This window comes from Luteimonas abyssi (assembly GCF_001482195.1).
Classification (GTDB): Bacteria; Pseudomonadota; Gammaproteobacteria; order Xanthomonadales; family Xanthomonadaceae; genus Luteimonas; species Luteimonas abyssi.
Window position 1 is genome coordinate 762989 of record NZ_KQ759763.1, and the last position, 57671, is coordinate 820659.

Consider the following 57671-nt stretch of genomic DNA (forward strand, 5'->3'; position numbering starts at 1 on the left):
CCGCGGTCGATCCGGCGCATCGTCTGCCGGGTGCGGTGAACATCTCCAACATCGATTTCCGGCGCGGTGAAGGCGGTTCCGGCAAGCTCGTGCTCACCTTCGACGGCGAAGGGGCCGTGCCGGACATGCGCACCCAGGGCAGCAGCGTCGTGGTCGACATCGGCAACAGCGCGCTGCCGCCGGCATTGCAACGTCCGCTCAACGTGTCCGACTTCGCCACCCCCGTGCAGCGCGTGGACGCGGTGCAGAGCGGCACCGGCACCCGGATCGTGTTGACCGCGACCGGCGATTTCGAGCCGTTGGCCTACCAGACCGGGCGCGACTTCATCGTCGAGATGGTGCCGCGTGCGGCCGGCCGCGAGCGCGCCGTCGGCGGCACCGCGGTGGCCGCGACCGCGCAGTCGTCGGCCACGAGCGTCATGGAGCAGGGCCCGCGCGCCTACTCCGGGCAGGCGGTGACGTTCAACTTCCAGGACATCCCCGTCCGCACCGTGCTGCAGATGATCGCCGAGGAGTCCGGGCTGAACATCGTGGCGTCGGACAGCGTGCAGGGCAACGTGACCCTGCGCCTGATCCAGGTGCCGTGGGACCAGGCGCTGGACATCGTCCTGCAGGCCCGCTCGCTGGACAAGCGCCGTAACGGCAACGTGGTCTGGGTGGCGCCGCAATCGGAGATCGCCGCGTTCGAACAGGCCCGCGAGGACGCGCGCCTGGCGATCGAGGATCGCGCGGAAATGGTCACCGAGTACATCGCGATCAGCTATGGCAACGCCGAGGAGATCGCGCGCCTGCTGACCGAGGAGAGCCGCGGTGGCGGCGGCAGCGGCGCATCGGGCGGGCAATCGAGCAACCGCGGCTTCCTGTCGTCGCGCGGCAGCCTCAGTTTCGACCGTCGTACCAATACGCTGCTGGCGATCGACATTCCGTCGCGAGTGGAGGAGATCAAGCGGCTGGTGCAGGCGCTGGACAAGCCGGTCGATCAGGTGGTGATCGAGGCACGGATCGTGATCGCGGACGAGTCGTTCGCGCGGGATCTCGGTGCGCGGTTCGGCGTGTACGGTGCGCGGGACCGGCTGGTGACGTCGGGTTCGATCGCGAGCAATCAGTCCTTTCTTGATTCGTTGGCGGACGATGATGGTCCTCCAACCTTTACTAATCCGCTTAACTTTGCACGGCCTGTGTCCAGCACGTCAGGCTCAGCCGGATCGCTCGCACTGACAATCCTCGGTAACTATGTGAACTGGGATGTTGAAATCTCCGCGCTCCAGCTCGAGGGCCGCGGAGAGGTCATCTCCAACCCACGCATCGTCACCAGCAACCAGCGCGAGGCGACGATCAGCCAGGGTCAGGAAGTCGGCTACCTGACGGTGACCGGCGGCCAGAGCAACAACATCCCGACGGTGCAGTTCAAGGACGTGCTGCTGGAGCTGAAGGTCACGCCGACCATCACCGCCGACGGCCGCGTGTTCCTGGCGATGGAAATCAAGAAGGACGAGATCAGCGGTTTCACCGACGTCGATGGCATCGGTTCCATCCCGAACCTCAACACACGCACCATCACCACGGCGGTGCTGATCGACGACGGCCAGACGGTGTCCATCGGCGGCGTGTACGAGTTCCGCAACCGCAACGACCTGGCGAAGATCCCGTTCCTCGGCGACCTTCCGATCATCGGCAATCTCTTCCGCAACCGCAGCCGCAGCAACGAGAAGGCCGAGCTGCTGGTGTTCGTGACGCCGAAGGTGCTGCGGGTCGCGCAGCGCAGCTGATCCGGCGGATCCCGAGTGACAAAGATGACGGGGCCCTGAGGGGCCCCGTCGTCGTTTGCGCGCCGGACTGAACTCCTGGCGCGGTTTCGGTCAAACTTGGGTCCGCGCAGTCCGCGCCGCCGTCCGGAACTCCATGGAAGCCGAAGCCCCGCGCCCGCCCGTCCAGCTCCCGCAGGGGGAGACCGCCCGTCTCCACGATGCGTTCCGTGCCCTGCGCGACGATCTCTCGGCCGAGATCGTCGGCCAGTCCGCGCTCGTCGAACGGTTGCTGATCGCGCTGTTGGCCGATGGGCACCTGCTGGTCGAAGGCGCGCCCGGGCTCGCCAAGACCACCGCGATCCGTGCGCTGTCGGCGCGGCTGGATGCGGGGTTCGCGCGGGTGCAGTTCACGCCGGACCTGCTGCCTGCGGACTTGACCGGCACCGAGATCTGGCGCGCGCAGGACAGTCGGTTCGAGTTCCAGCCGGGGCCGATCTTCCACCCGCTGCTGCTGGCCGACGAGATCAACCGCGCGCCGGCGAAGGTCCAGTCCGCGCTGTTGGAGGCGATGGGCGAGCGGCAGGTGACGGTGGGCCGCGAGACCTACCCGCTGCCGGCGCTGTTCCTGGTCATGGCGACACAGAATCCGATCGAGCAGGAGGGCACCTTCCCCCTGCCCGAAGCGCAGTTGGACCGCTTCCTGATGTACGTGCGCATCGGCTATCCCGATGCATCCGCCGAAACCGAGATCCTGCGCCTGGCGCGCGAGCGGGCGCGCAACACCCTGCGTACGCCGGCGCCCGCTCCCGAACGGATGCCGCTGGAGGACGTCTTCGACGCGCGCGCAGCGGTGCTTGACTTGCACCTCTCGCCGGCGCTGGAGCGCTATCTGGTCGAACTGGTGCTGGCGTCGCGCGAGCCGGGCCGTTACGACGCGGCGCTGGCCCGACGCATCGACTGGGGCGCGAGCCCGCGCGGGTCGATCGCCCTGGAGCGCTGCGCGCGGGCGCGCGCGTGGCTGGCCGGACGCGATTACGTGACGCCCGAAGACGTGCGCGCGATCGCGCCCGATGTCCTGCGCCACCGGGTGCTGCCCAGCTACGAAGCCACCGCGGAAGGCTGGGATGGCGACCGCCTGGTCGAGGAGCTGATCGAGCGGGTGCCGCTGCCTTGAATCCGGCGGTCCGGCCGAGTGCGACGCGCAGCGGCGCCGTGGGAGGGCGATTCCCGGCATCGTCGCGCCGGCGGTCGCCATGAACGCGCGTGCCGACGCCATGGGCGACGCCGTCGGCGATGGCATCCGGCCCGCGCTGGCCGAACTGGTCGCGCTGCGGGCGCAAGCCCGGCACGGGCGGGCCCTGCGGCGTGCCGAGCACGGCATGGGCGGCCAGTCGCCGTCGCAGCAGCGTGGCCGCGGCATGGAGTATGCGGAGTCGCGCGAGTACACGGCCGGCGACGATGCCCGCCACATCGACTGGCGCCTGACCGCCCGCACCGGCCACGCGCACACCAAGCTCTATCAGGCCGAGCGCGAGCGTCTTTCGTTGATCGTCGCCGACACCGCACCGTCCCTTTACTTCGGCACCCGGGTGCGGTTCAAGTCGGTGCAGGCGGCGCGCGCAGGTGCGGTCGCGGCTTGGCGCGCGGCCGCGGCCGGCGACCGCGTCGCGGCCCTGCGCGGCAGCGTGCGCGAGGCGCCGGTGCCGCCCGGGGGTGGCCCGCGTGGCGTGTTGCGGGTGCTGGACGCGCTGGTGCGCTGGTATTCGCGTCCGCCCGACGACGATGCAGGTCTGGCGGTGGCGCTGGATCACGCGTTGCGGTTGATTCGGCCCGGTGCGCGTCTGCTGGTGCTGGCCGATGCCGCCAGCCTCGCGGATATTCCGCGTGAGCGCTGGGCGGGTCTGGGGCGGCGTGCGGACACCACCGTGCTGCTGCTGACCGATCCGCTTGAAACCGCGCCGCCGCAGCGGGCGCTCGGGTTCGAGGCCAACGGGCGCAGGATCGACCTCGATCTCGGCGCCGATGCGCAGCGCGCGCGGTGGCACGAAAGCTTCGTGCGCCCGGTCGAAACCTTGCTGGCCGATCTGCCGGGGCGTGGCGTCCGCCTCCGGACCCTGTCGAGCGATGCGTCGAGCGATGCCTGGCTCGGTCGCGGGCGCCTCGATCCTGCGGCGGATGGGAACGCAGCGGCATGAGCGCCTCGCCGTTGGTCCTGCGCGATATCCACCAGCCGGCCGCGCCGGCCTGGTGGCCGCCCGCACCGGGCTGGTGGGTGCTGGCCGGTGTGCTGGCGCTCGCGATCGCGGCGCTGGTCGTGTGGCGCTGGCGTGCGCGTCGGCACCGGCAGCAGCTGGAGCGGCTGTTCGACGAAACGCTGGAACGTGCCGGATCGCCAGCGGAGCAAGTCGCGGCCATCTCGGAGCTGATGCGCCGCGCCGCGCGGCGTCGGGATCGCACCGCGACCGCGCTGCAGGCCGAGGCCTGGGAGCAGTTCCTGCGTGCCCCGCGCGTCGGCGGCACCGGGCTCGGGGCGGAGGCCGCTGCACTGGTCCGCGACGGCGGCTTTCGCCGCGATCTCGATCCGGTCGCCGTCGAAGCCCTGCGCCGCGAGGCGCGCGGGGTGTTTCTCGCCTGGAGCCTGCGCCGGTGATGTCGGCGTTCGCCTGGCCGTGGATGTTGCTGGCGCTGCCGTTGCCGTGGCTGGTCCGGTGGCTGTTGCCGTCGGTCCCGGCGGCGGGCGGTGCGCTGCGGGTGCCGTGGTCCGAGCGTCTCGCACCGATCGCCGGCGGCGCCGGTGCGGGCACCTCGCGTGGCGGCGGCCGCCTGTGGCTGGCCGCGGCGGCCTGGGCCTGCCTGTGCGTGGCGGCGGCCCGCCCGCAGCAGCCGGGTGAGGTGGTGCAGCCGCCGCAGGCCGGGCGCGACCTGATGCTCGCGGTCGACCTGTCGGGCAGCATGGCCGAAGAAGACATGCTGCTCGGCAACCGTGTGGTCGACCGGCTGACCGCGGCGAAGGCGGTGATCAACGATTTTCTCGAACGCCGGGCCGGCGACCGTGTCGGCCTGCTGGTGTTCGGACGCCGTGCGTATGTCGTCGCGCCGCTGACGCTCGACCACGACAGCGTGCAGGAGCAACTGATGACCAGCGTGGTGGGCCTGGCCGGCCGCGAGACCGCCATCGGCGATGCGATCGGGCTGGCGGTCAAGCGCCTGCGCACCCAGTCCGAAGGTCAGCGCGTGTTGATCCTGCTCACCGACGGGGTCAACACCGCAGGCTTGCTGGAGCCGCTGAAGGCCGCTGAACTGGCGCGCGACGCGAACGTACGGGTGCACACCATCGCCTTCGGCGGCGAAGGCGATCTGTCGGTGTTCGGCTTCCGCGTTCCGTCCGCGGGGCCTTCGGAAGAGATCGACGAGGCCGGCCTGCGGCGGATCGCCGACATGACAGGCGGCCGGATGTTCCGCGCGCGCGATACCGAAGCACTGGCCGGCATCTACGCCGAGATCGACCGGCTCGAACCGGTCGAGCGGCCGGCCGAAGCGGTGCGGCCGCGTATCGAGCGCTATCACGTGCCCTTGGCCTGGGCGCTGCTGCTGGGCGCATGCGCCTTGCTGCCCTGGCCGCGGCGATGGCGCCTGCCCGGGCGCGATCCCGATCACGGAGGCGTGGCATGAGCGGCCTGGGCGGGCTGGTGTTCCTGCGTCCGGGGTGGCTCTGGGCGCTGCTCGCGCTGCCGCTGCTGCTGTTGGCCTGGCGACGCTGGCGCGATCGTGGCGAAGGCTGGCGCGGCGCCGTGGATCCGCATCTGCTGCCGCACCTGCTCGGACGTGCGCGGCATCGGGCGGTCGCCTGGTCGTTGACCGGGGCCGCGCTCGTCTTCGCGCTGGCGATCGTGGCACTGGCGGGGCCGAGCTGGCGCAGCGGGGAGCAGCCGCTGGCACGCTCGGCGGCGCCGCTGGTGATCGCGCTGGATCTGTCCGGGGCGGCGCTCGCCGGCGACCTGCCGCCCTCGCGGCTGGCCCAGGCGCGGGCGAAGATCGGCACCCTGCTGGCCGGACGCGCCGGTGGCGACACCGGGCTGGTGGTGTGGTCGGAGGACGCGTTCACGGTCGCGCCGTTGACCGCCGACACGGCCAACGTCGCTTTGTTTCTTGAGGCGTTGTCGCCCGGCATCATGCCGGTGGACGGACACCGCCCGGAGCGCGCCATCCAGCATGCGGCGCGCCTGTTGCAGCAGGCGGGGTTCGGGCGCGGGGAGATCCTGCTAATGACCGGCGAAGGGTCGGGCGCGGCGACGCGGGCGGCCGCCACGGCCGCCGCTGACGGGTACCGGGTGTCGGTGATCGGGCTCGGCACCGCGGCCGGCAGCGCCTATCGCGCCGCCGAGGGCGGCTTCGGCCATGCCCGCCTGGATGCCGATGGCCTGCGCGCCTTGGCGGCTGCCGGGAACGGGCGCTATCAGACGCTGCGGGCCGATGACGGCGATCTGCGCGCGCTGGGTGTGCTGGACGCGCAGGAGGCGCAGGACACGGACGGTCCGGCGGGCGCCGTGCGGGGCGGTGTGCGGCTCGACGACGGTTACTGGTTGCTGCTGCCGTTGCTGGCGCTCGCGGCACTGGCGTTCCGTCGCGGCGGTGCGCTCGGTGCGGTCTTGCTGGCGCTCTGGTTGCCGGGGCTCGCCTTGCCGCCGCCGGTCCATGCGCAGGCGCGCACGGTGGACGCGGCACCTGCCGAGGCACCGCGCGGCAGTCTCTGGCGGCGTGCCGACCAGGCCGCGCACCAGCGCCTGCGTGCGGGCGTCGATGCCTATCGTGCCGGCGAGCATGCCGCCGCCGCCGCCGCCTGGCGCGGCCTGCCCGGTGCCGATGCGGCCTACAACCTGGGCAACGCGCTGGCACGTGCGGGGCAGTACCAGGAGGCGGTGGATGCCTATGACGAAGCCTTGCGCCGCGCGCCCGGCATGGCCGACGCGGTCGCCAACCGACAGGCCGTCCTCGACGCCATGCAACAGCAGCCGCCGCCGTCGGGGCAGCAGCAGGACCCCTCCGCCTCGTCGCGCCAGCAGGGTCGGGCGCCGCCGGAGCAACCGCCGAGCGGACAGGAGGACCAGGACGGTCGGGGCGAAGAGGGCGAACCCCGGGACGGTGACCCGCCGCCGCAGGACGCCCCGCACGAAGCGGACGCCACCGCGGACGACCCGCAATCGCAGCAGGCCGCCGACGAAGCCCAGCGCCAGCGCATGGACGAGGCGCTGGAGCGGGCCGAGCGCGCCGCCGCCGAGACGCGCGACGCGGACGCGCAAGAGACCGCCGAGAGCCGCGAGGAGCGTGAACAGCGCGAGGCCAACGAGGCCTGGCTGCGCCGCGTGCCCGACGACCCGGGCGGCCTGCTGCGGGAGAAATTCCGTCTCGAACACGAACGCCGCCAGCTCCGCCGAGGTCCCTGACATGTCACCTGCCACCGCCCGTCTGTTGTGTGCCGTGCTGCTGCTGGCCTGCTGGCCGTCGTCGCACGCGCATGCCGAGGTCCGGGCCTGGCTGGATCGCGACCGCATCGCGCTCGGCGAGACCGCGACCCTCAACGTCGAAAGCACCACGGCCGATGTCGGCGCCCCCGACTGGTCGGCCCTGGAACAGGATTTCCGTCTCAGTGGGCACACCAGCAGCCGCCAGGTCGAGATGATCAACGGCCGTTCGCAGGCGCGGGTGCTGTTCGCGGTGGCGGTCGAGCCGCGCCGGCAGGGCCGGCTGACCGTGCCGGCCCTGCAGATCGGAGGCGAGCGCACGACACCGTTGACGCTGACCGTGGGCCCGCGCGATGCGGTGCCCGCGCGGGCCGGTGCACCGGCGTTCGTCGAATCCGAGGTCGATGTCGACCATGCCTACGTGCAGCAGACCGTCGGCTACACCCTGCGCCTGTACTACGCCACGCCGCTGGTGTCCGGCGAGCTGGAGCAGCCCGCGCCCGAAGGCGCCGCACTGCAGCGCATCGGCAACGACGTGCAGTTCAACCGGGACATCGACGGGCGCCGCTACACCGTGGTAGAGCGCCGCTTCGTGCTGGTGCCCGAGCGCAGCGGTACGCTGGAGATTCCGGGGGCGCGCTTCAGCGGGCGCGGCACCGGCAGTTTCTTCGACGACCTGTTCCGCGACGGCGCGCGCCAGTTGCGCGCCGACGGTGCGCCGCGCTCGATCGAAGTCCGGCCGGTGCCCGACGGTGCGCCGCAGCCGTGGCTGCCCCTGCGCGACCTCCAGCTCAAGTACCTCTCCACACCACAGCAGGCGCGAGCGGGCGAGGCGGTCGAGATCGTGGTGGAAGCGCGCGCGGACGGTGCGAGCGGAAGTCAGTTGCCGCCGCTGGAGTTGTCGGTGGACGGGCCTGCGCAGGTGTTCCCGGAACCGGCCGAGTTCGAGGAGCGCTTCGAGCAGGGGCGCCCGCAGGTGCGGATGGTGCGCCGGTTCTCGGTGGTGCCGTCGGCGGCGGGCACCCTGCAGGTGCGCGGAGTGCGCCAGGCCTGGTGGTCGGTGGGCGCCGATGCGGCACAGATGGCGTCGTTGCCCGACATGCAGATCGATGTGGTCGGTGGCGCCGGCGCGCCGGGACCGGCCGACGCCGCCGCGGGGGTGGACGCTGCGGGCGCGGGAGCAGGCATTGAGCCGCGCATCGCCGATGGTGCATCCGGGGGGCTGCGCATCCCAGGGATCCAGGGTCTCGTGCAGCCCTGGGCGCTGGGGACGGTGGTGTTCGCGCTGTTGTGGCTGCTCACGCTCGGCTGGGCGCTGCACCGGCGCTCGCCCGCGGCTGCAGGGCCGCCGCCCCGTGCGCGCAGGCAGACGCCCACCATCGCGGGTGCCGACGACGAGCGGGTCCGCATGCGCGCACTGCGCGACGCCCTGCAGACGGGCGATCTGCACGACGTGGCTGAAGCGCTGTGCGGACTGGATTCGCCACCGGCCGACGGCCTGGACCGTCTGGCCGAACGCCTCGCCGATCCGGCGCAGCGCGATGCGATCGAGCGCCTGCAGCGCGCGCGCTGGGCCGATGGCGATGCCCCGGCGGCCCGCGACGCCGTGCGCAGCGCGTTCCGCGACGGGCCGCGTTGGCAGGCGGCGGACACCGGGGCGCCGCCGCCGCTCCCGCCGCTCTATCCGCGCTGAGGGCATGACCGACGGCCCGTGCGGCGCCGGGGCAGGGCTTTGTTAAGCTTGCGCGCTGTCCCGCCCCGAGCCGCCCCATGACGTCAGCTCCTCCCGCCGAACGCGGCATGCCGTTGCACACCCGCATGCTGATCGGTTTCCTGGTCGGTGCAGGCCTCGGCCTGGCGGCGAACATCCTCATCGGCGAGGCGGCCTGGCTGGCGGCCATCATCGAGTACGTGACCGACCCGATCGGGCAGTTGTTCCTGCGCCTGCTGTTCATGCTGGTGGTGCCGTTGGTGTTTTCGGCGCTGATCCTGGGCGTGGTCGAGATCGGCGACCCGCGTTCGCTGGGTCGACTGGGCAGCAAGACCCTGGTCTGGGTGTTCGGCAGCACGTTCATCGCGGTGATCATCGGCATGGTGGTCACCAACCTGATGCAACCCGGTGCGGGCATTCCGGACGCCCTGCGCGACCGGGTCATGGCCGATGTGGCCGCGTCGGGCACGGCGCTGCCGACCGGCGACATGCCGATTGGTTTCGTCGAGATGCTGCTCAACATGGTGCCGCGCAACCCGATCGCGGCCGCGGCGCAGACCGACCTGATCGCGGTGATGTTCTTCTCGCTCATGTTCGGCATCGCCGCCACGGTCCTCAACACTGCGGGCACGCGCAACTTCGTGGGTGCGGTGCAGGGTGTGTACGACATCAGCCTGAAGCTGATCGACTGGGTGATCCGCCTGGCGCCGTACGCGGTGGCCGCGCTGCTGTTCACGCTGACGGCGCGGATGGGCCTTGATCTGATGGTGCAGCTGATGTGGTTCGTGCTCACCGCGATCGTGGCCATGGGCCTGCATTTCTTCGGAACGTATTCGGTCGCGATCGCCGCGATCGGACGGCGATCGCCGCTCGAGATCTTCCGCAAGGCGCAGCCGGCGTTGCTGACGGCGTTTTCGACGTCGTCGAGCGCGGCGACGCTGCCGACTTCATTGAAGGTCGCCGAGGAGAACCTGGGCGTGCCGCGGCGCGTCGCACGCTTCGTGTGCACGCTGGGTTCGACCGTGAACATGAACGGCACGGCGCTCTACGAGGGCGTGACCGTACTGTTCCTGGCGCAGTTGTTCGGCGTCGAACTGACGCTGGTGCAACAGGTGATGATCCTGGTGATGTGCATCATGGGCGGCATCGGCGCGGCCAGCGTGCCGGGCGGGTCGCTGCCGGTGATCGCGACGATCCTGGTGATGTTCGGAATTCCGCCCGAAGGCATCGGCATCATCCTGGGCGTGGACCGCCTGCTCGACATGTGCCGGACCACGGTGAACATCGGTGGCGACATGGTCGGTTCGGTGGTGATCGCGCGCAGCGAGCCCGACGACGAGGAGCCCGTCCGCGTGGTGACGGTGGACCCGGCGCCGCAGCGGGCCTGAGCGCACCGTAAAGAAGGGTTCCTTCGACGGCATTCGCGTGGCCGACGAGAGGCGCGCGCGTCCTGACAGTGCGGGTGTCTCGAGGGTGTGGGCGGATCGCTCCCGTCGCCTGGTTTGGACGCCGCGCGCCATCGGCCGAGCGTCGCTCCTCCCTCGGTCAGGGCATCCTGCCCTGACTCGGGCGCGCGCCATCCATGGCGCGCTCGACGCGACACCCGACCGCCGGCACGCGGCTCACCTGGACGTCTTGGGCGACGCTTCGGGTGGCTCGGAACAAAGAAGATTCCGTGCCAGCGAAATGGCGAGGCGACGCCCCGGCTGCGGCGGCACGCCGTTCGAAGCCGGCGCCCCGCTTCGCTTCGACCGGGGGCATGCGATCTCTTCGCCCCGGTCGAGGCCCGCCTGCAGGTGCTGCGGCCGCTCGGTCCGACGACCGCGCCAGCCCTCCCGCGGGCAGCGCCGGCGCGGTCGTGGGACAATTGCGGGCTCGTCTCCGCTCCCGCCGAAGCCCATGACCCAGCCGACCCGTCGCGATCTCGCCAACGCCATCCGTTTCCTTGCTGCCGATGCGGTCGAGGCCGCCAAGTCCGGTCATCCGGGCATGCCGATGGGCATGGCCGACATCGCCGAGGTGCTCTGGAACGACTTCCTCGCGCACAACCCCAACAATCCGAAGTGGGCCAACCGTGACCGCTTCCTGCTCTCCAACGGCCACGGCTCGATGCTGCAGTACGCCCTGCTGCACCTTGCGGGCTACGACTTGCCGATCGAGGAGCTGAAGAACTTCCGCCAGCTCGGCCACCGCACCCCGGGCCACCCCGAGAATTTCGTCACCGACGGCGTGGAGACCACCACCGGCCCGCTCGGCCAGGGGTTCGCCAACGCCGTCGGCTTCGCGCTCGCCGAGAAGCTGCAGGCCCAGCGCTTCAATCGCCCCGGGTACACCGTCGTCGATCACCGGACCTGGGTGTTCATGGGCGACGGCTGCCTGATGGAAGGCATCTCGCACGAAGCCGCATCGCTGGCGGGCACGCTGAAACTGGGCAAGCTGGTGGCGTTCTGGGACGACAACGGCATTTCCATCGACGGCGAGGTCGAGGGCTGGTTCACCGACGACACCCCGAAACGTTTCGAGGCCTACGGCTGGCGTGTGATCCGCGACGTCGACGGCCACGATGCCGCCGCGATCAAGGCCGCCATCGAGGACGCACTGTCGGCCGATGCGCAGCCGACCCTGATCTGCTGCCGCACCACGATCGGTTTCGGCTCGCCGGGCAAACAGGGCAAGGAGGCGTCGCACGGCGCACCGCTGGGTGGCGACGAGATCGCCGCCACCCGCAAGGCGCTGGGCTGGGAACACGGTGCGTTCGAGGTGCCCGAGGCGGTCTACGCCGGCTGGCGCAAGGGCGATGCCGGCGATGCGCGCGAGGCGCAGTGGGACGCGCTGTTCGATGCCTACGCCCAGGCGCATCCGGATCTGGCGGCCGAGTTCCAGCGCCGCACGGCCGGAGCCCTGCCCGAAGGCTTCGCGGCGGCGGCCGATGCCTACATCCGCACGCTGCAGGACGACGGCCCGACCATCGCCTCGCGCAAGGCCTCGCAGATGGCCATCGAGGCCTTCGCGCCGCACCTGCCCGAACTCATCGGCGGTTCGGCCGACCTGGCCGGCTCCAATCTGACGCTGTGGAGCGGCAGCAAGGACGCCGCGGGCGACGACCCCGACGCCAACTACGTCTATTACGGCGTGCGCGAGTTCGCGATGACCGCGATCAGCAATGGCCTGGCCCTGCACGGCGGGTTCATCCCGTACGACGCGACGTTCCTGGTGTTCTCCGACTATGCCCGCAACGCGGTGCGCATGAGCGCGTTGATGGGTGCGCACGCGATCCACGTCTACACCCACGACTCGATCGGCCTGGGCGAGGATGGTCCGACCCACCAGCCGGTGGAGCACGTGGCCAGCCTGCGCTACATCCCGGACAACGATGTCTGGCGTCCGTGCGATGCCGTGGAGTCCGCGGTGGCCTGGAAGTTCGCCATCGAACGTCACGACGGCCCGTCCTGCCTGATCTTCAGCCGCCAGAACCTCCCGCATCAGCCGCGCGACGCCGACCAGTTGGCCGCGATTTCGCGCGGTGGCTACGTACTGGCCGAAGCCGATGGCGGCACCCCGCAGGCGATCCTGATCGCGACCGGCTCCGAGGTCGGGCTGGCGGTCGAGGCCAAGGCGTTGCTGGAGGCCGACGGCATCGCCACCCGCGTGGTTTCGATGCCGTCCACCAATGTGTTCGACCGCCAGGACGCCGCCTACCGTGCGTCGGTGCTGCCGAACGATGTGCGCCGCCGCGTGGCCGTCGAGGCCGGCGTCGGCGACTTCTGGCGCAAGTACGTCGGCCTCGACGGCGCCGTGGTCGCGATGGACCGCTTCGGTGCCTCGGCGCCGGCGGGGGTGCTGTTCAAGCACTTCGGCTTCACCGCGCAGGCGGTGGCCGACGCGGTGCGCGCGCAAGCCTGATCGCGCCTGCGTGCCACGGTGCGCCATCCTTGCGTCCGTCGCGGACGCAAGGGTGGGCACGCGTCCGCAGGTCGCTCAGTCCGGCATCCGTCCGTCGCGCAGCGGGGGAAAGGGGTTGATCGCGTCGCCCTCCCACCAGTTCCGCTCGGGACCGAGCCGGAAGATCGCGAAATGCAGGTGCGGTGCGGCGGGATCGGCATTGCCGGTGCTGCCCACGTAGCCGATCGGGTCGCCGCGGCGCACGCGCTGGCCCTCGGCGAGCCCGGGCGCGTATGCCTGGAGATGCGCGTAGTAGTAGGCGAAGCGCCCCGACGGTTCGAACTGGTAGACCGTCAGGCCGCCGCGTTCGCTGTCGAAGAGTTTTTCGATGTGCCCGTCCGCCACGGCGACGACCGGGGTCCCGGCCGGCGCCATGATGTCGATGGCGTCGTGCTGGCGTCCCTCGCTGCGGGCATCCTCGAAGGTGTCCCACAACGCATCGCGCGCAACCCCTTCGACGGGGACGCGCAGCGCACGGCCGTCGTCATGCCCCGGCTCGGCTGCGTCGACCGCCTGCGCCTCGGGACGAGCCGATGTATCGGTGCCGACGGTGCGCGTTCGCCTGTGACGGTCGGGGACGGCATCGGACGGGTACGGCGCACCGCCGTGCGCGGACGGTTCAGACGTCGCGGGTCCATTGGATGCCGGTGACCCCGCCGCCGCCAGGGAGCCGGCGGTGGCCTTCGCGTCGACGGCGGTCGGAACCGGAACGGCCGCCGTCGCATCGTGGCGTGCCTGCGCAGCGGCGGCGGGTGCGACCTGCACTGGTCGCGCGAGCCACAACCAAGCGGCGAGCGACGCGCCGAGCAGCACCGCGACCGCAGTCGTCGCGCGCATCGCTTACTGCCTCATGATCACCGGCGTGCCGACCTCGACCGCCTCGGCCACGATCAGCGCGTCCCAATTGGTCAGGCGGACGCAGCCATTGGACGCGGTCTTGCCGACATCACGGGGCTCGGGTGTGCCGTGGATACCGTAGTGCGGCTTGGACAGGTCGATCCAGATCGGGCCGACCGGGTTGTTGGGGCCGGGCTGCAGGGTCGCCTTGCGGTCGGAGGCCGGGGCGCTGTGGAAGAGCTCCGGGTTGTAGTGGTAGGTGGGGTCGTGCACCACCGCCTCGATGCGCCACTCGCCGATCGGAAGCGGGTCGTGCTCGCTGCCCGAGGTCACCGGGAATTGCGCCATCAGCCGGTCCTGCGCGTCGAACAGCGTCAGCGTCGCGGCGGATTCGGACACCACCACGCGCGCGGCGGTGCCCAGCGGCGGCAGGTCGCGCACGTTGGGCACGCGCATCCGGTTGCCGGCGCGCGGCTCCACGCGGGGATTGAGGAAACGCAGCAGATCTGGGCTCGCGTGGAAGCGCTCGCCCAGCGCCTCCCAGGCCGACGCATAACCGAGACGGTCGAGCTCGGACTTGGCCATCATGCCGTCGGGGACATCCACGTAAGGGCCGCCGAGATCCTCGTCGGTGAGCGCATGCTCGACGAGCACGGGCGCGTCGTCGGCGTTGAGCGCCTTCCAGGTGTCGGCATCGAGTTCGCCGGTCTCGGGCAGGTCGCGGGCGGCCTGGAAGCCGCGCAGCGCACGGGCCTGATTGGAACCTTCCACGCCGTCGATTTCACCGGGCGAGAACCGCGCCCGGGCCAACAGCACCTGGGCGCGCAACAGGCGTCCGGTTTCTTCGGGCGATTGACGTTCCTGCAACGAACCCGCGCGTTCGACCTCCGCCGGCGCGCTCGCGGGCGATTGCGCCAGAACCGGAGCGGCGAGCGGGATCAGCAGCGCGAACAGGGCGAGGGTCGGAACACGAAGAGGCATGGCGGCAGCCCGTTGCAGGGAGTCGAGCGCACCATGGCGCGCGCGCTGCATGGCGCACGTGAATGCGCTCCGCGCTTCGTTCAGCGATGCGACCCGGCGTCGGCTGCCGATGGCGTCGCAGTGCGGGCCAGCGCGAAAGCCAGCAGGCGGCGCTCGAGCCAGGCTTTCGCACCTGTCGCGCGTAGCAGGCCCATCCGTTGCATGGCGTCCTCGTCGTCGCTCCCGTCGTGACGTACGGCTCCCAGCACGGTGCGCAATTTGCCGGCGCGCGAAGCGGTCGCGCCGGACAGCCAGGCCAGCGCACGGGCGAGGCGTTGCTCGACGGGTGTGAAATCGCTGCCTAGCGGATAGTCGGGCAGCGTGCCATCCGCGCGCAGCGGCGACAGTGTCCGGCGCAGCCAGTCGGGCGAGTTCCGGCTCCATTGCGCCGGCGGCGCGAAATCCTCGCGGAGCTTGCGCGCCTCGCGCGCGGCGTCGAGCAGGCCGGTCTGATGGCGCGCGTCGGCCAGCCCGGTCATGGCGATCGCGCAGTCCTCGTCGGTCAGCCCGCGGATATCGGCGATGCCGTACTCGGTCACGTAGAGATCGCGCAGATGCCGCGGGATGGTGGTGTGGCCGTAATGCCAGAGGATGTTGGACACATTCGTGCCGGCCTTGTCGCGTGCGGCGCGCAGCAGCAACACCGAGCGGCCGTCGTCGAGCGCATGCGCCATCGCGACGAAGTTGTACTGACCGCCGACGCCCGAGACCACGCGGCCGTCCTCCAGACCGTCCGACGTCGCCGCGCCCAGCGCGGTGGCCATCATGCAGGTGTTGAAGAAGCGGCCGTCGCGGCGTTGCAGGCGCTGCAGGCCGGCGTCGTCGTCCGCCAGCGCGTTGACCTCGAGGACCCGTTTCATGCCGATGCCGCGGCGGGTGTCGTCGTCGAGATCGCGCAGCCACTGGTAGAACTCGGGCGAGCCGAGATAGAAGGCGCCGTGGAGGAATTCGCCGTCGCGACCGGCGAGCTCGCGGTCGAGCTCGCTGGCGTCGTCGCCGTCCAGCCGCTGCATCAGCGGCAGCTTGTCCACCACGCGACGGCGCACCACGCCGGTCTGCACCAGGCGGCGGAACCCCTCGTTGATCATCTCGCTGCAGCCGAACAGGCCACGTTCGAACGGGTCGAGGCCGCCGTGGGTCGCGACTGCCGGATGTGTGGCGAGTCCGGGATCGAGCGCATCGAGAACGCGGCGGTAGGCGGCGTTGTCGGTGTGCCGCAGCACCAGCGCATGGCACAGCGCGTCGGCCAGCGCGCCGATGCCGATCTGCAGGGTGCCGCCGTCGCGCACCAGCGCACTCGCACGGAAGCCGATCGCGTAGTCGGCATCCGAGACCGGCTGCCGCGGTAGGCCGAACAGTTTCGGGTAGGGCGGCGGCGGGGCGATCACCAGATCGAAGAACGCGGTGTCCACGGACGCGCTGCCGCCCAGCCATGGCAGTTCCGGGTCGATCTCGGCCACCAGCAGCGGCCGTGGCCGTCCGGCCGCGGCCAGCGCATCGACGGTGTCCAGGGTGAGATCGGTATTGCACGACAGCGACAGGCGCCGACCGTCCTCGCCGGCGGCGACCTTCTGCACCACGACGTTCACGCCGCGGTCGGCCAGCGCCGCGGGCACGTGGGTGTAATTGAGGCTGGCGTAGCGGCGTTGCGCCTGGCGCGAACCGAGCAGGGCGCCGGACTGCATGTAGAACTCCTCCACCTCGATATGCGCGGGGAGGGCGTCGCGGCGCATCGCGTCGACATAGGCCAGCCGCGGGAAATCGGGGCCGAAGTGGCGTTCCAGGAACGGGCGCAGGAAGCGGCCCTGCAGACCGTCGCCCGGCTGCGGCGGATCCAGCGACAGCGCGGTGTAGAGGGTCATCGGCCGCGTCGGGTCGCGTGCGACGCGGGCATAGAGCGCGTTGAGCAGGCGGTGCGGCTTGCCGAGGCCGAGCGGGGCGCCGAGATGCAGCGGGCCCTGGACGCGGTCGAGGATGGCCGCCGCGGCCGCGTCGAGATCGTCGAGGAAGTCGGTCATGCGGCCAGCGTACCGGCTCGCGTGGCGAAGCGCGTGCTGCGGGGTGTCAGCGGCGGCGCTTCTTGACGACCGTGAGGATCTGGCCGACGACGGCCGTGCACAGGATCAGCGCGTTGGTCACCACGAAGACGAGGTTGTCGAGCAGCGCGCTGTAGACGATGAAGAGCACCGATGCCGCCATCTGGCCCAGGAACAGCCAGATCGAGACCGACTCCGTGGTTTCGGCGCGCCACTGGGTGTGGATCTGGCGGATCAGGGTCGCCATCAGCACCGCGGTGGCGGCCCAGCCGATCCAGTCCTCGCCGCTCATGGGGATCCGCCTGGCGACGGGCGGGCTGCGAGCGTGCCGGGCGAAGTGTGCATACGCATGGCCGGCGTTATCCACGGCGTGGTGTGGAGAGCGCGAGAAGGGCGCCCGGGCGGCGTCGCGGTTCCGTCAGTCCAGGCGGTGCACCGCGTCGGCGATACGGCGCACGTCGTCGAGCGTGTGGCTGACGTAGAGCATCGGCAGGCGGGTCTCGTCGCGGACCCGTTGCAGATAGGGAATGAGTTCTTCGCGGCGGTCCTGGTCGAGCGCCGACAGCGGCTCGTCCAGCAGGAGCAGTGTGGGCTGCGAAAGCAGGGCGCGGCCGATCGCGACCCGCTGCGCCTCGCCGCCTGACAGGTTCGCGGTGCGCCGTTCCAGCAGTGGGGCGATGCCCAGCAGGTCCACGACCGGATCGAACGCGAACCGCGGCACGGCGCGATCGCGGCGGCCGTAGAGCAGGTTGCTGCGCACGTCCAGATGCGGGAACAGACGCGCGTCCTGGAACACGTACCCGATGTCGCGCCGGTGTGCGGGCAGGTCGATCCGGGTCTGCGCATCGAACAGCACGCGGCCATCGATCTCGATCCGCCCGGACGTCGGCCTCGACAGGCCCGCGATGGCGTTGAGCACCGAGGTCTTGCCGGCCCCGGAGGCGCCGGCGAGCGCGATGACGCGCGCGGTCTCCTCGATGCAGACCCGGCGTCGGAAATCGCCGCGGACGAGTTCGATGTCGATCTTCAGCATGCGGCGGCCTCAGTCCGGGCTCTCGCCGCGCTGGCGCCGCACCAGCCATTCCGAGAGCAGCAGCGCACCCAGCGACAGTGCCAGCGAGACGGCTGCGAGCCGCCAGATGCCGGCCTCGCCGCCGGGCACCTGCATCAGTCCGTACATGGCCGAGGCGATCGTGCGGGTTTCGCCGGGGATGGCCGAAACGAAGGTGATCGTGGCGCCGAACTCGCCCAGCGCCTTGGCGAAGCCGAGCACGGTGCCGGCCACCAGTCCCGGCCACGCCAGCGGCAGGGTCACCGTGCAGAACACCCGCCACGGCGAAGCGCCGAGGGTGGCCGCCGCCTGCTCGAGGCGGCGGTCCACGTGTTCGATCGACAGTCTGATCGCGCGCACCATCAGCGGGAAGCCCATGATCGCGCAGGCGAGCGCGGCGCCGGTCCAGCGGAAGGCGAACTCGATCCCCACCGATGCCAGCGCCCGGCCGAACGGCCCCTGGTTGCCGAAACCCACCAGCAGCAGGTAACCGATCACCACCGGCGGCAACACCAGCGGTAGGTGCACCAACGCATCGAGCAAGGCCTTGCCGGGAAAGCGGCGCCGCGCCAGCAGCCAGCCGATCGCCACCGCGAACGGCAGGCTCGCCAGTGACGCGGCCAGCGCGATGCGCAGGCTCAGCGCGACGACATGCCACTCGTCCGGGGTCAGCATCGCCTCGGCCTAGCGCAGGGTGAAGCCGCGTTCGACGAAGATCGCCTGCGCCGGCTCGGTGCCCAGCCACGCCAGGAAGGCCTCGGTGCCCGGATGGGCGCTGCGCGCCAGCCGTGCGATCGGATAGACGATCGGGTCGTGGCTGCCTTCGGGAAAGGTGCCGACCACGCGTACGGCCGGCTCGGCCTGTGCGTCGCTGCCGTAGACGGCCCCCAGCGGCGCTTCGCCGCGCGCGACCAGCATCAACGTGGCGCGGACGTTGTCGGCTTCGGCGACGTGCGGCGCGACCGACGTCCAGAGCCCCAGCGCCTCCAGCGACGCCTTGGCGTACTTGCCGGCCGGCACGCTCTCGGTCAGGGCCAGGGCCAGGCGACCACCCTGCAGGCGGGCCTCCAGGTCGACGCCGGGCGTCAGTTCGACCGGCGCGGTGTCGCCGCTGGCCGGCGCGACCAGGACCAGGGTGTTGCCGAGCAGGTCGCGACGGCTGGCGATGTCGATCAGGTCGCGCGCCTGCAGCCAGTCCATCCATTCCAGGTCGGCCGATACGAAGGCGTCGGCAGGCGCACCCTGATCGATCTGCCGGGCGAGCGCGGAACTGGCCGCGTACGACACCTGCACGGTCTGCCCGGTCTCGGCCCGGAAGGCTTCGGCCGCGGCGTCCATCGACTCCTTGAGGCTGGCGGCGGCGAACACGTTCAGCGGTGTCGATGAACGGCCCGCGGTCGCGTCGGTGCCGGCGTCCTCGCGCGGCGCGCAGCCGAGCAGCAGGGCGAGCAGGGCGCCGGCGGCGAGCAGCGACCGCAGCCGGGCGAACGGCGTGGAGGTCGCCCGGCTCATGGCGCCACCACCACGGTGATCGCCTCGACCTGCCGCACGCTGCGTGCGGCGCGCACGTCGCCGGGGGCCAGCAGGCGCACCGGGCCGTCTTCGGCACTCAGCGCTTCGCCGTCGCAGCGGTCGGCCACGTAGACCGGGCGGTTGCCGGTGCCGGGATCGAGTTCGGCCAGCGAGAACACCACCCGGTAGCCGTCGCGCGCGTCCACCAGCACATAGCGGGCCAGATGCGGACTGCGCAGCGTGCCTTCGGGCACCGCATCGTTCGCGCGCAACAGGTCGTACAGGGGCACGCCTTCGCACTGCAGCGTGGTGCGATGGACCTGGGCGGTGACCGGTTGCCGGTCGAGTGCGGCCAGGGTCTGCGTGTCGAAGCGGACCGCCACCGGCGACGGCACGCTCGGCGATGGTGGCGAGGACGCACGCTGACGCGGATCGTGCCGGCGCTGCGGGGCGTCGGGCGTGGCCCGGACCGCCGCGGATGCGGTTGCGGCGGCGGAGGTACCGGGGGGCGAGCCGGTGTCCGGGGCAGGCTCGCGGGCCGGGCCCGCCGCCGTGCAGGCGGCCAGCAGCAGCGCCAGCGGCACCGTCGACAGGCGGAGGAGATGCGGGACCATCGTGCGACTCCAGACAGGGCGTTCGGCCGCAGTGTACGCGTTCGATATTGCCAATCGTATATATCGGTGTGCCTGCGCACATGGTGCGCGCCCGCCTGTGGGGCCCGGTGATTCCGGCTGGTGGATGTCGCAGGCGCCGGGCAGGCCGGCATGCCGATGCGGCGCGTCGGTCGCGACCCCGGTCGCGGGCACAGGGCACGGCCTCGCGAGACCGGTGCGTGCCGTGCCTGTGGTCACTCGCCCTGCGGGTCGAGCGCCTGGTTGAGCACCGTGGCCAGATGCGCGCCACCCAACACGATCTGCCGCTCGGCGACAGGCCGCCAGGTGGCGATGTAGCGCGCATCGATGCGCGGACGTGGCGGGTAGACGCCATCGGTCGTCGCGATCCGGCAGGCGGCCTCGGCCCAGAGGGCGGCATCGGCGGCGGTGACGGCGGGCCCGGGTGTCGGGACCTCGGCGAGCAGCCGGGTGCGCTGCGCGGCCTCGGATTCGTCCATGTCGCGGAACAGCCCGCTGTCCCACAGCCGGTGGAGGTTGCTGCCGTAGCCGTCGCGGGTGCCGTCGGGCTGGTTGATCTGCACGGTGTTGCCGCCACGGTCGTGGCCGTATCCGGCATGCATCGGCTGATGGATATCGCCGACGAAATGGACCACGAACTTCAGCGCCTGCCGCCGTGCGGCGACGGGTCTTGCGGGATCGGCCAGGATCGCCGCCTGGGCGCGGATCGCCTCGACCACGCAGTCGCCGCCGGGACAGTCGCGCGCGGCTTCGTAGGTGCAACCGGACTCGCCGATGTTGACGTAGTGCCAGCGTGCGCTGCGGCGGCCGAGATCGGGGTCGTGCTCGCGCAGTTGGTCGGCCCAGTTGGCGATGCCGGCCAGGGTCGGCTCGCGCTCGCCGGCCAGCAGACTGTCGACCTGGGCGCGCGCGTGGGGCGTCAGCCCCGCATCGGCGAGATCGGCGACCAGACGGTGCCCGCGAGGGCCCCAGGCCATGGCCGGGCTGGACAGAAGCAGCAGGCAGGCGGTCGCCACAGCGATGCGGGAGGCGGAACGGAGAGTCGCGGTCATCCGCACATTCTAGCGGCGCGGATCGAACGGGCGCCGTCCGAGCGCGGCCGGAGCGCCCGGACGGCGCCCGGGCCGACCGGTCAGAACGTCCACACCCAGGCGGCGCCGTACACCCACGGGTCGATGCGCGCGGTGCCGAGCGCCGCGCCGTCGACGCGCACGCGGCTGTCGATGTCCATCCAGCGCGCGTCGATGCGCAGCGCACCGCGGCCGCCGAGGGCGATGTCGATGCCGGCGTGTGCGGCCAGCCCCCAGGACTCGGCGAGCGTCAGGTCGCTGCCGGCGAGTGCGCCCTCGGTCCGCTCGCCGAAGAACGCGGTGTAGTTCACGCCCGCGCCGAGCAGAGGCGTGACGCGGCCGCCGCGACCGAAGTGGTACTGCAGGCTGAGCGTGGGCGGCAGGTGACGGGTGCTGCCCACGCGGCCGAGGCCGTCGATCGTGATGTGGTGCTGGAACGGCGCCGCGGCGAGGAGTTCGATGCCGAGGTTGTCGCGCACGAAGTATTCCAGGGCGAGGGTCGGCCGCGCGCTCGCATCGATCGACAGCGGCAGGCTGCCGCCGGCGAGGGTGCCGTTGTCCGAGGCGGGGGCGACCCGGTGCGCGCCGATCGCCAGCGTCCAGTCGCCGGCGGCCTGCGCATGGGCAGTCAGCACGGGCGCTGCGAGGGCCAGGGAGAGGACGAGAAGGGCGGCGCGGCGCGCGATACGGGACGGGGCAGGGGGCGTATGCATCGTGTGGTGCCTCGTGAAGGACTGCCGGCAGTCTCCGCAGCTTCCGCGGCGCACGCCTTGATCGCGATCAAGGCGTGCAGGCGGCCCGCGTGCGCAGGCTGGTAGAATCGGCGCCCTCGCGATCCATCCCGCGAATCCATCCCGCATCCACCCGTCCTGGCCGCGAGGCGGCCGAGAGGAGCCCGCACCATGGCAATCAAGGTAGGCATCAACGGTTTCGGCCGCATCGGTCGCAACGTGCTGCGTTCGGCGGTCCAGAATTTCGCCGACGACATCGAGATCGTGGCGATCAACGATCTGCTCGAGCCCGACTACCTGGCTTACATGCTCCAGTACGATTCGGTCCACGGCCGCTTCAAGGGCACGGTGTCGGTCGAGGGCGACACCCTGATCGTCAACGGCAAGAAGATTCGCCTGACCCAGGAACGCGACCCGGCCAACCTGAAGTGGGACGCCGTCGGCGCCGAGGTGGTCATCGAATCCACCGGCCTGTTCCTGACCAAGGACACCGCGCAGAAGCACATCGATGCCGGTGCGAAGAAGGTGATCCTGTCGGCGCCGTCGAAGGACGACACGCCGATGTTCGTGTTCGGCGTCAACGACAAGACCTACCAGGGCGAGGCGATCATCTCCAACGCCTCGTGCACCACCAACTGCCTGGCGCCGCTGGCCAAGGTCGTCCACGACAAGTGGGGCATCAAGCGCGGCCTGATGACCACCGTGCACGCCGCCACCGCGACCCAGAAGACCGTGGACGGACCGTCCAACAAGGACTGGCGCGGCGGCCGCGGGATCCTGGAGAACATCATTCCGTCGTCCACCGGTGCGGCCAAGGCCGTCGGCGTGGTGATCCCCGAGCTCAACAAGAAGCTGACCGGCATGAGCTTCCGCGTGCCGACCTCCGACGTGTCGGTGGTCGACCTGACCGTCGAGCTCGAGAACGACGCCACCTACGAGGCGATCTGCGCGGAAATGAAGGCGCAGAGCGAAGGCGCGCTCAAGGGCGTGCTGGGCTATACCGAGGACAAGGTGGTCGCCACCGATTTCCGCGGCGAGACCTGCACCTCGGTGTTCGATGCCGAGGCCGGCATCCAGCTCGACGGCACCTTCGTCAAGCTGGTGAGCTGGTACGACAACGAGTGGGGCTACTCCAACAAGTGCCTGGAGATGGTGCGCGTCGTCGCCGCCTGACCCGGTCGATCCAGGCAGGGCCCCGCTCCGGCGGGGCCTTTGCCGTTCGTGAGCTTCCCTTTTCCCGGCGGCGACGTCTTCACCTGCGACCTGCCAGAGTCCGTCGCCGCCAACGCCCAACGTTTACGTCAGAGAGTTGCAGACGCCATGACCATCCTGCGAATGACCGACCTCGACCTGTCCGGCAAGCGCGTGCTGATCCGACAGGACCTCAACGTTCCGATCGAAGACGGACGGATCACCTCGGACCAGCGCATTCTCGCGTCGCTGCCCACGCTCAAGCGGGCCCTGAAGCAGGGTGCCGCGGTCATGGTGATGGCGCATCTGGGCCGTCCCAGCGAGGGCACCTGGAGCGAGGCGGACTCGCTGGCGCCGGTGGCCGAGCGCCTGAGCGCGCTGCTCAAGCGCGATGTCCCGCTGGTGCGCGACTGGGTCGACGGCGTCGAGGTCCAGCCGGGCGAGCTGGTGCTGCTGGAGAACTGCCGGATGAATGTCGGCGAGAAGGCCGACGACGAAGCGCTCGCACGCAAGTACGCGGCGCTGTGCGATGTGTTCGTCATGGACGCCTTCGGCACCGCGCATCGCGCGCAGGCCTCGACCCACGGCGTGATCCGCTTCGCGCCGATCGCCGTCGGCGGGCCGCTGCTGATGGCCGAACTCGATGCGCTCGGGCGCGCCCTCGACGAACCCGAGCGCCCGCTGCTGGCGATCGTCGGCGGCAGCAAGGTCTCGACAAAGCTGGAACTGCTGACCAGCCTGGTCGGCCAGGTCGACCAGCTGATCGTGGGTGGTGGCATCGCCAACACGTTCATCGCCGCGCAGGGCTACGCGGTGGGCAAGTCGCTGCACGAACCCGAACTGCTCGACACGGCGCGGCAGATCCTGGCCGAGGCCAAGGCCAAGGGCGCCGAGATCCCGATTCCCGAGGACGTCGTGGTCGCCAAGGCCTTCCAGCCCGACGCCGAGGCGGCGGTGAAGCCCGTGGACGCCGTGGATGCCGACGACATGATCCTCGACATCGGGCCGAAGACCGCCAAGCGCTACACCCAGTTGATCGGCGAGTCCGGCACCACGGTCTGGAACGGCCCGGTGGGTGTGTTCGAGTTCGATGCCTTCGCCAAGGGCACCGAGGCGGTGGCCCGCGCGACCTCGCGCTGCCACGCGTTCTCCATCGCCGGCGGTGGGGATACGCTGGCCGCGGTCGACAAGTTCGGCGTGGCCGGCGACATCGCCTACATCTCCACCGGCGGCGGCGCGTTCCTGGAGTTCCTCGAAGGCAAGAAACTGCCGGCCGTGGCCGCGCTGGAAGCCCGCGCGGGGTGACCGCCGCGCTGCCTTCGGCCGATGCTGGTCACGATGCGCTGTTCTTCGATCTCGACGGCACCCTGATCGACTCCGAAGCCGGCATCGTCGCCGGCATCGGGCATGCACTGATGGCGGTGGGCGCGGCGGTGCCGGCACGCGAGGCATTGCGGGCCTGGATCGGCCCGCCCATGCGCGACAGCCTGGCGCTTCTGTTCCCTGACGATCCCGACCGTGCCGACCGCGCGCTGGCGGCGTATCGGGCGTATTACGACCGCACCGGCTGGCGCGAACATCTGATCTATCCGGGAATTGGCGCCGCCGTGCGCAGGCTGCACGAGGCCGGATACCGCCTCGCCGTGGTCACGTCCAAGAGCGAGCGGTATGCGCGCCGGATCGTCGAGACACTGCCGTTCGGCGCGGCGTTCGACGACGTGATCGGCGCCAGCGACGACGGTGCCCGACGCTACAAGCGCGAACTCATCGCCGAAGCGCTGCGACGGCTCGATCTGGTCGCGTCGGCATGCCGGATGATCGGCGACCGGCGGATGGACATCGAGGGCGCACGCCAGCATGCGATGCGCAGCGTCGGCGTGCTCTGGGGGTTCGGCGATGCGGCTGAGTTGCGCGCGGCCGGAGCGAATCTGCTGGTCGAGTCGCCCACCGCATTGCTCGCTGCGCTCACCGTGCCGCCCGATGACGCGCCCGCAGCAAGCGCGTGTCCCGCGCCGCACATGAACTGAGACGCGTCCTGCGCTTCCGCGACGGAGATGCACCGTTTAACGCATTGTTTTCCCTTTTTCCGCGGCAGGCGCCCAGCGTTTGGGGTGCGGCGCTCCGGCCGCGACGAAACGCAAGGTATTCACGCATGCGCAAGGGATGGATCGCAGCGGCCGCGGCCGCATTGTTGGTGGGTGGTGGAATCGTCGGCGTCGCCGGCGCGAACTTCGCCGGCACGGACATGTACTACGACGACGACGGTGTGCTTGTGGGCGAGGCGAACTTCAACTGCCGCCCCAACCAGGCTTGGGGCGTGGTGACCGAGAATGTCGTCACCCGCGCGGGCTGCGGCCTGTCGCAGTAGTCCACGCCGCGCCATGACGGAGCGCGTGTCCCGCGGACAACCGGGACATGCGCTCCGGTACGGAGGTCACGTCGTGTTCACGTGTGTTAGGTTTCCGGGCTCGCACAGGAGCCCGACGTGACAGACGAACACCGCCGCCGTACCCGTATCCTCGCCACGCTCGGTCCCGCGACCGATGCCCCCGGCGTTCTCGACGCGATCCTCCAGGCGGGGGTCGACGTGGTCCGGCTGAACTTCTCCCATGGTGATCCGGCATCGCAGAAGGCACGTGCGCAGGCCGTCCGCGAGGCCGCGCTTCGCGTCGGCGCCGAGGTCGGCATCCTGGCCGATCTGCCGGGACCGAAGATCCGCATCGAGCGTTTCGAGAACGGCCGCGTGCAGCTGCGCGCGGGCGAGCGCTTCGATCTGGTCGCCAGCGAGGACGCACCGCCGGGCAACGAGCGCGAGGTCGGCCTGAGCTACCTCGGCCTGCCCGACGACGTGAGGCCGGGCGATGTGCTGCTGCTCGACGACGGCGTGGTGCAGTTGCGGGTGGAGTCGGTGGACAAGCCGCGTATCGTCACCACCGTGCTCAACGACAGTACGCTGTCCGACCGCAAGGGGCTCAACCGGCTCGGCGGTGGGCTGTCCCTGGGCGCGCTGACCGATCACGACCGCTCGCTGATCAAGGTGGCGGCCGAACTGGATGTGGACTTCATCGCGGTGTCCTTCTGTCGCAACGCCGCCGACATGGAAGAGGCGCGCGCACTGGCCCGTGCGGCGGGCAGCGACGCCGCGCTGGTGTCGAAGATCGAGCGTGCCGAGGCGATCGAGAATCTGGGCGAGATCATCGATGCCAGCGACGTGGTGATGGTCGCGCGCGGCGATCTGGGCGTGGAGATCGGCGATGCCGAGCTGCCCGGCCTGCAGAAGAAGATCATCCGCGAGTCGCTGGCGCGCGACCGTGTGGTCATCACCGCCACCCAGATGCTGCAATCGATGGTGGATTCGCCGATTCCGACCCGGGCCGAAGTGCTCGATGTCGCCAATGCGGTCATCGACGGTACCGATGCGGTGATGCTGTCGGCCGAATCCGCTGCGGGCAACTATCCGCTGCGTGCCGTCGAGGCGATGGCGCGGATCTGCATCGGCGCCGAGAAGCAGTTCAGCCACGACACCGACTTCGAGCAGGCGCAGCGCAACCTGGAGCGTGCCGACCAGGCCATCGCGATGGCGGCGATGTTCCTCACCGAGCACATCGGCGTGCGCGCCATCGTGGCGATGACCGAATCCGGCGGCACCGCGCGTTTCCTGTCGCGGTTCCGCTCCAAGGCGCCGATTTTCGCGTTCTCGCGTCACGCCGGCGCGCGGCGGCGCATGCGGCTGATGCGCGATGTGTTCGCGTTCGACTACGACAGCCGTGGTCAGACACCCCGTCAGGCGGCGCGCGGCAGCATCCAGACCCTGGTCGAGGCCGGCATGCTGTCGCCGGGCGAGCGGGTGGCGTTCACCAGCGGCGAGCACATGGAAACCCACGGGGCGACCAATACGCTGCGCCTGCTGCAGGTGGGTGCCGACGGCAAGGCGGAAGGCCTGGGCGAGCTCTAGCGTCTCCCGGATGCCGTGCGGCCCCGTCTCCCGTCCGTTGGCGAGGGGGGCCACGCATGCCGCAACCGATTCCCTTCTCCCGCCTGTGGGGGAAGGGGCCCCGAAAGGGCGGACGAGGGCGGGCCCACCCCGTCTCCGGGCTACAATCGTGGCCCTTTTGCAAATGCCCACCCCGTACCCATGAGCATCGAACAGCTTGCAGAGACCGCCCAGGCCATGGTGGCCCCCGGCAAGGGCATCATCGCCATCGACGAGTCGACCTCGACGCTCGCCAAGCGCTTCGCGGCGGTCGGCATCCCGAACAACGAGGAAAACCGTCGCGCCTATCGCGAACTGCTGCTGACCACGCCGAAGCTGGGGGAGTACATCAGCGGCGCGATCCTGTTCGACGAAACCATCCGCCAGTCGACCAAGGCCGGCGTGCCCTTCACCCGGGTGATGGCCGACAGCGGGATCATTCCGGGCATCAAGGTCGACCGCGGTACGCACGCACTGGCGGGTTTCCCGGGCGAACTGGTCACCGAAGGTCTCGACGGCCTGCGTGAGCGCCTGAAGGAGTACTACAAGCTCGGCGCGCGTTTCGCCAAGTGGCGTGCGGTGATCACCATCGGCGAGGACATGCCCTCGGGCAGCTGCATCGAGGCCAACAGCCACGCGCTGGCCCGCTACGCGGCGCTGTGCCAGGAGAACGGGCTGGTGCCGATGGTCGAGCCGGAAGTCCTGATGGACGGCGACCACGACATCGAAACCGCCTACGAGGTCAACGAGGTGGTGCTGCGGTCCCTGTTCGAGGCGCTGTACAACCAGGGCGTGATGCTTGAAGGCACGATTCTGAAGGCGGCGATGGTGGTGCCGGGTGCCGACAGCGACGAGAGCGCGGAAGTGGACGAGGTCGCGACCTCGACCCTGATGTGCCTGAAGTCGGCGGTGCCCGCGATCCTGCCCGGGATCGTGTTCCTGTCCGGCGGGCAGTCCGACGAAGCGGCGACCGCGCATCTGGACGCGATGAACCGTCTGGGGCCGAACCCGTGGCCGCTGTCGTTCTCGTACGGCCGCGCGATGCAGCAGGCGGCGCTGAAGCTGTGGTCGCAGGACCTGACCGGCAACATCGCCAAGGCGCAACAGACGGTCTACGCACGGGCTCGCGAGAACGGCCTGGCCGCGCTCGGCCAGTGGACCCACGGCGGCTGACGGGACTGCCCCTGCCGTCTCCGCGACGCCGGCCTCGGGCCGGCGTCGTCGCGTGGGTCGACCGTCATGCGCGCCGTCGCGACCTTGCCATCATGACGGCCGCGCTAGGCTCCGGGCATTGCCTCCGAAGGAGAAGATCGCCATGCGCAGCGCTGCCGAAGCCTCCGCCCGCCTGCATGTGCCGTTGTCGGTGCAGGACGCGCTGCGGCGCGGACGTCCTGGCGAGGCCGCGCGTCTGCTGCGGGAGGCCAATCCCGGGCTGGACCCCGCGCGCGCGAAGGCAGCGGTGGCCGACGTGGCCCGGCACCCGCCCGGCCAGCTGGAGGGCATGGATGCGCCTGCAGGCGATTGCGATACCTTGCCGACCGAGGTCGCGGCCAAGCTGGCCACCGGCAACACGCGCGACGCGGCGCGGCGGTTGCGCGAGACGCAACCGGGGTTGAGCGAGGAGGAAGCGCAGAAGACCGTGGAGCGGCACGCCTCGCCGCTGATGCGGCAGGCGCGCACGGAGACCGTGGTGCACGGCGACAGCGGACAGCTCGGCTGGTTGGGCTGGGTGCTGCTCCTGCTGGTGGCCGCAGGCGGCATGGCGTTCTGGCAGGCCGGCGGCACGGGCTGACACGCGCCCGGTCTCGTTCCGGGCCCCGGGCCACCGGCCGGCCGACCCGGGAGCGCCCCTTCGAGCACGCGCGTTCTCGACGGCCGTCCGGCGCGGTCAGGGCAGACCGGCCAGCCAGTCCTCGTCCGTGCCTTCGTTGACGCCTTCGAACAGCGGGGTGGAGAAGTAGCGTTCGCCGGTGTCGGGGAGCATGGTGAGGACGACGTCGCCCTCCGGGGCCTGCCGCGCGACCTCCAGTGCGGCCGACAGCGTGGCGCCGGCGGAGATGCCCACGAAGATGCCTTCCTCGGCGGCCAGGCGGCGGGCGGTCGCGATCGCGTCGGCATCGGCGACCGACAACACCGCGTGCGCGGCGTCCGCATTCAACACCTCGGGCACGAAGTCCGGAGTCCAGCCCTGGATCTTGTGCGGGGCCCAGTCGCCGCCCTGTAGAAGGGCAGCGCCGGCCGGCTCGCAGGCGGTGATGCGGACCTCGGGCCGGGCGACGCGCAAGACTTCCCCGACACCGGTGAGGGTGCCGCCGGTACCCCAGCCGGTGACGAAATGATCCAACCGGCGGCCGGCGAAGTCGCGCAGGATCTCGGCGGCGGTGGTGTTGCGGTGGTAGGCGGGGTTGGCGGGGTTCTGGAACTGGCGGGCGAGGAACCAGCCGTGCTTCTCGGCAAGTTCCTCGGCCTTGCGGACCATGCCGCTGCCGCGCTCGGCGGCGGGGGTCAGGATGACCTTGGCGCCGTAGGCGCGCATCAGCTTGCGGCGCTCGATCGAGAAGGTCTCGACCATGGTGGCGACGAACTTGTAGCCGCGCGCGGCACAGACCATGGCGAGCGCGATGCCGGTGTTGCCGGAAGTGGCTTCCACGATCGTGTCGCCGGGCTTGATCAGCCCGCGGGCCTCGGCGTCGAGGACGATCGCCAGCGCCAGCCGGTCCTTGACCGAGCCGCCGGGGTTGAAGCTCTCCACCTTGGCGTAGAGTTCGACGTGGGGCGGGGCGATGCGATGCAGGCGGACCACGGGGGTCCGGCCGATGGTGTCGAGGATCGAGTCGTGGATCATGCCGCTGCTCCTTGAAGGGGGACGGGAGCCGGCCCACGTGCAGGGGGCGCCGGGTCCGCCCGAGCATCGCTCGTAACGCCCGGGGGCGCCACCGGTTGACATGGAACAGTCTGTGCGGGCCCATGCCTGACGACACAGGGAAATCACGCATCAGACCGTTAACATCGCGTGGTTTTTGACTCGCTCCCCGCGCAGCCCCCATGCAGCCATCGCGTTTCCTTCCGTCGCCACTCCGTCTGGCGGCCCCCCTCCTGTCGGTCCTGCTGGTCGCATGCGGAGGCGGTGGCGACGCGGCACCCCAAGGCAGCCAGGCGGCCGTGGTCACCACCACGGGCGTGGCCATGCGCGACTGGAACGACACCATCCCCGCCCTGGGCACCGTCCAGTCGCGCGAGTCCGTCATGGTGACCGCGAACGTGAGCGAGGTCGTCCAGCGGGTGCATTTCGAAAGTGGCCAGGAGGTCGATCAGGGGGCCACCCTGGTGACGCTCGCCGGCAACCAGCAGCAGGCGGCCCTGGTCGCGGCGGAGGCGGCCGCGCAGGAAGCCGATCGCCTGTTCGAGCGGCAGAAGCAGCTCGCCGAGCAGCGGCTGATCTCGACCGCGTCGCTGGACACCCAGAGCTCGCTGCGCGATGTCGCCCGGGCGCGGGTGGAGGAAATCCGCGCCAATCTGGGCGACCGCCAGATCCGCGCACCGTTCGCGGGCGTGCTCGGCATCCGCCGGGTGAGCCCCGGTGCGCTGGTGCAGCCGGGCACCGAGATCGCCACGCTCGACGACATCTCCAGCGTCTATGTCGACTTCACCGTGCCGGAGGCGCAACTGGCGAATCTGGCCGTGGGGCAGACCCTGCTCGGCACCAGCGTCGCCTACCCGGACCGCACGTTCCAGGGCCGGGTCAGCACGGTCGACCCGCGAATCGACCCCTCCACCCGCGCAGTCGCCGTACGCGGCGACTTCCCGAACCCGGATCGGATCCTGCGTCCGGGCATGCTGGTGCAGATCGACCTGCAACGGCCGACGCGCCAGGCGCTGGTGGTGCCCGAGATCGCCGTGGTGCAGGTCGGGCGCGACACCTTCGTCTACCGCGTGTTGCCCGACGATACCGTCGAGCAGGTGCCGGTACGCATCGGCGCGCGCGTGTCGGGCCTGGCGGAGATCGTCGAGGGCCTGACCCCGGGCGACCGCATCGTGGTCGACGGCACCGGCAAGCTGCGTCCGGGCATGTCGATCGAGGAAGCCGTACCCGGAAGCGCGCCCGACCCGGAAGCCCCCGAGGTCGACGACGAGCGCGCGATCGTGCCCGAGACCACCCTCAACCCGTCGCCCGACGCCGTTCCGCAGGGCTGAGCCCGCGCGCCCGCCTGACGTAGCCCCGAGTTCCCATGCGCCTTTCCGATCTGTCCATCAAGCGTCCGGTATTCGCGGTGGTGATGAGCCTGCTGCTCATCGTGCTGGGGATCATGTCGTTCTCCCGCCTCACCCTGCGCGAGATGCCCAACATCGATCCGCCGATCGTGTCGGTGTCGGTGAACTATCCCGGCGCATCCGCGGCGGTGGTCGAGACCCGCGTCACCCAGATCATCGAGGACGCGCTGGCCGGCATCGAGGGCATCCGCTCGCTGGAATCGCGCAGCCGCAACGGCAGCTCGGGCATCACCCTCGAGTTCAACGTGAACCGCGACATCGAGGCCGCCGCCAACGACGTGCGCGATGCGGTCAGCCGGGTGATGGACCGGATGCCGATCGAGGCCGATCCGCCGGAAGTCGAGAAGGCCGAATCCGACGGCGACGTGATCGTCTGGCTCAACATGCGCTCCGACACCATGGACACGCTGGAGCTGACCGACTACGCCGACCGCTACGTGGTCGACCGGTTGTCGTCGCTCGACGGCGTGGCCCGTGTGGTACTGGGCGGCAACCAGCGGTACTCGATGCGGATCTGGCTCGATCGCGACGCCATGGCGGCGCGCGGGATCACCGCCAGCGACGTCGAGACCGCGCTGCGCAACGAGAACGTCGAGCTGCCGGCCGGCAGCATCGAGTCGGAAACCCGCGACTTCACGCTGCGCGTCGAGCGCGGCTACCGCGAACCCGAGCAGTTCGCGCAGATGCCGCTGCGCAAGGGCGAGGACGGCTACGTGGTCCGGATGGGCGACATCGCCCAGGTCGAGATCGGGCCGCGCGAACGTCGTGCCTATCTGCGCAGCAACTTCGTGCCCAACGTGGGGCTCGGCATCGTGCGCACCTCCACCGCGAACCCGCTGGACGTGGTGCGCCTGGCCCGGGACGAGGCCGAGCGTGTCCAGGACACGTTGCCTCCGGGCACCGACATCTTCGTCGCCTACGACGGCACCGTCTTCATCGAGGAGTCGATCAAGCGCGTGTACTGGACGCTGGGCGAGGCGATGGTGCTGGTGATCCTGGTGATCTGGCTGTTTCTGGGCAGTTTCCGTTCGGCGGTGATCCCGGCGGTGACCGTGCCGGTGTGCCTGGTCGCGGCGTTCATCGGCCTGTACGTCTTCGGGTTCTCGATCAACCTGCTGACCCTGCTGGCGCTGGTGTTGTGCATCGGTCTGGTGGTCGACGACGCGATCGTGGTGCTGGAGAACGTGCAGCGCCGCGCCGATCTCGGAGAGCCTCCGCTGGTGGCGGCGGCGCGCGGGACCAAACAGGTGGCCTTCGCGGTGATCGCGACCACCGCGGTGCTGGTGGCGGTATTCCTGCCGGTGGGGTTCATGGAAGGCAACAGTGGCCGCCTGATGCGCGAGCTGGCGGTGGCGCTGGCGGGTGCGGTGGCGCTGTCGGCATTCGTCGCGCTGACGCTCACGCCGATGATGTGTTCGAAGCTGGTCCGGCCGCACGGCACCAAGCAGAGCCGCTTCAACGAGTGGATCAACCGCCAGCTCGACCGCGTCAGCCAGGCCTACGGCCGCCAGGTGTCGCGCCTCGTCGGCCTGCCGGGCAAGCGCACGCTTGGCATCATGCTCGGGGTGATGGCGCTGTGCCTGGTGGCGTCCGCGCTGCTGTTCACCCGCGTGCCCAGCGAGCTGGCGCCGGCCGAGGACCGCGGCCGCTTCTTCGTCATGGTCGACGGACCGGAAGGTGCCGGTTTCGACTACACCGTGTCGCAGCTGCAGCAGGTGGAGCGGATGATGGCCGGCTTCATCGGCGACGACCAGCCGATCCAGCGGGTGAACTCCCGCGCGCCGCGCGGATGGGGCGGTGGCCAGGAAATGCACACCGCGCAGATCATCGTGTTCATGCAGGACTGGAACCAGCGCTCGGTAACGGCCGAGGACGTGATCCGCGAACTGCGCCCGGAGTTCAACTCGCTGCCCGGGGTGCAGGTGCGTGCCAACGTGCCGGGCGGCCTGATCAGCACACGCGGACAGCGCTACCAGATCGTGCTCGGCGGGCCGAACTACGAGGAACTGGCCGAGTGGCGCGACCGCATGATGGTGCGGATGGAGGAGAACCCCGGCATCGTCGACGTCGATTCCGACTACAAGGAAACCCGGCCGCAGATGCGCGTCGACATCGACCGCGTGCGCGCCGCCGATCTCGGCGTGCCGGTCACCGAGATCGGCCGCACTCTCGAGACCATGATGGGCGCTCGCCAGGTCACCACCTACGTCGACGACGGCGAGGAGTACGACGTCATGCTGCAGGCCAGCCGTGGCAGCCGCATGCAGCCCTCCGATCTCGAGAACACCTACGTGCGTGCCCGCACCGGCGAACTGGTGCCGTTGTCCAACCTGGTCACGCTCAGCGAGATCGCCGAGCCCGGCCAGTTCAACCGCTTCAACCGCATGCGCGCGATCACCATCTCCGGCGGCCTGGCGCCCGGCTACACCATGGGCGAGGCGCTCGAGTGGAGCTACCAGGTCGCGTCCGAGGAGCTGCCCGACTACGCCCAGATCAACTGGAAGGGCGAGGCGCGGGAGTACCAGGAGACCGGCGGAGCGGTGGTGCTGACCTTCGCGCTCGCGTTGCTGGTGGTCTACCTGGTGCTGGCCGCGCAGTTCGAGAGCTTCCTCCATCCGATCACGATCATGCTCACCGTGCCGCTGGCCGTGCTCGGCGCGCTGGCCGGGTTGTGGATCACCGGGGGCACGCTGAATCTCTTCAGCCAGATCGGCATCATCATTCTGGTCGGCCTGGCGGCGAAGAACGGCATCCTGATCGTGGAGTTCGCCAACCAACTGCGCGACGAGGGACGCAGCGTGGGCGAGGCGATCGCCGAAGCGGCCGCGATCCGCCTGCGTCCGATCCTGATGACCGCCGCGGCGACGGTGATGGGCGCGATCCCGCTGATCGTGGCGACTGGGCCGGGCTCGGCCAGCCGCGCCACGATCGGTGTGGTGATCATTGCCGGCGTGGCGTTCGCCACGTTCCTGACCCTTTATGTGGTGCCCGCGTTCTATTCGCTGCTGGCGCCGTACACCCGTTCGCCGGAGGCGCTGGCGCAGGAGCTGGAACGGCTGGAACAGGCCACCCCGACCGTGGGCGGCCATGCCTGAGGCGTCCGCCACGGCCGGCACGCACGCGCCGCCGCGTGTGGACGATCGCATCGTGCTGCGGCCCTGGCGTGCAGCCGACCTCGACGACCTGGTCGCGCATGCCGACGACGCGCGCGTGTCCCGCGGCGTGAGCGACCGCTTCCCGTTTCCCTATACGCGTGCCGACGGCGAGGCGTTCCTGGCCGGGCGCGTGGTGGATATGAGCGTGCCGGTGTTCGCGATCGAGATCGATGGCCGTGCCGCCGGCGGTATCGGCGTGCGGCCGTTCGCCGGCGAACGGCGCGTCGGTGCGGAATTCGGCTATTGGCTGGGCCAGCGCTACTGGGGGCAGGGTCTGATGACGCGGGTGGTGGCGGTGTTCGCACCCTGGGCGATGGATGCGCTGGCGCTGGAGCGCCTGCAGGCGACAGTGCTGGACTTCAACGTCGGCTCTGCGCGCGTCCTGGAGAAGAACGGGTTCACCGAGGAAGGCGTACACCGGCGCGCCCTGCGCAAGCGCGGGCAACTGCACGACCTGCGGATGTTCGCGCGGTTGCGTGAGCCGGACCACGGCTGCGTCCCTTGAGCGCGCCAGGGCTTGGAACCCCGTCCGTGGGGTGAAGCAACCGATCCCTCGACGATGCCGGTGACCGCGCGGGCGTGTTCGCGCACACTGTGTGTCGGGGACGAGGCCTGTTCCCGAGAATCGTAGACAATCGGCCCGGCCGTCCCGCCGACGGTTTCGGCCCACCGACCGGGGAGCTGCTGCGTGGAACCATTCGTCAATTCGCTCAACGGACTCATCTGGAGTCCGCCGCTGATCGTGCTGTGTCTGGGGGCAGGGCTTTATTTCTCCCTGCGGACCCGTTTCATGCAGATCCGCCAGGTCGGTGAGATGATCCGGCTGATGCTCACCGGCTCGAAATCCGAAGCCGGTGTGTCGTCGTTCCAGGCCCTGGCGATGTCGTTGTCGGGTCGTGTGGGCATCGGCAATATCGCCGGCGTGGCCACGGCAATCGCATTCGGCGGCCCCGGTGCGGTGTTCTGGATGTGGGTGATGGCGTTCCTCGGTGCGTCGACGTCCTACATCGAATCCACACTGGCGCAGATCTACAAGGAAACCGATGACGAGGGCCGCTACCGCGGCGGCCCGGCCTATTACATCGAAAAGGCGATGGGGCAGAAGTGGTACGCATGGTTGTTCGCCATCGTGACCATCATCGCAGCCGGCTTCCTGATGCCGGGCGTGCAGGCGAACGGCATTGCTTCGGCCGCGTTCAACGCTTGGGACGTTCCGCCAGCGGTGACGGCGGTGATCGTGGTGATCGGGCTCGGCTTCATCATCTTCGGCGGCGTCAAGCGCATCGCCCGGTTTGCCGAGATCGTGGTGCCGTTCATGGCGCTGGCGTATCTGCTCATGGCCATGGTGATCATGTTCCTCAACGCATCCGCGCTGCCGGACATGTTCAGGCTGATCCTGGAAAGCGCGTTCGGCATGCACGCGGGTTTCGGCGCGATGCTGGGACTGGCGGTGGAATGGGGCGTCAAACGCGGTATCTATTCCAACGAGGCCGGTCAGGGCACCGGACCCCACGCCGCCGCCGCGGCGGAGGTGTCGCATCCGGCCAAGCAGGGCTTCGTGCAGGCGTTCTCGATCTATGTCGATACGCTGCTGGTGTGCTCGGCGACCGCGTTCATGATCCTGTCGACCGGCATGTACAACGTCGTGGGGCGCGCCGGCGAGATGGTGGTCGAGGCCTTGCCGGGTGTCGAAGTCGGTCCGGGGTTCGCGCAATTCGCGGTCGAATCGGTGATGCCCGGCTACGGGGCCGGGTTCGTGGCGCTGGCGTTGTTCTTCTTCGCGTTCACGACCATCGTGGCGTACTACTACATGGCCGAGACCAATATCACCTACATCAACCGCAACGCCCATCGGCCGTGGATGGTGTTCGCACTGCGCATCGCGATTCTCGCCGCAGTGACGTTCGGCTGCGTGCGCACTGCGGAAATGGCATGGACGCTCGGCGATATCGGTGTGGGAACGATGGCGTGGCTCAACCTGATCGCGATCCTGATCCTGCAGAAGCCCGCACTGCTGGCACTGAAGGACTACGAGGCACAGAAAAAGATGGGCCTGGATCCCGTGTTCGATCCGTTGAAGCTCGGGATTCCCAACGCCGATTTCTGGATCAAGAAGAAATGACCGGACATGGTGACAGTGGTGGCGGCAACCCTTGGCGCCGTGGTGGCGGACGCGACGACCCGCCGCGGCACACGCCGCGAACGACCCCGCGGCCATCTCGCGCGGACGGGCCACATGCCGATGCGGCTCCACGTACAGACGCTGGATCGCGCGGGTCGGGCGCGCCCCGTGGCCCGCGTCCGCCGCGCGCCGCGGCATGGCCCGCGCCGGATAGCGAAGCGGCGGCCGCCCCGCGCCCCGAGCGCCGCGATGAGCTGCGCCTGCATGGCCTGAATGCGGTCGAGGCGATGTTCGCGCGGCGTCCCGACGCGCTGCGCAAGCTCTATCTGGTGCAGTCGCGGATCCATCGTCTGCAGCCATTGCTGAAGTGGTGCGTATCGCAGCGGCTGGGGTATCGCGTGGTCGAGGAGGACGACCTGACCAAGCTCGCCGGCAGCGCGCATCACGAAGGTGTGGTGGCGGACGTGACCCGTGCGCCGGTGCCCGTGCTCGAGACCTGGTTGGCGGGGCGTGACACCGCATCGCCAAGCTGCCTGTTGTGGCTGGACGGCGTCGGCAATCCGCACAACTTCGGCGCGATCCTGCGTTCGGCGGCGCACTTCGGCATCGATGCCGTGTTGCTGCCTGCACAAGGTGGGCTGGCGTTGTCGGGTTCGGCCGCGCGCGTGGCCGAGGGCGGTGCGGAGGCGGTGCCATTGGTCCGGCTGCCGCCGGCAGCGGAGGCGATCGGCTCTCTGCACGCGGCCGGTTACCGCCTGGTCGCGACGGTCGCGCGCGATGGCGACGATCTCTTCCGCAATGCGCCTCCGGCGCGTGTCGTCTACGTGCTCGGTGCTGAGGGCGAGGGCATGGACCCCGTGCTGACAGCGGCCTGCGACCGGCGGGTATCGATTCCCGGTACCGGCGCGGTCGAGAGCCTCAACGTGGCGACCGCCACCGGCGTGTTGCTGGCGAGCTGGCGCGCGGCGCACGGCTGAGCCCGGCCGATCTCCGAGACGCGCGTCCTGATGTCCCGGCGCTGGATCCCTTAGGTCTGTGGATCCCTTAGGTCTGTCGGAGGGCGGCGGGCGTCGATGCGATTCTTCGCCCGACTGCGGGGCGGTCGGTGACGGGGACGGTGTAGGGGTGTGGCGCTTCGCGTTGTTGTCGCCACGGCCCGATGGGCGCGCCGTGGTCGGCGGCCCCTTCCAGCGAAGGCCACCGGTCGCCACGTAGGGTGATGGCTTCTTCCTGGCCTGGCGTCTCCCGGGCCATCACATCCGAGGGTGTGGTGCGGCATTCGCTCGGGGCATCCCCGGTTCCCGCGGCGCCCCTCGGGTTACGCCCTAGGCTCAGTCCCCGTCGGTGGTCGAGGGCGGAAAGCGCTCGCTGGACTCGGCCACCAGATAGGCGAACACGCTGTAGGCGGCGACATTCTGTTTCACCGCGTCCGGATCGACCTTGTCGAGGGTGTCGTCGGCATTGTGGTGCAGGTCGAAATAGTGGGTGCCGTCCTGTCCCAGCCAGGCCCAGGACATGCCCCGTTGCGCCAGCGGCAGGATGTCCGGTCCCGGGCTGCCGTCGTCCGGCGCGAACGCGATCTCCAGCGGTGCGAGCGCGTCGGCGATCTGCCGGGTGAGCGGGTGCGATGCGTCCTTCGCGCTGGTGTTGAAGGCATAGATGCGGCCGGCGCCGAAGTCGCTCTCGGCACCGACGATGTGCGTGGTCGTCAACGTGTCGGCGTGGCGCTCGGCATACTGGCGCGCGCCGATCAGGCCCTGCTCCTCGTTGGCGAACGCGATCACCCGCAGCGTGCGGCGCGGCCGCTCGGGCAATCGCCCGATCAGGTGGCCGGCAGCCATCGTGATGCCGACACCGGAGGCATCGTCGACCGCGCCGGTGCCGAGATCCCAGGAGTCCAGATGACTGGCGATCACCACGATCTCGTCGGGCGCCTCGCGCCCCGTCAGCTCGGCGATGACGTTCTGCGAGGTGTACTCGCCGTTGAAACCGCAATCCAGGGCGAGTCGTACCTGCACCGGACCGCGTTCGAGCAGACGCACGAGCTGGTCGGCATCGGGCAGCGAGGTCGCCGCCGCGGGAATCGGGGTGACGCCGTCTTCGAATCGGGTCATGCCGGTGTTGGCGACGCGGTTCGGGCTGGTGCCGATCGAGCGCATCAGGAAGCCGACCGCGCCCTTGGCCGCGGCCACCGATGGGCCGCGGCTGCGCACCGGCCCGGCGGCGCCGTAGCCCGAACCGTCACGCGTGCGCTCCATGCGGAAATCGAGGAAGACGATCTTGCCGGCGACCTCGTCGGGCGATGCGGCGTCGAGCGAAGCGAAGTCGGCGAAGCGCACGATCTCGGCCTCGACGGTGCCGCCGGGGCTGCCGCCCAGCGCGGTCACCACCAGCGGCTGGGCGTGCGTGCCGAGCACGCTGGCGTGTTCGCTTCGACGCTCCCACTTCGGAAAGGTGACCGGCTCGGTCCACACGCGGTCGAAGCCCAGCGATTCGAAGCGTGCCTGCGCCCAGGCCACGGCGCGCGCATCGGCCTCGCTACCGGGCAGGCGCGGGCCGATCTCGGTGGTCAGCGCCTCGATGATGCGGTAGCCCGTGTCGTCGGTCAGCGCCTGCGCGCGCAGTGTGTCGGCGGTTCGCAGGGCCTCGGGCGGCAGGGGCGTCTGGGCCTGCGCGGAGCAGGCCGCGGACAGTGCGAGCAGCAGGGCGGCAAGGCGCATGGGAACTCCCGGACCGTAAACATGAACAGCCGCGAGCTTAGCACTCGCGGCTGTTCGCATTCGCAGGAGCGCTCCTGCGGTCTTGATCAGACCGTGGGGCCGTCGGGGGAACGCACCTTCAGGCTGTCGCGGATCTCGCGGAGCAGCACGATGTCCTCGGCCGGCTTGGGGGCTTCGGCCGGCTTCTCTTCCTGCTTGCGCTTGAGGCGGTTGATGAACTTCACCACCAGGAAGATCGCGAACGCGACGATGACGAACTGGATGAGCGTGTTGAGGAACAGGCCGATGCCGACGGTCACCGCGGGCACGACCTCGCCGGCCGCGTCCACGGTTTCGCCTCGCAAGGTGATCGCCCATTCGGAGAAATCCACGCCGCCGATCAACAGCCCGATCGGCGGCATGATGATCTGGTCGACCAATGCGGTGACGATCTTGCCAAACGATGCACCGATGATCACACCGACCGCGAGGTCGATGACGTTGCCGCGGACCGCGAACTCCTTGAACTCAGACAGGACACCCATCGCACACACCTCGTTCCAAAGGGGAAGACGGCGGGACTATACGACGGCAGATGTGATCCGACAGTTCAACAGCGCCACACCTTCGAGTTCGGCGCGGCAGACGTCGCCGGGCACGAGCGCCGCGACGCCGGCCGGCGTGCCCATGAACACCAGATCCCCGGCGCGCAGCCGGTACAGGCGCGAGAGTTCGTGCAGGATGTCGGCCACGTTCCAGATCATGTCGCCGAGCGGGGCCTGTTGTCGCACCGTGCCGTTGACGGCGAGCGACAGCAGCCGGGTCGGCAGCGAGGCCGCGTCGACCTGGCCGGCCGGGACGAGCTCGCCGATCGGTGCGGAGGCATCGAAGCCCTTGGCGATGTCCCAGGGCAGGCCCTTGGCCTTGGCGGCCGCCTGCAGGTCGCGGCGGGTCAGGTCGAGGCCGATGCCGTAGCCGAAGATCAGGTCGGTCGCGTTCGCGGTCGACAACACGCCTGCAGGCGCATCGTGTCCGATGGCGACGACCAGTTCGACCTCATGGTGAAGGTCGTGGGTGGCCGATGCATATGGGACGTCCGGCCCGGTCACGATGGCATCGGCCGGTTTCATGAAGAACACCGGCGTGCCGCGCGTTTCAGGCGAGACCGGCGCCGCAGCGCCCATCTCGCGCGCATGATCGGCGAAGTTGCGACCCACGCAGTAGATCCGACGCACGGGGAACGTCCCGCCGCCGCGCACGGGGACACGCGGCACGTCCGGCGCCGGGATCACATCGCGCATGAAAGAATCCTCAGCGGAGCAGAGGCTTGTCGACGACGCGGAACTCGCCGTCCAGAGTGGCATCGGCACGCGCGCGCGCCGGACGGCCGCGCTGGCCCAACACGCGGGTCACCATGCCGACGGCGAGCATGCCGACACCAATGATCACCCCGAACACCAGCAACACCGCCAGAAGCGCGAGCCCCACCAGGCCCAGGCCCACACGAAGCAGCGGGTGACGCGGCTTGCGGGGCGCGAAGACGGCATCGAACATGGACGACCGAAGACGCAGGCGGAGGGTGTGAAGTGCGCTGGAGATCATCAGGACCGTGTGACAATGTGAAGGCGTTGTGTTCGACAGTATCGGGCCACGAAGGTTCAAAGAAGTAATGAGTTCGTTAAGTTCGAGTGACGGTAACGACGATCGCGCCCCGGCCCATGCGGTCTCTTTGATCGCGATCGACGGTATTCCGGAGGGCGGGTTCGCCGAGATCGAAGCGGAAGTCGACGGCGTGGCGGAATCGATCGTGCTCTATCGCGAGGGCGCGCAGGTGCGTGCCTGGCTCAATGTCTGCCCCCATGCGGGACGGCGTCTGGACTGGGCCCCGGGTCAGTTTCTCAAGTCGCGCGACGGTGCGCTGGTCTGCGCGGCGCACGGTGCGAGCTTCGAGACCGGCGATGGCGTCTGCATCGCCGGCCCGTGTCGAGGTGAGCGGCTGCGTGCGGTGGCGGTGACGGTCCGCGGTGATGCGGTCCTGCTCGGGGAGGCCTGATCGGCGATCCCGTGCGCGTGCCGCGGGGGCATTGCGCGATGAAGCCGACGCGCACGCGCGGACGCCCGCGTCGCCGGGCGGTTCCTGCACGCCAGGTCAGAACACCAGGTTGACCATCGCCACGACCACGGCGGTGTAGGCCAGCGACAGCGGCAAGCCGGTCCGCCATAGATCGGCCGCGCTGTAGCCGGCCGGGCCGACCACCATCGACATCACCGGGTTCGACTGGGTCATGAAGTTGTTCGACGCCGACAGCGCCACGACAAGGGCGAACGCGGTCGGGTCGGCGCCTGCGGCCAGGGCCAAGTTGATCGCCATCGGCACCATGACGATGGTGGCGCCGACATGGCTGATCACCAGCGAGAACGCCATGGTCAGCAGGGCCACGGCGATCTCCAGCGACCAGATCGGCATCCAGTCCGGCAAGCGCTCCACGCTGTGGCCGGCCACCCAGGCGGCCGCACCGCTGGAATCCATCGCCCAGCCGAGCGGGATCAGGCAGGCCATCAGGAACACCGTCTTCCAGTTGATCGCGCTGTAGGCCTCGTCCATCTTCAGCACGCCGCACACGAGCATGCCGGCCACGCCGGTCATCAACGCGATCGAGGTGGGAATGCGCGAGGACAGGGCGATCAGTACCGTCACCGCGAAGATCGCCATCGCGATCTTGAACTTGTGCGGGCGCTGCTCGCCCTTGGGGTAGTCGGTGACCACCACGAAGTCGCGGCCCTTGGCGTTCTCCGCCAGCGCATGCCAGAAACTGTGCAGCACGAGCATGTCCCCGGCGCGCAGGGTGACGTCGCGCACGTCCTCGGTGATGACGTCCTTGTCACGGTTGATCGCCAGCAAGCGCAGGCCGAGGCGGCGCCGCAGCTGCAGTTCGTTGGCGGTCTTGCCGATGTAGGTCGAGGTCGGCGGCACCACCGCCTCGGAGATGCCGGCGCGGCTGGGATTGAAGTGGTCGCCGAAGTTGCGCAGGCGTGTGGTCATGCGCAGGAACTGGTTCTGGGCGAAATCCGCCACCTGCTGGCGCGGCCCCATGGCGCCGATCACGCTGCCGACCCAGATGCGGACGTCGGCGGCCGGCGCGAGCTTGGCATCGTCCTCGGACTTCAGCGCCAGCATCACCGGGGCGTCGTGCAGCGCCTCGGCTTCGCCGAAGGTCATGCCGACCAGCGGGCTCTCCGCGGTCACGGTGAGCTCGAAGACATCGCCCTCGATGCCGTAGGTACGCGCGAAGTAGCTCTGCGTGCGGCCGGGTGCGACGCTGCCGTCTTCCTTGTCGGCCAGCAGTTTGCCGCCGAAGAAGTGGAAGTAGGCCAGGCCCAGCACCAGCAGCGCGATACCGATCGGCATCGGGGCGAACATGTTCAGCGGGACCAGCGTGGCCACGCCCGACGGCAGGTTGCTGTTGGCGGCCACCAGCAGATCGTTGAGCAGGATCAGCGGCGAGTTGCCGACCATCGTCAGCGAGCCGCCCATCACGATGGCCGCCGCGATCGGGATCAGCATCCGCGACAGCGGCACGCCGGTGCGCGACGACAGCCGCGAGGCGACCGGCAGGTACAGCGCCATCACCGACGGATTCTGCATGAACGACGAGTTGAGCCCGGCCACCGCCGAGGTCAGCAACAGCAGCCGACGCTCCATGCCGTGCGCGCGGCGCAGCAGCCAGCCGGCGAGCCGGTTCAGTGCGCCGGTGCGGTCCAGGCCCATGCCCAGAATCATCGTGGCGATCACGCTGATCACGGCATTGGAGGAAAACCCGTTGAACAGGTCCTCGGGCGCGACCTGGCCGGTCAGGCCCAGCAACACCAGCACCACCAGCGCGACCAGGTCGGCGCGCACGCGCTGGAAGACGAACAGGAGCATCGTCAGGACCACCAGTCCCAGAACGATCGCCATGTCGTTGGTGAGCGCGAGCGTGGTGTCCATGCCTGTCGTGTGGCGTCAGCGCCTCAACACCGGTCGTACAGGAGATCCCACACATCGTGGCCCAGGCGTTGGCCCCGGGTCTCGAAGTGGGTCTGCGGGCGCCATGCGGGGCGCGGCACCTGGCCGCGCGGTCCTGCACGGTTGCGGAGTCCTTCGGTGGCGTCGAGCACGTCCCACATGTGCTCGGCATAGTCGTGCCAATCGGTCGCCAGGTGCAAGCGCCCGTCCGCGGCGAGCTTGCGCACGAGCAGCGCGGCGAAGGCCGGCTGCACCAGACGCCGCTTGTTGTGGCGCTTCTTGTGCCAGGGATCGGGGAAGTAGATGCGGACTTCGTCGAGCGCGCCGTCGGCGATCTCGCGCTCGATCACTTCCACCGCATCGTGGTGGTAGAGCCGGACGTGGTCGCTGCCGTCCTCGGCCAGCGCATTGAGCAGGCGGCCGACGCCGGGCGCATGGACCTCGATGCCGATGTGGTCGCGATCCGGATCCTGACGCGCGGCGAAGCGCAGCGCTTCGCCGTTGCCGAAACCGATTTCCAGCACGCGACGCGCGCGACGACCAAACTCGGTGTCGAAATCGCGGGGCGTCCCGGCGTAGTCGAGGCCGAAGCGCGGCCAGAGGGCGTCGAACGCCCGCTGCTGCGCCTCGGTGAACCGGCCCTGGCGCAGGACGAAGCTGCGCACCGCCCGATGCCCGGGCGTGACCGTGAACGGCTTCTTCGCCAGCAGGTCCGCGGCGCCGGTGGTCTCGGCCGAGGCGGCCGGTGGCAGCGGTGCGGGGTCCTCGTCCTCGGGGGGGCGGGTCATCAGCCGATCAGCCCGTCCACCGGCGAGGATGCGCTCGCGTAGCGCTTGCGCGGAATGCGCCCGGCCAGGAACGCCTCGCGTCCGGCCTTCACTGCCAGCTTCATCGCCCGCGCCATGCGGACCGGTTCGCGCGCGCCGGCGATGGCGGTGTTCATCAGCACGCCGTCGCAGCCGAGCTCCATCGCGATGGCGGCATCGGAGGCCGTGCCCACACCGGCGTCGACGATGATCGGCACCTTGGCGTTCTCGATGATCTCGAGCAGGTTGTAGCGGTTCTGGATGCCCAGGCCGGAGCCGATCGGCGCCGCCAGCGGCATCACCGCCACGCAGCCGATCTCTTCCAGGCGGCGCGCGAGGATCGGGTCGTCGCTGGTGTAGACCATCACCTGAAAGCCGTCGGCGACGAGCTGCTCGGCGGCGGTGAGAGTCTGCACCACGTCGGGGAACAGCGTTTTCTGGTCGCCCAGCACCTCGAGCTTCACCAGCGCATGGCCGTCGAGCAGCTCGCGCGCCAGGCGGCAGGTGCGCACCGCATCGTCGGCGGTGTAGCAGCCGGCGGTGTTGGGCAGCAGGGTATAGCGGTCGGGGGGCAGGACATCGAGCAGGTTGGGCTCGTCCGGGTTCTGCCCGATGTTCGTGCGGCGGATGGCCACGGTCACGATCTCGGCGCCCGCGGCCTCGGTGGCCAGGCGGGTCTCGTCGAGGTCCTTGAACTTGCCGGTGCCGGTGAGCAGGCGCGACGCATAGGTCTTGCCGGCGATGCTGAGGGTATCGGTCGATTGCATCCGCGCATTATCGCCCATCGCGCCCCGTGCTTGGCGGTGATCTGCGCATCGTGGCGTGAATGTCGGTCCGCCTCCACGGGCGGGCCGCTCGCACCGGCCCGGCCGTCGTCGCCCTTCCGGGCGCGAACCTGTGCCGCGTTCGGCCGCGTGTGGTTCGGTCGCGCGTTCGCGTGCCGGCGATGCCTCAGCCGCCGCCGAGCGCGTGCACGATCTCCACGCGATCGCCTTCGGCGAGCCGGTGCGCCTCGTGACGGCTGCGGGGGACGATCTCGCCGTTCACCTCCACCGCCACCCGGCGGCCGGCCAGCCCACGGGCGACCAGGAGTTCGGCGATGGTGCGGGCGGCATCCAGCTCCAGGGTGTCGCCGTTGATGAGAATCTGCATGGCCGCATTGTCGCCGCTTCTCGGGACGCATGCACGCGGGTGCGGTCGATGACGCAGTGCGGCGTGAGTCGTGTCGGGGGGACGTGGAACATGACGGCCCCATTCGCCGGCGCATGGCTGGCGTTTCACGTGACTCCGGAGGACGCATGCGTCTGCTCGCCCGCTCCACCCTGGCCGCTGCGCTCGCGTTGGCCGCCGCCCCCGTCCTGGCCCAGCAGGGTCAGTTCTCGCGCACCCTCTTCTTCGGTGACAGCCTGACCGACGCCGGTCACTACCGGCCGGTGCTGATCGACGCGATCGGGCCGTCGGGCGCGCTGATCGGCCAGTCCACCACCAATCCGGGCTTCGTCTGGGCGCAGCACGTGGCCAGCCATTACGGCACCGACCGGTTCGCCAACGGCAACGGCCAGGGCGGCGACAACTATGCGGTCAGCGGTGCGCGGGTGACCGAGGACACGGTCGGTTCGCTGGGCCCCACGCCCTCGGTGACGACCCAGGTGCGGACGTATCTTGCCGGTGGTGCGGCGGATCCGGATGCGCTCTACACGGTGTGGGCGGGCGCCAACGACCTCTTCGCCATCGCTGCCGGCGCGCCGGTGGAAAGCACGCTCGCCACGGCGGTGGGCGGCCAGGTCCAGGTGATCGGTGGCCTGCAGGCGGCCGGTGCGCGTTACGTGCTGGTGCCGACCCTGCCCGACATGGGCCAGACACCGGCCGCGCGCGCGCAGGGACCGGCCGCTCAGGCGCAACTGACTGCGCTGGCGAGCGCCTACAACGACGCGCTGTTCTCCGGGCTCGATACGGCAGGGCTGCGGGTGATTCCGCTCAATACGTTCTCGTTCCTGCAGGAGGTCATCGCCGACCCGGGCACCTACGGATTCGGCAACGTGACCGGCGTGGCGTGCACCGTCGAACAGTCGATCACCTGCAATCCCAATTCGCTGGTCTCGCCGGACGCGGCGAACACCTATCTGTTCGCCGACGGCGTGCATCCGACGACCGGCGGCCATGCCGCATTGGGCGATTTCGCCATCTCGGTGCTCGAGGCGCCGGCGCAGATCGCGGTGTTGCCGCAGTCGGTCGCCGTGGTGGGGCGTTCGCGCGCCGAACGCGTGGCCTGGCATGTCGATGGTCGCCCGCAGGCTGACGGGCAGGGCATGTGGTTCGACCTGCGCGGCGATTACCAGCGCTACGACGACGGCGATGCCTACGACGGCCTGGCGCCGGCCCTGACGGTCGGTTTCGACTGGACCCGCGGCAATACCGTGTTCGGGGTGTTCGGCGGCTACGGCGTCACCCGGCAGGACTGGGGCCTGAGCCGGGGCGATTTCCGTCACAAGGACGCCACCATCGGCGGCTTCGTCGGCTGGTACGGCGAGAACGGCGCTTGGGTCAATGGCCAGGTCAGCTGGTCGAGTATCGACATCGACACCAACCGCCATGTCCGTCTCGGTCCGGCGTTGCGTCAGCACCGCGGCTCGGCGGACGGCGAGAACCTCACCGCGGCGGTGCATGCCGGCTGGAACTTCGAGTCCGGCGCGCTCACCCACGGGCCGGTGCTGGCGGTGATCTCGCAGCGCATCGATGTCGACGGCTTCGAGGAAAGCGACAGCGAGCTGTCCACCGCGCTGGGCTATCCGGACCAGAGCTACGACTCCCTGGTCGGCAGCGTGGGCTGGCAGGTCGCATTGCGCGACGGCGCCATCCGCCCCTATCTGCGCGCCACCTGGGACCGGGAGTTCGAGGATGCGCCCGAGGAAGCGTTCGCGCGTGTGCTGTCGCTGCCGTCGACCGGCGAGTTCGCGGTGCCGGCACTGGCCTACGACGACCGCTACGCCACGGTGACCCTGGGTGCCCGCACCGGCCTGTACGGCATGCAGGCCAACTTCGGCGTCAGTGGCACGCTGTCGCATCGCGACGGCGGTAATTCGACCGTCTTCGTGAGCCTCAATCGGGCGTTCTGAGCCGGATCAGCCGGAGCCGCCGCCGTCCGGCGGCGGCTCCGGCCGGAGAAGCGGCGGCACGTTGCCAGCAGCGCGCCGCCGACCTAGACTTGCCCCGACGCGGGTGTAGTTCAATGGTAGAACTTCAGCTTCCCAAGCTGATAGCGTGGGTTCGATTCCCATCACCCGCTCCATTTCCCTTCGGCCATGGTCTCGAGTGGCATGCCCTCGAACGGTCGAGTCCTGAAGTAGCCGGTGTCCCGGGCTTGGCTGAAGCATAGGTCTCGCGTGATCCTCGCGAGGTTCCGGCCGCGAGTTCTCCTTGCCGCTCTGCCAGCCCTGTGATCTGAGGTCGGGGCGTTCGCACACGCCAGACGGCTGTCGATCCGCAGGGACGACGGGTGCCCGCGATCCGGGCCAGGGCACCAGTGAGCGCTGGTTATCAGGGGTCTCAGGGTGCCCTCGGATACGGTGCGGCATGCATCCGCCGAACCGCCACAAGGCGACAAGGGCCGCGGTGCTAAGCTCCGCGCTCCGATTTTTCCCCTCTCCGAGGCGTTACCCCGCATGAGCAACTCACCGACCCTGGACTCCATCGCTTCGGCCCGCGCCAAACTGGAAGACGAGCTGCGCAAGCTCGAGACGCAGGAGTCCGAGCTTCGGCAGCAGCAGGCCGAAGGCGCGTTCTCGCAGGTGATGACGCTGCTGGAGCAGTACGCCGAACATTTCAACGGCCGCCAGCGTTCGGACATCGTCGCCGCCGTGGGCGGTACGACGCCATCCCGCAAGCCGGCCGGCAATGGGGTCAAGCGGGAAGTGCCGCCGAAGTACTGGCTGCCGCATTCCGGCGACACCTGGACCGGCCGCGGCCGCACGCCGAGGTCGTTCGCGGCCTGGCAGGAGACGTCGGCCTACAAGGAATGGAAGGCGCGTCACCCGGACGAGAAGTTTCCCAAGTTTCCGGGCTGATCGGGTCGATCGTGGGGGCGCCGGCTAGGCGCTCCCATGCCGCGTTCCTGGATCAGCGACACCGCGTTCCGGCGAAGCGCGCTATCACCGCCGGGATTGACATGGCACTGTCTGGAGTCGCTCGGGAGGCCGGGCGGGCGTTCCGCGCTGTGGCCGCTGCCGTGTACGACCGGGTGATGTCGGTGCGCGCACAGACCGAGCCGTTCGCGGCGCCATCGTGGTGTTCCTGAGCCTGCGGAGCGAGCTCACCGGATCGCGGCGATGCCCGGCAGCGGCGTCGCGCAGCTGGGGCCGGAGCGGTCGGGAGCGGGTGTCACCGATCAGGTCGGGCGATCCAGGAGATCAGAGTGGAAACGATTGGTCGCGATTTGCGCGAAATGCAGCGGGTGCCGCTGACCGAGGCGCATGTCGCCGCCCTCCGTGAGGCCGGCCGGGAGGTGCGCTATGCGGCCGGCGAGGCCCTGGTCCAGCCGGGCGATCCAGCCGACCGGTTCGTCTATGTCGAGGATGGCGAGATCGAGGCGGTGGACGTGTTCACCGGAGACCGTCTGACCAATGCCACGATGGGCCCGACCCAGTTCATGGCGGACATCTCGTTTCTCAGCGGCGGGACCTGGTCGATGGCCATGCGCGCGGCTCGGGACACCCGCGTGATCGAGGTGCCGCGCGAGCGCATGCTCGCGCTGATGGCGCGCACGCCGGAGATGTCGGACGTCATCATCACCGTGCTCGCCGCCCGGCGCCGGCGCCAGTTGGAATCGGGGAACAGTTCGCTCGTGCTGGTGGGTGAGGAGGCCGATCGCGATGTTCGCCGCGTCGGCGACTTCGCGTGCCGCAACCGGCTTCCCTATGCCTCGTACCCTCTGGGCAGCGCGGAGGCGCAGGCGGTGGCGACGAGTTGCGAGATCGTTTCCGATCGGCCTGCGGTCATCTTCGGCCGGAACATCGTCGTCGAGGATCCGACGCCGGACAAGGTCGCCAAGCTGCTGGGCCTCAACCGCGAATTCGTCGACAACGAGGCGGTCGACGTGCTGATCGTGGGTGCCGGTCCCGCGGGCGTCGCGGCAGGCGTCTATGCGGGAGCGGAAGGGTTGAACGCCCTGGTGGTGGAGGACACCGCCATCGGCGGGCAGGCGGGCACGTCGAGCCGGATCGAGAATTACATGGGCTTCCCGACCGGTATTTCCGGTGCCGACCTGGTGTGGCGCGGCGAGGTCCAGGCGATGAAGTTCGGGACCCGTTTCGCCATGCCGCTGCGGGTCGAGCGACTGGAGCAGTTGGACGACGCCACCTTCTGCGCGACGTTCGACAACGGCCAGCGCGTCCGCTCGCGCGCCGTGGTGGTGGCGACCGGGGTGTAGTACCGGCGCCTGCCGATCGACCGGCTCGCCGAGTTCGACGGCGCGGGCGTGTACTACGCGGCGACCGAGAACGAGGCCCGCTACTGCCGCGATGCCGAGGTGGTGGTCGTCGGCGGCGGCAATTCCGCCGGGCAAGCCGCCATGTTCCTGTGCCGGGTGGCGCAGCGCGTGCGGCTGCTGGTGCGCGGCGATTCGCTGGCCAGCTCGATGTCGAGCTATCTGTCCGACCGGTTGGAGGCAGATCCCGCGATCACGGTGCAGTACGGCGCCCAGGTGGTGAGGGTGGCCGGTGACGATCAGCTGGAGACGGTGACGATCCGCGACAGGGCCGGCGCGGAAGAGACCGTCGACACCTGCGCCCTGTTCGTCATGGTGGGCGCGGTGCCCAATACCGGCTGGTTGGAGGGGCTGGTGCGGCTGGACGACAAGGGCTTCGTGTTGACCGGCAGCAGCGTCGATGCGGCGTCGCCGTATGCGACGTCGTGCCCCGGCATCTTCGCCGTGGGCGATGTGCGCGGCGGCTCGGTCAAGCGGGTCGCGTCGTCTGTCGGCGAAGGCTCGGTGGTGATGTCGCACGTGTGGGCACATGTCAACGCGGCAGCGTAACCGGCGTCGGCACGGTCCTGTCGCGATGTGCCGAGGAGCTGGTTCCAGGCGTTGCGGTCGCAGCGATCAGGCCAGGCCGAGGACACCGCCGTTGCCGGAGAGGTGGTCGTACAGGATCGTGCACCCGATACCGATCAGGATCACGCCGCCGAGCACTTCCGCCCGCTTGCCCACCACGTTGCCGAGCACGCGACCGAGCATGACGCCGAGGGTGACCATGACCAGGGTGCATAGCCCGATCACGATGGCGACGGCGACGATGTTCACCTCCAGCAGCGCCAGCCCGACCCCGACGGCCATCGCATCGATGCTCGTCGCGAACCCGGTGGCGGCCAGGCTCCAGAATCCGTGACCCTCGGTGCGCGCCTCGCCCTGCGACGTGTCGTCCTTGCGAAGGCCGGCGATCACCATCCGGATGCCCAGCAGGCCGAGCAGGACGAATGCGATCCAGTGGTCCCAACGGGTGATGTAGGCCGCGGCGGCCATGCCGAGCGCCCAGCCGATGACGGGCGTGAGCCCCTCGATGGTGCCGAAGATCGCGCCCGCGCGCAGCGCGTCGACGAATCGGGGCCTGTGCATCGACGCGCCCTTGCCGATGGCGGCGGCGAAGGCGTCGGTGGACATGGCGAAGCCCAGCAGGGCGATGGCGAGGGGTGACATGGCGATGATCTCGGGCCGGGCGCAACGACGAACGGCACCGGACGCGCCCAACCCTTCTGCGCCCGGGAACCGTTGGTCTCGCCTGCCTGGACCGGCTGCCTGCACCACGATCGCACTGGATCGAGTGTGTTGATACAGGCGCTTTCGCGTCGCGAAAGTCGGCTACTCCCCAAGGGGACGCGCATGCTAGCAGCGGACTTTCGCATTTGCCTATTCATAGCGGGCGCTATGTTTTGGCGTCCAGGCAATCGATCGGCGTCCGGCCGCATACGCACGCGCTTTCGATGCACGCCGTCGCCGGAGGCGCGTCGGCGTGCGTCTTGCGCGCAGCGGGCCTGTTGCGCACCCGAGCCATCAAGCGAACCCCGGCCGGCGTGAGCCAGGCCATGCCGGCGCGCGCGCCGTGTTGCCAGGACGCGAAATCGATCAGATCCCTTCACTGCAGCAGGTTGCGCTGTGGCGGGACAGGTTGCGGTACGCGCTCCTACGCGGCGTGCCGGAGCCGCGATGTCGCGATGCGCGCGCGGTCCTAGAATGGCCGAAGCGCCGGACGTATCAGGAGAACATCGACGATGGTCAGCGAACGCGATGGCCGACTGCGGCTGCGTGTGCTCTTCGAGCCCGGCATCGTGCTCGGCCCCGGCAAGGCGGACCTCCTGGAGGGGATCCGGGCCACCGGGTCGATCTCGGCGGCCGGCCGCAGGATGCGGATGAGCTACAAGCGGGCCTGGGATCTCGTGGTGGCGTTGAACGGCTATTTCGATACGCCGGTGGTGCAGACCAGCAAGGGCGGCAGCGGCGGTGGAGGCGCGAGCCTGACGCCGTTCGGCGAGCAGGTCCTGGCGGCTTATCGCCGTATCGAAGCCAAGAGTGCGCAGGTCGCCGCCGACGAGTTGGCCTGGTTGCGCGATCGCCTGTCGCACGACGGCGGCGCGCCGTCGTAGCCGGTTGCGCGCATCCTGCCAACGTCCGAAGCCACGCACGAAGATGTCGTGCTCGTTGCGTCGGCCGTTGCTGTCCTGGGGCGCGGTGATGCCGGGCGCGGCGACTCGCCGGGGGTGAAGACGGCCCCCGTCCGAGCGCGACTGGGCAGCCGCGGACGACATGGCGGGAACGCCGGCGACCGCGATGGCCGGCAAAACGAAGCGCATTTGCATGGACGCTCCCCGGAACAGGGGGGCAAAGGCCTCATGCGCAAGCGGTGCGTTGTCCAGGTGAGGCGATCAGGGAGCACGCTGTCCATGTTCCAGGCCGAGCCGCCTGTGCATTTTTGCATTCACGGTTGCATCAGCGCCCAGAAGCCGCGGCGTCACGGAGCGTCACGATCGCGCTCGCCGCGCGGGCGACGACGGCGCCATCCTCGCGCTGGATCTCGCACGCGTAGTGGCTGATGGTGCGTCCGCGGTGCTCGGCCCAGGCGTGCGCACGTAACCGGGACCGCCAGACCGGGCGAAGGAAGGTTGTTCTCAGATCGATGCTGGCGAAGCTTTCGCCCGCCACCATCAGGGTCGAGTGCGCGGTGCCGATGGTGGCGTCGGCCAGTTCGCACAGCAGGCCGCCATGGACGGTACCTTGCTGGTTGCCGTGCCGCTGTGCATCGGCATCGAGTTCGAGCGCGGCCATCGCCCGGTCGACGGCCACGATGCGGAAATCCAGCAGTCGCGAGATCGCCGTGGGGTAGCGCATGCGCAGACCTGCGGCATCCGGGTGCGTTCCGCGGACATGGGCGCGCAGGAATTCCAGGACGGGCAGGTCGTGATCGGTCATGGTCGGACGAAGTCGGACGGGATGGGGGCGCGGATCGGATGTGCGGGGCGGACGCATCGACAGGCCGAACAGGCGCGCCGTTGCGGGCTCACCGCAGCAGGGGACGCAGGGCCAATTCGGCACCGAGCAACAGCAGGAACACCAGGAAGCAACGACGGAACAGCGCGGGGCTGATCCGTTGCCTGATCGCCTGACCCGCCCACATGCCGACAAGCGCCGGAACGATCGCCAGCGCGGACAGGCCTGCGGCCTCCAGCCGGAAGGCGCCATGCAGCGACAGCCCGATCGCCAGCGCGATCGTGGACACGGTGAACGACAGGCCGAGGGCCTGCACCAGTTCGTCGCGTGTCAGCGCGAGGGACTGCAGGTAGGGCTCTGCGGGAACGACGAATACGCCGGTGGCGCCGGTGACCAGTCCGGTGCCGAGACCGACCGCAGGCGACCATCGGCGTTCGCGGTGCGCGGAGGTGGTGAATCCCGGCCCGCACAGCGCGTACAGCGCGTAGGTGATCAAGACACCGCCGAGCACGCTGCCCGACCACAGCGGATCGACCCGCACCAGGACGACGGTAACCGCGAGCGTGCCCGCGACGATGCCGAGCATCATCGGCCACAGGCGCCGGGTGAGCGGGCCGCGCGCGGGACCGTCCAGCCACTGCCAGATGTTCGTGACCAGCGAGGGTACGACCAGCAGTGCGGCCGCCGCGAGTGGAGACATCTTCGCGCCGAGCACGCCCATGGCGACGGTCGGCAGGCCCATGCCGGTCACGCCCTTGACCAGTCCGGCCAAGACGAACGTGCCGAACAACAGGGCCAGGGATATGTCGTCGGTGGCGATGTCCATTACAACGATTGGAGATCGGGCAGGCCTTTGCCACAATGCGGAATCTTCCTCCGAGGCTTCGGCCGGGCCGAAGCCTCGCCGTCGCGCTGCCCATGCGGATCGACTTCGCCGACCTGCGCCTGTTCCTGGCCATCGTGGAGGCCGGCAGCATCACAGGCGGCGCTGCGCAGTCGCATCTGGCACTGGCTTCGGCCAGTGAGCGCCTGCGTCGGATCGAAACCGATGCGGGCGTCGCGCTTTTGGAGCGGCATGCGCGTGGTGTCGCGCCCACCGAAGCGGGGGCGGCATTCGCCCATCACGCGCGTTTGCTGCTGCAGCAGCACGGCGTGCTGGATGATGAGCTGCGCGGTTTCGCCGAGGGCGTACGAGGCACCTTGCACCTCTATGCCAATACGGCAGCGCTGGCCGGGTACCTGCCGCGCAGGCTCGCGCGTTGGCTGGCGGACCGCCCCCGACTGGATGTCGGACTGAAAGAGCGCACCAGCACCGAGATCGTCGCTCTGGTCTCGGCGGGGCTGGCCGAAGCCGGCATCGTCTCGGATGCGGTGCCGGCGCCTGGCATGCAGTTGCAGCCGGTCGCGCAGGACCATCTGGTCTTGCTGGTGGCGTCCGGACACTGGCTTCCGGCGTCTGCGCCCGTGCGATTCGGAGACGTGCTCGACGAATCCTTCGTCGGTCTCGAATCGGGCAGCGCGCTGCAGGCGCACGTGCACGAACAGGCGCGTACGCTCGGGCGCGCGCTGTCGCCACGGATCCGCATGAAAAGCTTCGACGGTCTGTGCGAGATGGTGGCCCATGGGATCGGCATCGCCGTTCTGCCCCGGCAGGCTGCCCGCCGATACCGGCGGCGAGGTGATGTGCGCACGGTGCCGCTGGCCGACGCCTGGGCGCGGCGCCGGTTGGCCCTGTGTTATCGCGAGTGGCATCGATTGTCGCCAGCGATGCGGAGCCTGTTGCTCCATCTGGGCGCGATGCCGGGTGTCGAATCGCAATAGCGTCTGCGCGAAGGGAAGCCAAACCTGAGGCTGGAAATTCTTCTGCGGTCGAGCCTGAACGATTCAGTTATGCGAAGGTCATGGTGCCCTTCGACTGCTGCCTGGAATTCATTCGAGGTTATGCTTAATTAACAAATCCGAAACGTTCTGCTAAGTTCCGATCAGGGCCGTTCAGGGGGCTCGGCCCGACCCCCTTTCTTGGAGAACTGCAGATGGAGTTGAAGACCTCGTTGCTGCGGGACGCGATCGTGTGCGCCCTGCTGGCCGGTAGTGCCGGCCTTGTCTTGCCTGCCCACGCACAGGACGCTCCAGCGTCTTCCGCTACGGCAACCGACTTGGACCGTGTCTCGGTGACCGGTAGCCGTATCGCCACGCCTGGCCTGACCACCAACAGTCCGGTGACCAGCATCGAGCGCGACGACTTCCTGCGGACCCAGCCCGCGGCAGTGGAAGAGTTCGTCAAGCAGTTGCCGAGTGTGCTGCCGTCGATCGGCCCGGGCACCAACAACGGCACCACCGGCGCGGCGGAGATCGACCTGCGCGGTCTCGGATCCAACCGCACCCTGGTGCTGATCGACGGTCGTCGGCCGGTGCCCTACAACCTGTCCGGCGTGGTCGACTCCAACACCATCCCGCTGGCGCTGCTGCAGAGCGTGGACGTGCTGACCGGCGGTGCGTCGGTCGTCTATGGCGCCGATGCGATTTCCGGCGTCGCCAACTTCATCCTGCGTCGCGACTTCGAGGGCGCCGAACTCACCACCTCCTACGGCCAGTCCAACCGGGGCGATGGGGGCCGTCAGCGCACGGAGTTGACCCTGGGCTCCAATCTTGCCGACGGCCGCGGCAACGTGGTGCTGAGCATGGGGTACACCAAGGTGGACCCGGTGTTCCAAGGCGATCGCCCATGGTCGCAGGTCTCGCGCTCGTCGGTCAGCGGCAATGCCGAGGGCTCGGCCACCGCGGTGCCCTCGGTGATCCTGGGGCCGCCCGGCGGATTCGGTGCGCCTGACGACGACGGCGTGCTCGACGGTTTCGGGCAGATCGATCCGGTCACCGGCGCGATCGTGCCCGACGTGAACACCTACAACTTCAACCCGCTCAATTACTACCAGACCGGTCTGGACCGCTACCAGGCCACCGCGCTGGGCCGCTTCGAGATCACGCCGAATGCCGAGGTGTATTCGCAGTTGAACTACACCCGTTCGCGGGTGGATTCCTCGCTGGCGCCCAGTGGTCTGTTCTTCGAGGACTTCCAGGTGCCGGTCGGCAATCCGTTCATTCCGGAGCCGGCCCGCCAGCAGCTGTGTCTGGCCTACGGCATCGCCGCGGCCGAGTGCGTCGCCGGCAATCCGACCCTGCTGACCGATCCGGGGACCGGTGGCGGCCTGACCATCGCACGTCGCCTCACCGAGCTCGGTGCGCGACGCAGCGATTACGACACCAAGACCTTCCAGGCCACGGTCGGCCTGCGCGGCGACCTCGGCGATCGCTGGAACTACGACATGTTCTGGTCGCACGGCGAGTCCGAGCAGACCCAGGAACTGATCAACTGGGGCTCGCTGTCGAGCGTGCGCCAGGCGCTGCTCGCGGTCGATCCGACGGCTTGCCTGGATCCGTCCAATGGCTGCGTGCCGCTCAATGTCTGGGGCCCGGACGGCTCGATCACCCAGGAGATGCTGGACTTTATCAACCTGAGCTCGCTGTCGCTGCAGAAGGTCGAGCAGCAGAATGCGGCCTTCAACATCGCCGGCGACCTCGGCGATTTCTCCTCGCCGTGGAGCGATCTCCCGATCGGCGTGGCGGCAGGCCTGGAGTACCGCCGGGCCGAAGCATCGACCCGGTCCGACGCGGCCTCTCAGATCGCCGGTGAGGTGATGGGCACCGGCGCGCCGACCCCGGACCGCAGCGGCTCCTTCGATCTCCAGGAAGCCTATGCGGAAGTGATCGTGCCGCTGATCAGCAACGTGCCGGGCGTGTACTCGCTGTCGCTGGAGGGCGGCTATCGCCACACCCAGTTCTCCGCCAGCGGTGGTGCCGACGAGGATTACGGCAGCTACAAGTACGGCCTGGAATGGGCCCCGATCGAATCGCTGCGTTTCCGCGGCATGTTCCAGCGCGCCACCCGCGCACCGGGCATCAACGAGCTGTTCGCACCGCTTGTCACGGGTCTGGACAATCTCAGCGTCGACCCCTGCGGCGGCGGCGCGGTCAACCGGGCCGATGCGAACACTCCGGGTACGCTGGCCAACCTGTGCCGCGAAACGGGCGTGCCGCTCGCTTCGATCGGTTCGCTGCAGCAGCCGTCGGCCGGTCAGGTCAACGTGCTCGGCGGCGGCAATCCGCAGTTGCGTCCGGAACTGGCCGATACCCAGACCCTGGGCCTGGTCTGGACCCCCACCAACGACTTCGCAGTGACGCTGGACTACTGGAAGATCGAGATGGAGGACGTGATCTCGTCGCCCAGCGTCGACGACATCATCGCCGGCTGCTACAGCACCGAGCTCAATCCGGGCCTGACCTTCAACGAGACCTGCGAGCTGGTCGGTCGCTCGCCGATCACCGGTACCTTCAACGGTACGAGCTCGCCCGGTATCTTCCAGGCGCTCACCAACCAGGGCCGCCTGACCCGCACCGGCGTGGATCTCGGTGCGCGTTATGCGCTGGGTCTGGAAGACTGGGGCCGGCTGACCTTCTCGCTCGATGCCACCCGCGTCACCCGCAACCGCTTCCAGGCCACGCCGGTGTCGGTGGACCGCGACTGCCTCGGCTACTACAGCGTGTCGTGCAGCCCCAACTCCAAGCTGCGGTCGGCGCTGCGCACGACCTGGAACATCGAGGACTTCACTGCCTCGCTGGCCTGGCGCTACAGCAGCTCGATGGAGGTCGAGCCGGCCTCCGGGACCTGGTTCGAGGCCTATCGGAACATCCCGTCCTTCAGCTACTTCGACCTGAGCTTCGCCTACGACGCCCCCTTCAACGCGCAGATCAACCTGTCGGTGAACAACCTCACCGACAAGCGTCCGCCGATCGTGGGCAACACCATCGGTGCCACCGCGGAGAACAGCGGTAACACCTTCCCGACGTACTACGACGCCATCGGTCGCTTCATCACCCTCGGCGTGACCTTCCGCTTCGACTGAGCGGACAGCCAGGCAGGGGCGGGCAGCCGCCCGCCCCTGCGCACGCGGCAAGCGCATGGCATCGCCTCGCGGCATCGGCTAAGGTGCGCGCACGCCCGAGGATGCGCCTCCCATGCCCCCCGTAGTCCCGACCTCGCGCGTCGCCCGTTTCCGCGAGGCATTGTCCGCATCGCCGGCGCTGTGGTGGGCACTGATCTATTTCTTCTGCCTGCTGTGCGGTTATTACCTGCTGCGGCCCGTACGCGATGCGATGGGGGC

50 protein-coding genes, 1 tRNA gene, 1 pseudogene and 1 riboswitch (2 of these 53 running past the window's edge) are annotated in these 57671 nt (G+C 69.7%); of the genes and pseudogenes, 30 read left to right on the top strand and 22 right to left on the bottom strand.

What is annotated here, in order from left to right:
* The 9 genes from RG19_RS03090 to tkt all read left to right on the top strand — a co-directional run.
* On the top strand, positions 1 to 1769 hold the 3' portion of the coding sequence (locus RG19_RS03090) for a type IV pilus secretin PilQ (RefSeq protein ID WP_058833986.1). The gene continues 175 nt to the left of window position 1, outside the view; the window shows 1769 of its 1944 coding nt (coding positions 176-1944); its start codon lies off the left edge, out of view; its stop codon occupies positions 1767 to 1769.
* A gap of 133 nt (positions 1770 to 1902) precedes the next feature.
* Positions 1903 to 2922, top strand: a complete 1020-nt coding sequence (locus tag RG19_RS03095) for an AAA family ATPase (protein ID WP_058833987.1) — start codon at positions 1903 to 1905, stop codon at positions 2920 to 2922.
* A gap of 79 nt (positions 2923 to 3001) precedes the next feature.
* Positions 3002 to 3943 carry a DUF58 domain-containing protein gene (locus tag RG19_RS03100; protein ID WP_058833988.1) on the top strand — a complete coding sequence of 314 codons (942 nt, stop codon included), beginning with the start codon at positions 3002 to 3004 and terminating at the stop codon, positions 3941 to 3943.
* On the top strand, positions 3940 to 4398 hold the full coding sequence (locus tag RG19_RS03105; RefSeq protein WP_058833989.1) for a DUF4381 family protein: 459 nt from the start codon (positions 3940 to 3942) through the stop codon (positions 4396 to 4398). The genes RG19_RS03100 and RG19_RS03105 overlap by 4 nt, the downstream gene beginning before the upstream one ends.
* A complete protein-coding gene (locus RG19_RS03110) occupies positions 4398 to 5420 on the top strand; it encodes a vWA domain-containing protein (RefSeq protein ID WP_058833990.1) in 1023 nt (340 codons plus the stop codon). Before RG19_RS03105 ends, RG19_RS03110 begins: the two co-directional genes overlap by 1 nt.
* The gene (locus RG19_RS03115) at positions 5417 to 7192 is read left to right on the top strand and encodes a VWA domain-containing protein (RefSeq protein ID WP_058833991.1); all 1776 of its coding nucleotides are present in this window, start codon (positions 5417 to 5419) and stop codon (positions 7190 to 7192) included. Before RG19_RS03110 ends, RG19_RS03115 begins: the two co-directional genes overlap by 4 nt.
* Position 7193: 1 nt before the next feature.
* Entirely contained in the window at positions 7194 to 8903 is a 1710-nt protein-coding gene (locus RG19_RS03120) for a BatD family protein (protein WP_058833992.1), read from the top strand.
* Between the two features lie 77 nt (positions 8904 to 8980).
* Complete coding sequence (locus RG19_RS03125; protein ID WP_238376578.1) at positions 8981 to 10309, top strand: dicarboxylate/amino acid:cation symporter; 1329 nt, start codon at positions 8981 to 8983, stop codon at positions 10307 to 10309.
* A gap of 511 nt (positions 10310 to 10820) precedes the next feature.
* Positions 10821 to 12824: a transketolase gene (gene tkt, locus RG19_RS03130; protein ID WP_058833994.1), complete on the top strand. Its 2004-nt coding sequence runs from the start codon at positions 10821 to 10823 to the stop codon at positions 12822 to 12824.
* Between the two features lie 75 nt (positions 12825 to 12899).
* Here tkt and RG19_RS03135 read toward each other — a convergent pair whose 3' ends face one another.
* The 10 genes from RG19_RS03135 to RG19_RS03180 all read right to left on the bottom strand — a co-directional run bounded on the left by RG19_RS03135 (position 12900) and on the right by RG19_RS03180 (position 21707).
* Positions 12900 to 13700 carry a M23 family metallopeptidase gene (locus tag RG19_RS03135; protein WP_058833995.1) on the bottom strand — a complete coding sequence of 267 codons (801 nt, stop codon included), beginning with the start codon at positions 13698 to 13700 and terminating at the stop codon, positions 12900 to 12902.
* 3 nt (positions 13701 to 13703) lie between these two features.
* On the bottom strand, positions 13704 to 14681 hold the full coding sequence (locus RG19_RS03140; RefSeq protein WP_058836379.1) for a L,D-transpeptidase family protein: 978 nt from the start codon (positions 14679 to 14681) through the stop codon (positions 13704 to 13706).
* Between the two features lie 80 nt (positions 14682 to 14761).
* The gene (locus tag RG19_RS03145; protein ID WP_058833996.1) at positions 14762 to 16738 is read right to left on the bottom strand and encodes an acetyl-CoA hydrolase/transferase C-terminal domain-containing protein; all 1977 of its coding nucleotides are present in this window, start codon (positions 16736 to 16738) and stop codon (positions 14762 to 14764) included.
* Positions 16739 to 16784: 46 nt separating this feature from the next.
* A complete protein-coding gene (locus RG19_RS03150) occupies positions 16785 to 17048 on the bottom strand; it encodes a PQ-loop domain-containing transporter (RefSeq protein ID WP_058833997.1) in 264 nt (87 codons plus the stop codon).
* Positions 17049 to 17174: 126 nt separating this feature from the next.
* On the bottom strand, positions 17175 to 17789 hold the full coding sequence (locus RG19_RS03155) for an ATP-binding cassette domain-containing protein (RefSeq protein ID WP_058833998.1): 615 nt from the start codon (positions 17787 to 17789) through the stop codon (positions 17175 to 17177).
* 9 nt (positions 17790 to 17798) lie between these two features.
* Positions 17799 to 18482, bottom strand: a complete 684-nt coding sequence (modB, locus tag RG19_RS03160) for a molybdate ABC transporter permease subunit (RefSeq protein ID WP_058833999.1) — start codon at positions 18480 to 18482, stop codon at positions 17799 to 17801.
* Between the two features lie 9 nt (positions 18483 to 18491).
* Positions 18492 to 19319: a molybdate ABC transporter substrate-binding protein gene (gene modA / locus RG19_RS03165; RefSeq protein WP_058834000.1), complete on the bottom strand. Its 828-nt coding sequence runs from the start codon at positions 19317 to 19319 to the stop codon at positions 18492 to 18494.
* Positions 19316 to 19933 (bottom strand): molybdopterin-binding protein, encoded by a 618-nt coding sequence (locus RG19_RS03170; protein ID WP_058834001.1) that lies wholly within the window; start codon positions 19931 to 19933, stop codon positions 19316 to 19318. Before RG19_RS03170 ends, modA begins: the two co-directional genes overlap by 4 nt.
* 233 nt (positions 19934 to 20166) lie before the next feature.
* Positions 20167 to 20928, bottom strand: a complete 762-nt coding sequence (locus RG19_RS03175) for a S1/P1 nuclease (RefSeq protein WP_238376672.1) — start codon at positions 20926 to 20928, stop codon at positions 20167 to 20169.
* A 155-nt stretch (positions 20929 to 21083) separates the two neighbouring features.
* Positions 21084 to 21707, bottom strand: a complete 624-nt coding sequence (locus RG19_RS03180; RefSeq protein WP_058836380.1) for an OmpW/AlkL family protein — start codon at positions 21705 to 21707, stop codon at positions 21084 to 21086.
* Between the two features lie 216 nt (positions 21708 to 21923).
* Here RG19_RS03180 and gap point away from each other — a divergent pair, with 216 nt between their 5' ends.
* From gap to RG19_RS03215, 7 genes are all read left to right on the top strand, one after another.
* On the top strand, positions 21924 to 22925 hold the full coding sequence (gap, locus tag RG19_RS03185) for a type I glyceraldehyde-3-phosphate dehydrogenase (RefSeq protein ID WP_058834003.1): 1002 nt from the start codon (positions 21924 to 21926) through the stop codon (positions 22923 to 22925).
* Between the two features lie 147 nt (positions 22926 to 23072).
* On the top strand, positions 23073 to 24248 hold the full coding sequence (locus RG19_RS03190) for a phosphoglycerate kinase (protein WP_058834004.1): 1176 nt from the start codon (positions 23073 to 23075) through the stop codon (positions 24246 to 24248).
* Positions 24249 to 24286: 38 nt separating this feature from the next.
* A complete protein-coding gene (locus RG19_RS03195; protein WP_058836381.1) occupies positions 24287 to 24970 on the top strand; it encodes an HAD-IA family hydrolase in 684 nt (227 codons plus the stop codon).
* A gap of 125 nt (positions 24971 to 25095) precedes the next feature.
* Positions 25096 to 25311, top strand: a complete 216-nt coding sequence (locus RG19_RS03200) for a DUF6289 family protein (RefSeq protein WP_058834005.1) — start codon at positions 25096 to 25098, stop codon at positions 25309 to 25311.
* Positions 25312 to 25428: 117 nt separating this feature from the next.
* Positions 25429 to 26898 (top strand): pyruvate kinase, encoded by a 1470-nt coding sequence (pyk, locus tag RG19_RS03205; protein WP_058834006.1) that lies wholly within the window; start codon positions 25429 to 25431, stop codon positions 26896 to 26898.
* A gap of 180 nt (positions 26899 to 27078) precedes the next feature.
* Positions 27079 to 28089: a class I fructose-bisphosphate aldolase gene (locus tag RG19_RS03210; protein WP_058834007.1), complete on the top strand. Its 1011-nt coding sequence runs from the start codon at positions 27079 to 27081 to the stop codon at positions 28087 to 28089.
* Positions 28090 to 28231: 142 nt separating this feature from the next.
* Positions 28232 to 28708: a hypothetical protein gene (locus tag RG19_RS03215; protein WP_058834008.1), complete on the top strand. Its 477-nt coding sequence runs from the start codon at positions 28232 to 28234 to the stop codon at positions 28706 to 28708.
* Positions 28709 to 28804: 96 nt separating this feature from the next.
* Here RG19_RS03215 and cysK read toward each other — a convergent pair whose 3' ends face one another.
* Entirely contained in the window at positions 28805 to 29761 is a 957-nt protein-coding gene (cysK, locus tag RG19_RS03220) for a cysteine synthase A (protein WP_058834009.1), read from the bottom strand.
* A 200-nt stretch (positions 29762 to 29961) separates the two neighbouring features.
* On the opposite strand from cysK, the gene RG19_RS03225 reads away from it, so the two are divergent.
* The 5 genes from RG19_RS03225 (at position 29962) to RG19_RS03245 (ending at position 37442) form a co-directional block, all read left to right on the top strand.
* Positions 29962 to 31110: an efflux RND transporter periplasmic adaptor subunit gene (locus RG19_RS03225; protein WP_082672439.1), complete on the top strand. Its 1149-nt coding sequence runs from the start codon at positions 29962 to 29964 to the stop codon at positions 31108 to 31110.
* A gap of 35 nt (positions 31111 to 31145) precedes the next feature.
* Positions 31146 to 34283 carry an efflux RND transporter permease subunit gene (locus RG19_RS03230; protein WP_058834010.1) on the top strand — a complete coding sequence of 1046 codons (3138 nt, stop codon included), beginning with the start codon at positions 31146 to 31148 and terminating at the stop codon, positions 34281 to 34283.
* A complete protein-coding gene (locus RG19_RS03235) occupies positions 34276 to 34848 on the top strand; it encodes a GNAT family N-acetyltransferase (RefSeq protein WP_058834011.1) in 573 nt (190 codons plus the stop codon). The genes RG19_RS03230 and RG19_RS03235 overlap by 8 nt, the downstream gene beginning before the upstream one ends.
* Positions 34849 to 35031: 183 nt before the next feature.
* Positions 35032 to 36465 (top strand): alanine/glycine:cation symporter family protein, encoded by a 1434-nt coding sequence (locus RG19_RS03240; RefSeq protein WP_058834012.1) that lies wholly within the window; start codon positions 35032 to 35034, stop codon positions 36463 to 36465.
* Positions 36462 to 37442 (top strand): TrmH family RNA methyltransferase, encoded by a 981-nt coding sequence (locus RG19_RS03245; RefSeq protein ID WP_082672440.1) that lies wholly within the window; start codon positions 36462 to 36464, stop codon positions 37440 to 37442. Before RG19_RS03240 ends, RG19_RS03245 begins: the two co-directional genes overlap by 4 nt.
* A gap of 354 nt (positions 37443 to 37796) precedes the next feature.
* On the opposite strand, the gene RG19_RS03250 is transcribed toward RG19_RS03245, so the two are convergent.
* From RG19_RS03250 to RG19_RS03265, 4 genes are all read right to left on the bottom strand, one after another.
* Positions 37797 to 39185, bottom strand: a complete 1389-nt coding sequence (locus RG19_RS03250; protein WP_058834014.1) for a M28 family peptidase — start codon at positions 39183 to 39185, stop codon at positions 37797 to 37799.
* A gap of 86 nt (positions 39186 to 39271) precedes the next feature.
* Entirely contained in the window at positions 39272 to 39709 is a 438-nt protein-coding gene (mscL, locus tag RG19_RS03255) for a large-conductance mechanosensitive channel protein MscL (RefSeq protein WP_058834015.1), read from the bottom strand.
* Between the two features lie 36 nt (positions 39710 to 39745).
* Positions 39746 to 40465, bottom strand: a complete 720-nt coding sequence (locus RG19_RS03260) for a fumarylacetoacetate hydrolase family protein (protein ID WP_058834016.1) — start codon at positions 40463 to 40465, stop codon at positions 39746 to 39748.
* 10 nt (positions 40466 to 40475) lie between these two features.
* Complete coding sequence (locus RG19_RS03265) at positions 40476 to 40718, bottom strand: hypothetical protein (RefSeq protein ID WP_058834017.1); 243 nt, start codon at positions 40716 to 40718, stop codon at positions 40476 to 40478.
* Positions 40719 to 40833: 115 nt separating this feature from the next.
* On the opposite strand from RG19_RS03265, the gene RG19_RS03270 reads away from it, so the two are divergent.
* The gene (locus RG19_RS03270; protein ID WP_058834018.1) at positions 40834 to 41217 is read left to right on the top strand and encodes a Rieske (2Fe-2S) protein; all 384 of its coding nucleotides are present in this window, start codon (positions 40834 to 40836) and stop codon (positions 41215 to 41217) included.
* 96 nt (positions 41218 to 41313) lie between these two features.
* On the opposite strand, the gene RG19_RS03275 is transcribed toward RG19_RS03270, so the two are convergent.
* From RG19_RS03275 to thiS, 4 genes are all read right to left on the bottom strand, one after another.
* Entirely contained in the window at positions 41314 to 43152 is a 1839-nt protein-coding gene (locus RG19_RS03275) for an SLC13 family permease (protein ID WP_058834019.1), read from the bottom strand.
* A 23-nt stretch (positions 43153 to 43175) separates the two neighbouring features.
* On the bottom strand, positions 43176 to 43958 hold the full coding sequence (trmB, locus tag RG19_RS03280) for a tRNA (guanosine(46)-N7)-methyltransferase TrmB (protein ID WP_082672441.1): 783 nt from the start codon (positions 43956 to 43958) through the stop codon (positions 43176 to 43178).
* Entirely contained in the window at positions 43958 to 44743 is a 786-nt protein-coding gene (locus RG19_RS03285) for a thiazole synthase (RefSeq protein WP_202905313.1), read from the bottom strand. The genes trmB and RG19_RS03285 overlap by 1 nt, the downstream gene beginning before the upstream one ends.
* A gap of 184 nt (positions 44744 to 44927) precedes the next feature.
* Entirely contained in the window at positions 44928 to 45128 is a 201-nt protein-coding gene (thiS, locus tag RG19_RS03290; RefSeq protein WP_058834021.1) for a sulfur carrier protein ThiS, read from the bottom strand.
* Between the two features lie 170 nt (positions 45129 to 45298).
* Here thiS and RG19_RS03295 point away from each other — a divergent pair, with 170 nt between their 5' ends.
* From RG19_RS03295 to RG19_RS03310, 4 genes and pseudogenes are all read left to right on the top strand, one after another.
* Positions 45299 to 47092, top strand: coding sequence for an autotransporter domain-containing protein (locus tag RG19_RS03295; protein WP_202905368.1), 1794 nt, complete (start codon positions 45299 to 45301; stop codon positions 47090 to 47092).
* A gap of 99 nt (positions 47093 to 47191) precedes the next feature.
* A tRNA-Gly gene (locus RG19_RS03300) sits at positions 47192 to 47265 on the top strand.
* Between the two features lie 373 nt (positions 47266 to 47638).
* Positions 47639 to 48040, top strand: coding sequence for an H-NS histone family protein (locus RG19_RS03305; RefSeq protein ID WP_058834023.1), 402 nt, complete (start codon positions 47639 to 47641; stop codon positions 48038 to 48040).
* A 377-nt stretch (positions 48041 to 48417) separates the two neighbouring features.
* Positions 48418 to 50007: pseudogene (locus RG19_RS03310) on the top strand (FAD-dependent oxidoreductase).
* Positions 50008 to 50073: 66 nt separating this feature from the next.
* Here RG19_RS03310 and mntP read toward each other — a convergent pair.
* Positions 50074 to 50667: a manganese efflux pump MntP gene (gene mntP, locus RG19_RS03315; protein WP_058834024.1), complete on the bottom strand. Its 594-nt coding sequence runs from the start codon at positions 50665 to 50667 to the stop codon at positions 50074 to 50076.
* A gap of 8 nt (positions 50668 to 50675) precedes the next feature.
* A riboswitch (yybP-ykoY riboswitch) is annotated at positions 50676 to 50844 on the bottom strand.
* A 395-nt stretch (positions 50845 to 51239) separates the two neighbouring features.
* Here mntP and RG19_RS03320 point away from each other — a divergent pair.
* Entirely contained in the window at positions 51240 to 51611 is a 372-nt protein-coding gene (locus RG19_RS03320) for a winged helix-turn-helix domain-containing protein (RefSeq protein ID WP_058834025.1), read from the top strand.
* Positions 51612 to 51954: 343 nt separating this feature from the next.
* Here RG19_RS03320 and RG19_RS03325 read toward each other — a convergent pair whose 3' ends face one another.
* Together RG19_RS03325 and RG19_RS03330 are read right to left on the bottom strand one after the other, a co-directional pair.
* The gene (locus RG19_RS03325) at positions 51955 to 52434 is read right to left on the bottom strand and encodes a PaaI family thioesterase (protein WP_058834026.1); all 480 of its coding nucleotides are present in this window, start codon (positions 52432 to 52434) and stop codon (positions 51955 to 51957) included.
* Between the two features lie 88 nt (positions 52435 to 52522).
* Entirely contained in the window at positions 52523 to 53278 is a 756-nt protein-coding gene (locus tag RG19_RS03330; RefSeq protein ID WP_058834027.1) for a sulfite exporter TauE/SafE family protein, read from the bottom strand.
* 92 nt (positions 53279 to 53370) lie between these two features.
* On the opposite strand from RG19_RS03330, the gene RG19_RS03335 reads away from it, so the two are divergent.
* From RG19_RS03335 to RG19_RS03345, 3 genes are all read left to right on the top strand, one after another.
* A complete protein-coding gene (locus RG19_RS03335; RefSeq protein ID WP_058834028.1) occupies positions 53371 to 54273 on the top strand; it encodes a LysR family transcriptional regulator in 903 nt (300 codons plus the stop codon).
* A 350-nt stretch (positions 54274 to 54623) separates the two neighbouring features.
* On the top strand, positions 54624 to 57413 hold the full coding sequence (locus RG19_RS03340; protein WP_238376579.1) for a TonB-dependent receptor domain-containing protein: 2790 nt from the start codon (positions 54624 to 54626) through the stop codon (positions 57411 to 57413).
* A 112-nt stretch (positions 57414 to 57525) separates the two neighbouring features.
* Positions 57526 to 57671 carry the start of an NTP/NDP exchange transporter gene (locus RG19_RS03345; protein WP_058834030.1) on the top strand. It continues 1216 nt past the right edge of the window, so only the first 146 of its 1362 coding nucleotides appear in the window; it begins with the start codon at positions 57526 to 57528; its stop codon lies off the right edge, out of view.

Coding starts and splice junctions, on each gene's coding strand:
- RG19_RS03095 (WP_058833987.1), top strand. CDS start 1,903: ATGGAAGCCGAAGCCCCGCGCCCGCCCGTCCAGCTCCCGCAGGGGGAG.
- RG19_RS03100 (WP_058833988.1), top strand. CDS start 3,002: ATGAACGCGCGTGCCGACGCCATGGGCGACGCCGTCGGCGATGGCATC.
- RG19_RS03105 (WP_058833989.1), top strand. CDS start 3,940: ATGAGCGCCTCGCCGTTGGTCCTGCGCGATATCCACCAGCCGGCCGCG.
- RG19_RS03110 (WP_058833990.1), top strand. CDS start 4,398: ATGTCGGCGTTCGCCTGGCCGTGGATGTTGCTGGCGCTGCCGTTGCCG.
- RG19_RS03115 (WP_058833991.1), top strand. CDS start 5,417: ATGAGCGGCCTGGGCGGGCTGGTGTTCCTGCGTCCGGGGTGGCTCTGG.
- RG19_RS03120 (WP_058833992.1), top strand. CDS start 7,194: ATGTCACCTGCCACCGCCCGTCTGTTGTGTGCCGTGCTGCTGCTGGCC.
- RG19_RS03125 (WP_238376578.1), top strand. CDS start 8,981: ATGACGTCAGCTCCTCCCGCCGAACGCGGCATGCCGTTGCACACCCGC.
- tkt (WP_058833994.1), top strand. CDS start 10,821: ATGACCCAGCCGACCCGTCGCGATCTCGCCAACGCCATCCGTTTCCTT.
- RG19_RS03135 (WP_058833995.1), bottom strand. CDS start 13,700: ATGCGCGCGACGACTGCGGTCGCGGTGCTGCTCGGCGCGTCGCTCGCC.
- RG19_RS03140 (WP_058836379.1), bottom strand. CDS start 14,681: ATGCCTCTTCGTGTTCCGACCCTCGCCCTGTTCGCGCTGCTGATCCCG.
- RG19_RS03145 (WP_058833996.1), bottom strand. CDS start 16,738: ATGACCGACTTCCTCGACGATCTCGACGCGGCCGCGGCGGCCATCCTC.
- RG19_RS03150 (WP_058833997.1), bottom strand. CDS start 17,048: ATGAGCGGCGAGGACTGGATCGGCTGGGCCGCCACCGCGGTGCTGATG.
- RG19_RS03155 (WP_058833998.1), bottom strand. CDS start 17,789: ATGCTGAAGATCGACATCGAACTCGTCCGCGGCGATTTCCGACGCCGG.
- modB (WP_058833999.1), bottom strand. CDS start 18,482: ATGCTGACCCCGGACGAGTGGCATGTCGTCGCGCTGAGCCTGCGCATC.
- modA (WP_058834000.1), bottom strand. CDS start 19,319: ATGAGCCGGGCGACCTCCACGCCGTTCGCCCGGCTGCGGTCGCTGCTC.
- RG19_RS03170 (WP_058834001.1), bottom strand. CDS start 19,933: ATGGTCCCGCATCTCCTCCGCCTGTCGACGGTGCCGCTGGCGCTGCTG.
- RG19_RS03175 (WP_238376672.1), bottom strand. CDS start 20,928: ATGGCCTGGGGCCCTCGCGGGCACCGTCTGGTCGCCGATCTCGCCGAT.
- gap (WP_058834003.1), top strand. CDS start 21,924: ATGGCAATCAAGGTAGGCATCAACGGTTTCGGCCGCATCGGTCGCAAC.
- RG19_RS03190 (WP_058834004.1), top strand. CDS start 23,073: ATGACCATCCTGCGAATGACCGACCTCGACCTGTCCGGCAAGCGCGTG.
- RG19_RS03200 (WP_058834005.1), top strand. CDS start 25,096: ATGCGCAAGGGATGGATCGCAGCGGCCGCGGCCGCATTGTTGGTGGGT.
- RG19_RS03210 (WP_058834007.1), top strand. CDS start 27,079: ATGAGCATCGAACAGCTTGCAGAGACCGCCCAGGCCATGGTGGCCCCC.
- RG19_RS03215 (WP_058834008.1), top strand. CDS start 28,232: ATGCGCAGCGCTGCCGAAGCCTCCGCCCGCCTGCATGTGCCGTTGTCG.
- cysK (WP_058834009.1), bottom strand. CDS start 29,761: ATGATCCACGACTCGATCCTCGACACCATCGGCCGGACCCCCGTGGTC.
- RG19_RS03225 (WP_082672439.1), top strand. CDS start 29,962: ATGCAGCCATCGCGTTTCCTTCCGTCGCCACTCCGTCTGGCGGCCCCC.
- RG19_RS03230 (WP_058834010.1), top strand. CDS start 31,146: ATGCGCCTTTCCGATCTGTCCATCAAGCGTCCGGTATTCGCGGTGGTG.
- RG19_RS03235 (WP_058834011.1), top strand. CDS start 34,276: ATGCCTGAGGCGTCCGCCACGGCCGGCACGCACGCGCCGCCGCGTGTG.
- RG19_RS03245 (WP_082672440.1), top strand. CDS start 36,462: ATGACCGGACATGGTGACAGTGGTGGCGGCAACCCTTGGCGCCGTGGT.
- RG19_RS03250 (WP_058834014.1), bottom strand. CDS start 39,185: ATGCGCCTTGCCGCCCTGCTGCTCGCACTGTCCGCGGCCTGCTCCGCG.
- mscL (WP_058834015.1), bottom strand. CDS start 39,709: ATGGGTGTCCTGTCTGAGTTCAAGGAGTTCGCGGTCCGCGGCAACGTC.
- RG19_RS03260 (WP_058834016.1), bottom strand. CDS start 40,465: ATGCGCGATGTGATCCCGGCGCCGGACGTGCCGCGTGTCCCCGTGCGC.
- RG19_RS03265 (WP_058834017.1), bottom strand. CDS start 40,718: ATGTTCGATGCCGTCTTCGCGCCCCGCAAGCCGCGTCACCCGCTGCTT.
- RG19_RS03270 (WP_058834018.1), top strand. CDS start 40,834: ATGAGTTCGTTAAGTTCGAGTGACGGTAACGACGATCGCGCCCCGGCC.
- RG19_RS03275 (WP_058834019.1), bottom strand. CDS start 43,152: ATGGACACCACGCTCGCGCTCACCAACGACATGGCGATCGTTCTGGGA.
- trmB (WP_082672441.1), bottom strand. CDS start 43,958: ATGACCCGCCCCCCCGAGGACGAGGACCCCGCACCGCTGCCACCGGCC.
- RG19_RS03285 (WP_202905313.1), bottom strand. CDS start 44,743: ATGCAATCGACCGATACCCTCAGCATCGCCGGCAAGACCTATGCGTCG.
- thiS (WP_058834021.1), bottom strand. CDS start 45,128: ATGCAGATTCTCATCAACGGCGACACCCTGGAGCTGGATGCCGCCCGC.
- RG19_RS03305 (WP_058834023.1), top strand. CDS start 47,639: ATGAGCAACTCACCGACCCTGGACTCCATCGCTTCGGCCCGCGCCAAA.
- mntP (WP_058834024.1), bottom strand. CDS start 50,667: ATGTCACCCCTCGCCATCGCCCTGCTGGGCTTCGCCATGTCCACCGAC.
- RG19_RS03320 (WP_058834025.1), top strand. CDS start 51,240: ATGGTCAGCGAACGCGATGGCCGACTGCGGCTGCGTGTGCTCTTCGAG.
- RG19_RS03325 (WP_058834026.1), bottom strand. CDS start 52,434: ATGACCGATCACGACCTGCCCGTCCTGGAATTCCTGCGCGCCCATGTC.
- RG19_RS03330 (WP_058834027.1), bottom strand. CDS start 53,278: ATGGACATCGCCACCGACGACATATCCCTGGCCCTGTTGTTCGGCACG.
- RG19_RS03335 (WP_058834028.1), top strand. CDS start 53,371: ATGCGGATCGACTTCGCCGACCTGCGCCTGTTCCTGGCCATCGTGGAG.